Below are 54,661 nucleotides of genomic sequence, written 5' to 3'. Positions count from 1 at the left end.
GATCCTGCGGTCACCGCGTGCAAGGCCACCGGCCTGATTGCATTGCAGGCGAAGTCGCCTGACATCACAGACATCGTCTTCGACATGGAGAGCCTTGCCGTCAGCGCCGCCGATACGAAGGTCGAGGACGTGTCCGTCAAGACCGTGGTGCTCGGCGAGGCCTATCTGTCGCGCAAGGGCGTGACCGGCAAGTCCGACCGCTTCGTCTGCCTGCTCGGCGACAAGGGCAAGGTGCTCCTGACATTCTTCACCGCCCAATAGCGAGCTTTACAGCACCGCTACGCTCGCGCGCGGCTGCCTTGAACGATCGACGGCATCAGTCGCCAAACTGCGGTTGGTGCCGTTTACAGTTGCACTGCAATATGAACCTTGGTTATAAGAGCTTATTCGACTGGACCCGGTGAAAATCCGGGTGGCTATTCCGGCCGCCGATCCGCCGGACCACGCAAATTACATGCATGCCCAGAACCGACCGCAGACAATGCGGCGACAGCCATGCTTTGCGAGAAATCATCCAATGTCCCTATCATCCCTCAGCCGGGATTGGTCTGCGCGCCCAACGCGTGAAATGTTGGCCGGCGCAGTTGCCACCTTTGCCCTCATCCCCGAGGTTATCGCCTTCTCCTTTGCCGCCGGCGTCGATCCGCAGGTCGGATTGTATGCCTCCTTCGTCATCGGTATCGTTATCGCCTTCACCGGCGGGCGACCGGCGATGATTTCCGCCGCGGCCGGCTCCGTTGCCCTCGTTGCGGCGCCGCTCGTCCACAGCCACGGCCTGCCCTACCTGCTGGCCGCCGGTCTGCTGGCCGGTCTCATCCAGATCGTCTTCGGGCTGCTTCGTCTCGGCGTATTGATGCGCTTCGTCTCGAAATCGGTGCGCACCGGCTTCGTCAACGCCCTGGCGATCCTGATCTTTTCGGCGCAGCTGCCGCAAATCCTCGGTGCCGGCTGGATGACCTACGCAGTGCTCGCCGCCGGCCTGGCGGTGATCTACATCGTCCCGCGGGTCACAACCGCCGTTCCCTCGCCGCTGATCTGCATCGTGGTTCTCACGGCTGCCTCGATGATGCTGCATCTACCTGTCAAGACCGTGGCCGATCTCGGCCAGTTGCCCGGCTCGCTGCCGACCTTTGCCTGGCCTTCGGTCCCCCTGACGTTCGAAACGCTCGGCATCATCGCCGGCCCGGCCATCGCCATCGCCATGGTCGGACTGCTGGAATCGCTGATGACGGCCACCGTCGTCGACGATCTGACCAACTCGCCAAGCTCGAAGAACCGCGAAGCCACGGGCCTTGGCATCGCCAATGCCGCCGCCAGCCTGTTCGGCGGCATCGCCGGATGCGGCATGATCGGCCAGACGGTCAGCAACATCAAATACGGCGGACGCGGCCGGCTCTCGACCCTGTTTGCCGGTGCCTTTCTGCTGATCCTGATGGTGCTCTTGAAGCCCTGGGTGTCCCAGGTGCCGGTCGCCGCCCTCGTCGCCATCATGGTGATGGTGTCGATCGACACTTTCGACTGGTCATCAGTCAGAGCGGTGGTCGTCCACCCGAAGATGTCGAGCGCCGTGATGCTGGCGACTGTCGCTGTCACCGTCGCCACGGACAACCTAGCGCTCGGGGTTGCTGTCGGCGTCCTGCTCAGCGGCGTCTTCTTCACCTTCAAGGTCGCCAAGCTGCTCAACGTGGCGCTGGAGCCAAGCAGCGATGATACGCGACTGTCCTACCGCGTGTCCGGACAGGTCTTTTTCGCCTCGGCCGACATCTTCGTCGACGCCTTCGATGTTGTGGAGGCACAGGGCAAGTTCGTCTCGATAGACGTTTCCAAGGCGCATTTCTGGGACATCACCGCCGTTGCGGCTCTCGAAAGGGTCGTCGCGCGGTTCAAGGCACAGGGGGCCTCCGTCGAGGTGCACGGCATGAACGAGGCGAGCGCGACGCTGGTCGAGCGACTGGATCGGCCGGCGACCGGCACCGCCGGCTGACTGGGCACTCAGTCCAAACGCAAAATGGCCGGTTGGCGGATTACCCGCCAGCCGGCCATCAGATTTAGCTTTAGTCGATCAGGCTGCCTGCGTGCGTCGTGGCAGCTTCCAGTTGGGACGGACGAAGTGGCAGGTGTAGCCGTTCGGAATCCGCTCCAGGTAGTCCTGATGCTCCGGCTCGGCCTCCCAGAAATCGCCGACCGGCGAGACTTCGGTCACGACCTTGCCAGGCCACAGCTTGGACGCATCAACATCGGCGATCGTGTCTTCGGCGATGCGCTTCTGCTCGTCATTGACATAAAAGATCGCCGACCGGTAGCCCGGGCCGAGATCGTTGCCCTGGCGGTTCGGCGTCGATGGATCGTGGATCTGGAAGAAGAATTCCAGCAGGTCGCGATAGCTGATCTTGGATGGATCGAAGTTGATCTCGATCGCTTCGGCATGGTTGCCATGGTTGCGATAGGTGGCGTTGCGCACCTCGCCACCGGAATAACCGACACGCGTCGACACGACGCCCGCCATCTTGCGGATCAGATCCTGCATGCCCCAGAAGCAGCCACCGGCCAGTACAGCACGTTCAGTCATTGGGCATCCTCCGTCTGGTTGATATAGGCGCCGTAGCCTTCGGCCTCCATCTGGTCACGATGGATGAAGCGCAGCGACGCGGAATTGATGCAGTAGCGCAGCCCGCCGCGATCTTGCGGTCCGTCTGGAAAGACATGGCCGAGATGGCTGTCGCCATTCTTGGAGCGGACCTCGATGCGCACCATGCCGTGCGAAGAATCATGCACTTCCGCAACATAGGCAGGCTCGATCGGCTTGGTGAAGCTTGGCCATCCGCAATGGGAATCAAACTTGTCGGACGAGGCAAACAGCGGTTCGCCCGAGACGATATCGACGTAGATACCCGGCTGTTTGTTGTTCAGGAGCGGCCCGCTGCCCGGACGCTCGGTGCCGCTCTGCTGCGTCACGCGGTACTGTTCGGGTGTAAGCTTGGCCACGGCTTCCGCCGTCTTGCGGTATTCCGTCATTGTAACCTCCAACGGTTTCGTCTGGCTAAAGATGGCAATGCCGGCCCATTTTTTCAATCGCTCGTGCGCAATGAATACGGCGGGGACAGCTGAGAAGAGAAAGCAGACACCCTCACCCGCACGAACGGCACGCCGACACCACCAACAGAAAAGGACCGGAAGTCCACCTCCCGGTCCTTGCGATAAATGGATGGATGCCGGCCGACCGGATCAGTCGGTCTTGCGGTTTCTGAGCGCTTCGGCCTGGGCGTAGAACTTCTTTTCCCATTCCTTGTGGTTATCGAGGCCTTCGCGGATGAACGGCGTGAAGATGGCAAGATTCATCAGGATCCAGTTTACGAAGTTCGCCGGAAACCGCGTCGGCTTGACGAAGTCGACGAACAGGACGACGCGCGTCTTGTCGGTGTGGTTCCAGGCCTCGTGCTCATAGGCATCGTCGAAGATCAGAACCTTGCCTTCCTGCCAATGGCAGATCTGGTCCTTGACCCGAATGGCCAGCTTGTCGGCGGGCTCGGGAACGATGAGGCCGAGATGCAGCCGCAGCACGCCGTTGTAGGGACCACGATGAGCCGGCAGGTGCTTGCCGGGCTCGAAGATCGAGAACATCGCGGTCTTCATGCCCGGAATTTTCTGCACCACACGCCAGGTCTCCGGGCATGCCTTGATGTTCTGCTCGGACTTCAGGCCGAAACCGGCGAGAAAGAAGGTCCGCCAATGGCTATCGGTGGAGATCGTCTTCACATCGGTGGAGATCTCCTGGAAAGTCGGCAATTCGCTCTGGCGCGTCAGCACCCGTTCGAGCTCGGCGCGGATCAGCGGAAATCCCTTTTCGATCTCGGCCACCCAGGGGAAAGTGGCGTTGTCGTAGACCGGGGGATTGCCGAGCTTGGCATGCTTCAGGTTCAGCCGCTCTGCCCAGGCAACGATGCCCATGAAGAAGCGCGTCATGGCGCCGGGGCGTTCCATCGGCGCGATGCCGGTGGTGGCAAAAGTCTGGTCGGCGGGCTGTGTCTTGGTGGCAGGGATATCAGTCAAAGTATCGGTCATGTCGGTCAATTTCTACTGGAAAGACGATTGTCGAACGTCGGTTGTACGGCTTGGGGAGCCGCTAAGTTTCACGCCATTATGTATGCTATCCACAGCAATGCGCAAGCATGGCGGCCAGTCGCGCCGCCGCGTTTCACCGGATCGTCATTGCTGTCACACCTTTAGTTCGCGCCTTTCGCGCTCGGTTACCAGCGCGAGGTCGAGAACCTTCTGGATATTGGCGGCATGCCGGAAATTGGGGTCCTGCGGCACGCCGGTCATCACGGCCTCGGCGAAACGCTGGTAGTTGGTCTGAACCGGCGGCACGTCGACCCCTTTCCAGACGGCGGTCTCGACGTCGTCGCCGACGCAGACACGCAGTTCCGAACCGTCTGGACGGTGAATGACCTCGATGCCGCCACGCTCGCCATAGACCCGCAGCTTCAGTTCGTTCAGATGCCCTGTTGCCCAGCGCGTCGCATGCACCACGCCGAGCGCACCGTTCGCAAAATCGACCGACATGGTAAAGCTGTCATTGGCATCGAGCATATATTCGCCGATCTGGCCGCCCGGCGCCTTGTTGAAGGTTTTCAGCCGCGCGAACACATGATCGATGTCGGTGGCCGCGCCATAGGCGGCAAAATCCAGGATATGGATACCGATATCGCCCAGCACGCCGTTCGATCCATGTCCGGTCGACAGCCGCCAAAGCCAGGTCGATTCGCTGCGCCAGTCGCCCCAGGCCTTCGACACCAGCCAGCTCTGCAGGTAGGACGCCTCGACATGCTTGACCGTGCCGATCTCGCCGGCAATCACCATTTCGCGGGCACGCTGCAGCGGCGCAACGTTGCGGTAGGTGAGATTGACCATGTTGATGACGCCGGCGCGCTCGGCGGCCTCTGTCATCTCCAGCGCCTTCTCGTAGTTCTCGGCCAGCGGCTTTTCGCAAAGCACATGCTTGCCGGCGGCCAGCAGGGCCAGCGTCGTCGGGTGGTGCATGCGGTCCGGCGTCACATTGGTGGCCGAATCGAACTCGCCCCAGGCAATGGCCTCGTCCAGCGACGTGAAGCGGGTCTTGATGTTGAACCGGTCGGCGAAGGCGGCAAGGCGGGTGGCGTCGCTGTCGACGGCCGCAACCACCTCGACGCCCTCGATCCGCGAGAAATGATCGAGCTGGTTCTTGCCCATGACGCCGGTGCCAAGGATGATGAGACGCATATATGACCTCAGCGGTAACCGGCTTCGCCGGCCTGGTGCAGTTTCGGGCCGCGCTCGGTAATCGGCTCCAGCGCCTGTTCGACCGGCACGTTCGGGGCGTCGTGGACGTCCGTCAGCGCGGCCTGCGGATTGTAGGCCCAGGCGACGGAATTGATCAGCACGGTTTTGACGTTGGGATCGAAGTAGGTGGGATAGGTCTCGTGGCCGGGACGAAAATAGAAGATGTTGCCGGCACCGCGCCGCCAGGTCATGCCCGAACGAAACACCTCGCCGCCCTGGAACCAGGAGATGAACACGGTTTCCAGCGGCTCCGGCACCGAGAACGGTTCGCCATACATTTCCTCGTTTTCGAGCACGAAGTTGTCGGCAAGCCCGGCCGCGATCGGATGGCGCGGGTTGACCACCCAGATACGCTCACGCTCGCCGGCCTCTCGCCATTTCAGCGCACAGGGCGTGCCCATCATCCGCTTGAAGATTTTCGAGAAATGGCCGGAGTGCAGGACGATCAGCCCCATCCCCTCCCAGACGCGCTTGGCGACCCGTTCGACCACCGCGTCGTCGACCGCACCATGATCCTTATGCCCCCACCACAGCAGAACATCGGTATTGCGCAGCCGCTCCTCGCTCAGCCCATGCTCCGGCTGCTGTAGCGTCGCGGTTGTCGCTTCGATGCGCGGGTCGCTGTTGAGCGCAGCGGCGATGGCGCTGTGCATGCCGTCCGGATAGATCCTGCCGACGACCTCATTGCTATGCTCGTGGATGTTTTCACCCCAGACCACCGTTCTGATTACCATCGCCGTCGCTCCTCTCTGATGAGTCTCGGTTGTACGTTATCATTTCAGTCTTTTTCGCGGCACCAAGCGCACATTCAGCCCCGCGCTCCGCAGCAAATAAAGAACCTGCTGCCGTCGACGTCCACGCCGCCGCTAGTGGGAAATAGACTTGGAAAACAGATTGACGACCAGGACGCCCGCAATAATAAGCGCCAGCCCGATGACGGCCGGAAGATCGAGGCGCTGCTGGAAGAACACCAGCCCGACGATCGAGATCAGCACGATCCCGAGCGCGCTCCAGATCGCATAGGCAATGCCGACGGGAATGACCTTCAGCGTGATCGACAGGCAGTAAAAGGAAGCCGTATAGCAGATCACCATGCCGATTACCGGTAGTGGCCGGGTGAACTGCTGCGACATCTGCAGCGCCGTCGTGCCGATCACCTCCAGCAGGATGGCAACGCACAAAAGCGCATAGACCGATGCATTTGCCATTGGGACGCTCCTCGGCGTTTATTTGTGGGTGAGGCTGATCAGACGGTCGATCACGGCCTGCTGCGATTGTGCCGTGCTGGAATGGCTGGAAAGGATATCCGCAAGCCAGATACCGTCGGTTGCGAAGCGCACGATCTGGCTGTCAACGGACGAATCCGTGCCGACGAAATCCTCGCTTTGCTTCTCCACCCAGTTGCGCCAGCGCTGCCGCAGCTGCGGCTCGCTCAACAGTGCCAAAGTCACCTGCGCCCAGTCCCCTGTCTCCTCGGGACGCTCCCTGAGATCGATAACGGCGCGCAGGTAGCTGCGGGTAAAGCGCCCATGCGGCATAGGATCGCGACGCATCTGCGCGCCGATCGCTGCATCGAGGCGGTCGAGCAGGCTGTCGAGCATTGCCTCCAGGAGACCGGCCTTGGTGGGGAAGTGGTGCAGCAGCCCGCCCTTGCTGACACCCGATGCGGCAGCCACGGCATCGAGAGTGACAGCCCCGATTCTGTGCTCGCTCGCCAGCCGCGCTGCGCAGTCCAGCAGTTGCTGGCGAATCAGCGCCGGCTGTTTCTTACGGTGGTGAGCAATGGCCATGCCTCATGACATACCGTCCGGACGGTTTTGTCAATGTCATTTGGCTCACCTAGTTCAACGGCCGCGCGTCGATCCGCCGCTCCGTCGCGATGTCGAAAAGATGCACCTGTGCAGGATCGATCGACAATCCAACGCGGTCGCCTGATTTGATGCCGCGACGAGCAGTTTCGACGATGGTGATTTCGGGGACGGTGGCGGCCGTGAGGAAAGTTGCCGACCCCGTCGATTCAACGGTGTCGATGCGGATATCGAAGCTGCCCTGACCTGCGGGCACGGTGATGATATGTTCGGGACGCAGGCCGGCAAGAACCTTCTGGCCGGCTTGCAGATGGACCGAGATCGGCAGCGTCTGTTGGCCATCAGCAAAATTCAGGATCAGGCTGCGGCCATCCGCAGCGGCCTCGGCCGGCACGAAGTTCATTGCCGGCGAGCCGATGAAGCCCGCCACGAAGCGGTTGACCGGCCGGTCGTAGAGATCGAGCGGCGCACCCTGCTGCTCAATGACGCCATCCTTCATGACGACGACATGGTCGGCCATGGTCATCGCCTCGATCTGGTCGTGGGTGACATAGACGAAGGTCGCCTTCAGCCGCTCGTGCAACATGCGGATTTCCTTGCGCATGTGGACGCGCAGCGCGGCATCGAGATTGGACAGCGGCTCGTCGAACAGGAAAGCCTTGGGATGGCGGATGATGGCGCGGCTCATGGCCACGCGCTGGCGCTGGCCGCCGGAGAGTTCGCGCGGATAGCGCTTCATCAGCGGCGTCAGCCCCGTGGTCGCGGCCACGTCGGCCGCTGCCTTGCGGGCCTCGGCCTTCTTCACGCCGCGGATGCGCAGGCTGTAGGTGAGGTTCTCCTCGACGGTCATGTGCGGGTAGAGGGCGTAGGACTGGAAGACCATGGCGATGTCGCGCTTGCGCGGCGGCACATTGGTCATCAACTGCCCGGCAATCCGCATGTCGCCCGTCGAGATCTTCTCAAGGCCTGCAAGCGACCGCAGCAGGGTCGACTTGCCGCAGCCGGAGGGGCCGACGAGGGCAACGAACGTGCCGTCCTCGATGGCAAGATTGATGTCCTTCAGGGCGTGAAAGGCACCATAGTATTTGTTGACGCCGCTGAGTTCGATTTGAAGGGTCATTTGAGGGCTCCCGAGGTGAGGCCGGAAACGATGCGGCGCTGCAGAAGAACGAAGATGGCGAGGATGGGCGTCACATAGATCGTCGAATAGGCCATGATCTTGTTCCACTCGGTGGTGTTGGGACCCATGAAGCTGTTGAGGCCAACACTGGCCGGCTGCAGTTCCACCGCCTGGATCATCGACTTGGAATAGACGAACTCGCCGAAGGCCTGCATGAAGATCAGGATGGCGCTGACGAGAATCCCGTTGCGGGCAAGCGGCAGCACGATGTTGAAGAAGGCACCGATCCGCGAGTTACCGTCGACCAGTGCAGCTTCCTCGAGTTCCATCGGCACGCTCATGAAGGTCGCCCGCACCAGCACCACGAAGAACGGCATCTTGTTGGCGGCAATGGCGATGATGACGGACAGCCGCGGATAGTCGAGCAGGCCGATCTGCGAGAAGCCGACAAAGATCGGAGTGATCATCAGCGATGGCGGAAGCACCTGCAGGAGCAGGACAAGGAACAGCCCAATGTCGATCCAGCGGTTGCGATAGCGCGCCAGCACATAGGCGCAGCCGGAGCCGAAGATCGAGATCAGCACAACGGCGCCAACGGCAATCACCAGCGAATTCCAGAGGTAACGCGCCATGTTGCGGCTCGTCCAGACATCGACGTAGGTACTCCACTGGGGGTCGGACGGCAGGAAACTCGGCGGCGTCGCGAACATTGCCGAGCCGCTTTTGAGGCTGGTGACATACATCCAATAGAGCGGGAATAGGTAGACGACCGCGAGCAGAATGGCCGCCAGCAGCATCAGCCTGTTGCGAAAACTGTCACTCATCCTCGCACCTCATGGCGTGTGGAGCGCACATAGATCACCGAGGCCACCATGACGAAGACCAGCATGATGACCGAGATAGCAGCCCCCTTGGCAAAGTCGTACTGCCGGAAAGACAGGTCCCAGGCCCAGAACTGCGCGACGTTGGAGGAGTTGTTCGGTCCACCGTCGGTGATGCCGGCAAACAGGTCGAACTGCTGCAGCGTGAAGATCAGACCCAGCGAAACGACGGCGCCGATTGTCGAGCGCATCATCGGCAGGGTGATCGTCCAGAACCGTTGAAAGATATTGGCCCCATCGAGTTCGGAGGCCTCGAACAGGTCTTTCGGAATGGCGGCGAGGCCGACGGAGAGCAGGATCATGTTGAATGCCGTGCCCAGCCAGATATTGGCGAGAATGACGGCCCAAAGCGAATAGTGCGGGTCGGAGCGCCAGAAGATATTGCTGCTGATGATGCCGCTCTCGCGCAGCAGAAAATTGAAGACGCCGAAGTCGCCCGACAGCATCCAGTTCCAAACCGCGCCGACGACGAGCCCCGGCATCACCCAGGACACCAGAAACAGTCCGCGCAGCCAGGTCGCGCCGGGAAAATTGACCCAGAAGAACAGCGCCAGGCCAAAGCCGATGAGGAACTGGCCGGTGATCGAGGCAACCACGAAGATCACGGTGTTCAACAGAATGCCGCGCGTTTCCGGCTGATTGAACAGATCGATGTAATTCTGGAGACCGGCCCACGGCCTGATGAAGGTCCCCATGCTGAACATGTCGACCTGCTGAAAGCTCATCAGCACATTGTAGACGAGCGGAAGACCGGAGAGCAACAGCAGGAAGGCCATCGGGAACACGACGAGCGTGATGTCGAAGCCGCGGCCGTCGGTGAAGCTGGAGAGGATTTTGCGCATGGTCTCCCTATGGATCAGCACGGCGGTGCTGCCTCGCGAGCCCGAACGGGGCCATTTCGACGTCTTCGAGGAAACGGCCCCTTCCGGGAGGAAACGGAGGGATGGCGACCAAGCGCCGCCATCCGGCTAGAAGATTGGCGGTATCAGCCGAGCGCCTTGATCTTCTGGGCGGCCTGGTCGAGCGCGTCCTTCGGCGACATCTGGCCGGTCAGGGCTGCCTGGATGGCATCCTGGATTGCCTTGGAGATCTTCGCCCACTGCGGCGAAGGTCCGCGCGGCTTGGCATATTTCAGCTGCTCGACGAAGGTCGCAAGCGCCGCATCCTTGAGGGCATTGCCGGTCGGCGGGATGGCGATGTCGGAGCGGGCCGGCAGTTGGCCGAAGTCCTTGAACATCGTTCCGTCCTGGGACGCGAAGTACTCGACGACCTTGAATGCTTCGGCTGGATGCTTGGACTTCGAGAAGATCGCCCAGTTATAATCGCCCATGGCCGAAGACCGTTCCGCACCCTCCTTCGGCACCGGCAGCAGCGCCGTGCCCCAGTCGAACTTGGCGTCCTTCAGCATGCGGTCGATTTCCCATGGCCCGGAGATCGCCATGGCGGCATTGCCGGCGTTGAACGTGGCTGTCGCATCCCACTGGCCGCGCGTCAGCGTATCCGGAGAAGCGAGCTTCTCGTCCATGATCTGCTTCCAGTCGGTCAGCGCCTTGACGGCACCGTCGGTGTTGATGTGATCGTAGGTCGCGCCTGCCATCTGTGCCCAGGGCAGAAACTGGAACGTGCCTTCCTCATTGGCCTTGGCGGAGAAGGTCAGACCGTAGACGTTCTTTGCGGGGTCGGTCAGCTTCTTGGCGTCGGCAATCAGCTCGTCCCATGTCTGCGGCGGCTTGTTGGGATCGAGGCCGGCGGCCTTGAACATATCCTTGTTGTAATAGAGGGCAATCGTGTTCGTGGCTTTTGGAACGCCATAGTATTTGCCATCCCAGGTGACAGACTTCAGCGGCCCGGGAAAGTAATTGGCGGGCTTGATGACCGTGGACTTCGAAATCATGTCCGTCAGGTCGAGGAAGGCGCCGTGCGAAGCAAACAGCGCGTGATCCGGATTGTCGATGGCGATGATATCAGGGGCCTTGCCGCTGGAAAAGGCGCGCATCGATTCGCTGACGACGTCATCGAACTGGATTTCGCGATACTCGACCTTGATGCCATTATTGAGCGCATTGAAGCGCTTGATCAGCGTAGGCGCCGGCTGTGTTTCCTTGTCCAGCGACCAGACGGTGATGACGGTGTCTTCGGCCTTGGCCGACAGGCTGAAGGCTGAAACGCTGGCCAACGCCACGGCGCCGAGCAGCATGATTTTACGGATACCCATGGTTCTCCTCCTTTTTGGTTATCCATTGGACCGGCGTCCTCCCGCCGGCCTTTAGGCACGTCTTCAGTATCTTGGTGAGCTTAGGCAGCGACTGCGACGAAATCGCCGCCGCGGCTGCTCTTCAGGTAATTCAGGCCGTGTATCTGGCCGGTCATTTCCAGCTCGTTACGATAGACCGGATCATGCCAGCCTTCGATGTCAATTGAACCGGACCAGCCAGCCATACGCAGCTCGGAAATGATGTCGGTCCAGTTGCTGTCGCCGAAACCAGGCGTCCGCATCAGAACGAACTTTTCCTTGCCGAAAATGCCATGCTCCTTGATGACCTCCCAGCGGATCGTCGCATCCTTGCCGTGCACGTGGAAAATCTTGTGCGCCCATTTGCGGATCTGCGGCAACGGATCGATCAGATAGACCATCTGGTGGCAGGGCTCCCATTCGAGGCCGATATTGTCATCAGGCGTCTCGTTGAACATCAGCTCCCAGGCATCCGGATTATGCGCGATGTTCCAGTCGCCGGTCGCCCAGTTGCCGTCCATGGCGCAGTTTTCGAAGGCGATCTTGACGCCCTTGTCAGCAGCACGCTTGGCAAGTTCGCTCCAGATCTGCTTGTAGCGCGGCAGGCTGTCGGTCAGCTTCTTGTTGCGGACGCGGCCGGTAAAGCCGGCAACGCAAGTGGCGCCGAAGTGATGGGCATTGTCGATGCAATCCTTCCAGCCTTGCAGCGTCTTAAGGTCCATCTCGCCTTCCTCGAGCGGATTGCCGAACATGCCGAGCGTCGACATGGTGATGTCCCGATCGCCGATCGCATCGACGCAACGCTTGCCCAGTTCTGCCAGATCCTGGCCATTGGTCGTCTGCCAGAAGAACGGCTCGAAGCTTTCAAACCCCAGGTCGGCGATCTCAGTGATGCGGGCTGCCGCATCCTCGTCGGAAGCCTTGACCATCGTGCCGATGCGGATTGAGTTGGCTGGATTGTTCACGATCTCTGTCCTTATGAATGTCTTCAGGCTGAAATTTCGATGCGCTTGCCGGATTTGGCGCTTTCGATGGCGCCGAGAACCATGGCAAGGCTCCGGATATTGTCGCTGCTCACCGTCTCCGGTGGACGGCCCGTTCGCACGGCCTCAATGAAGCTGGAAATGACGCTGGCGTGTCCGTGCGTTTCGGCGTCATCTGCCGGTGCCGGCACGTCGATCGGCTGGAAGCCGTGCAGCAGCCCCTCTTCCGTCCCGGCAACCGTCGCCTCGAAGGCCTCTTCGCCGTCCCAGGTCAGCATGCCCTTGGAGCCCGTCAGCCGCCATTCGCTTTCCCAGCTTGTCCGCCGCCCCTCGGCACACCAGGAGCCGCGATAGGTGAAGGTGACGTCGTCGGCGAATTCGAACACGGCGTGGGCGGATGCGCCGTGCCTGTACCAGGAACCCTTCGGGTTGGTCTCGACGCAATAAACAGTGAGCGGCTTGCGGTCGGCAACGAAACGCGCGGCGTCGAAAGTGTGGATCGCCATGTCGAGCAGCAGCACATGGTCCATCTCTTCGCGGAAGCCGCCGAAATGCGGCCCTAGGAAGAAGTCGCAATGGATGCCTGTCAGTTCGCCGATGGCGCCGCTCTCGACGAAACGGCGCAGGCGCCTGATACCGGCGATATAGCGGCGGTTCTGGATGATGGCGTGGACCTTGCCGGTCTCCGCCGCCAGCGCGATCAGCGCCGACCCTTCGGCCAGCGATGTGGCCATCGGCTTTTCGCTGAGAACATGGCAGCCGGCCTTCAGCGCTGTCGAGACAACGGCGAAGCGCGCCGCCGGAACGACCACGTCGAACACCATGTCCGCCTTGGTCCGCGCAATCACATCGGCAAGATCGGAGCCGATCACGGCACCTTCCAGACCGAACTCCCTGGCAAGGCTCTCGGCGGTCTCCCGGTTGAGGTCGACGAGGCCCACGATTTTGATGGCGTCGGCAAGTGCCGGGTCGGATGCGATGGCTCGCAACCAACCTTTGGACATAGCTCCGCACCCGCACAGAATGGCATTGAATGTCAAAATTATTTCCTCCTCCAGAGCCTATCATCTCCCATGACTTTGGCTCCGTAAACGTTTACGAGACTAGGCGGAAATGCTTTGCTGTGTCAAGAGAGGGAAAATCGAGAAAGTGCCGACTGCAGGAAAAACGCCGCCGATGAAGGGTATTCGCCAGCTTGCCAAACATCTGGATATCTCGATCGGGACCGTCTCTCGCGCCCTGAACGGCAAAGCAGATGTCAACGCCGAGACACGCCAGCGCGTTCTCGCCGCCGCCGTCGAACTGGGCTATGTCGCCAATCAATCGGGACGCAGCCTCCGGCAGGGAACGACCAATGTCATCGGGTTGATGATGGAGTCGAGCAAGGAGACCACCGAGAACGGCGACAACTTCTTCCTCGGCCTGACCGGCGGGCTGCAAAGCGTGTTGTCGCGCCACAAGCTCGACCTCATCATGCTGCCCTGCCCGAGCGACGAGGATCCGACGGAGTATCTGCAGCGCATGGTCGCGCGCGGCATCGTCGACGGCATGATCCTCTCCGCCACACAACGCATCGACCACCGCCTCGAATTCCTGTCTCGCACCAAGATCCCCTTCGTGACGCTGGGCCGCAGCCAGTCGGGCGGTCAATATGCCTGGATCGATCTGGATTTCGAGGGCGTTGCCAACAGCGCCGTCGACCGGCTGATCGCCCAAGGCCATCGCCGCATCGCCATTGCCGCGCCGTCAAACGACATCAACCTCGGCTATATCTTCCTCGACGGATACAAGAGCGCGCTGAAGCGCCATTGCATCGCCTTCGACCCTTCCCTGGTGCTCAGGGTCAAGTCGAGCGAGCAAGGCGGCTATCAGGCGGCGCACGAGGTGCTGCTGCTGGAAGACCGCCCGACGGCCATCATCCTCATCTACGAGCTGATGGCGATCGGTCTCTACCGGCGCCTGACGGAAGCAGGCGTCATTCCCGGGCGCGATCTGGCAGTCATCGGCTTTCGCGAGGAACCGAGGGCAAAATTCCTGCAGCCGACGCTCACCTGTTTTCGCATGTCGCTGCGCGATCTCGGCGTCGAACTCGCTGAAACGCTGCTCGCTACCATGCCGGCCTATGCTCCCTTTTATCCGAAGGGCCCGTCCAACACGATTTGGCCGCTCGAACTGGTGCCGGGAGAAAGCGACAGCTTCAAGCTGAAATCCTGAAGCAGCGCCGAAACGCCGCATCGGCCGATTGACGGTTGCGCGATTGTTGGGCAGGCGCCATGTAGGATGGCCAAGCGGGAGCCGGACGTGAGCGAAAAGACGATAACTTTATACGAGGCCATTGGCGGCGCACCGACGGTGCAGGCGTTGACAGAGCGCTTCTACACGCTGATGGACACGCTGCCCGAGGCCGCCCGCTGCCGCGCCATCCATCCGCCGACCCTCGAAGGCAGCCGCGAGAAATTCTACGAATACATGACCGGCTACCTCGGCGGTCCGCCACTCTACACCGACAAGCGCGGCCATCCCCGCCTGCGCAGCCGCCACTTCCCGGCCGCCATCGGCCCGCAAGAGCGGGACGAATGGCTGCTCTGCTTCCGGCAAGCGCTGGATGAGACCGTTACCAGTGAGCAATTGAGAAACGTCATATGGGAGCCGGTCCTGCGCCTCGCCCATCACATGCAGAACAAGGAATAGCCGCCCGATGCTGAATTACATCCGCCCTCTCCTGCTGCTGCTTTCCGGCATTTTCGGCTGTGCGGGCGTGGCGCTCGCCGCCGCCTCCGCCCATGCCGGCGGCGACGTCCACCTGCTGGCCTCCGCCTCGGCCATGTGCCTGGCGCACGCGCCGGCCCTGCTCGCCCTCTATATCGGCTACCGCGCCATCGGCACCGCGCCGCTTGCGGGGCCGCTGATGGGGCTGGGCACTCTGTTGTTCACGGCGGATCTTCTGATGCTTTACGCGCGCGGAGCCGGCCTGTTCCCGATGGCAGCCCCGATTGGCGGTTTCGCGATGATGGGCGGATGGTTGGTCGTGGCAGCAGGTGCATTCGTTCGAAGATCAGCCGAGACGGACTGAAACCCGAACATCGCCAACCGCTCAGATGCCCTCGACGACATTGAATCCCTCGAAAACCGGATGACCGACATACACTGCCTTATGGTCGCCGGCATTGCGATGGGACTTTCGGAAGCTCTCGGACTTCGTCCAGTTCGAAAAGTCAGCCTCGCTCGCCCAGATCGTGTGCGAGGAAAAAAGCGTATAGCCCTCCTCCTCGTTTGTCTTGCTGCGCAGAAGACGAAACTCAATGAAACCTGGAACCTCGGGCAGGCTCGAATCCCGATTTCTCCAGATGGATTCGAATTCGGTCTCGGAACCGATGGCCACCTTGAAGCGGTTCATGGCGATAAACATGGGAAAACACCTTTCAAGCCTTGCGGAAACATTCCGGACTCTTGCCCGCCGGCGGCGCAAAGGCAACCACGTTTCTGCCCGTCGCCGCATCGCGCCCGAAGATCGCTGGCGGGATATCGCCGGGCGGACGGGTCGCCTCGCGTGGAAAAGCGATGACATTTCCATCGGGCATGAAGACGCGGCGAAGCGAAATCAACGCCTGGAGTTCCGGCACCGCGACCCTGTCGTTCACGGGGGCCAGACTATGCAGTCCAATCAAGGTCACGCCGTCCGAACCACTCTCCGTCATCGCGCGGCATCCCGATCGTTCATGGTGTGAAGGGCGCGCTCGAGGCTCGATTTGCTGCCGTTGCGCAGCGGAATGAAGGTCTTTCCATAGCGCTTGCAGCCGGTCTTGACCCGCAGGCAGGCATCATGGCTGATACAGTCGATCGGGCAGAAGACACAGTCGACCGACTGCAGGTGTGTGTCGATTCGCGAGACCGCCTCTCGCAACCCGCCGTCATGATGCAGCAGTTCGGCGCCAAAATTGCTGGCAATCTGGCGAAGATGGGCAACTTGGCAATCGCGCCCGCCGACATAGAGGAAGCTGCGGCCGTCGAGGCGGGACTTGCCCGCAGGCTCGGATGGTGCCGCTGCGACCGGGACCTCGCGGCTACCGTCTCTTTTGCCTTTACGCGCCATGCCCTTACCCCGTTTGCTGGTTGAAAACAGACCCTGTTACGAGGGGTCTGAATCGACCCTATAAAACTAGACCAAACGAGTAAAGTATAAACTTGACAAATTACCTCATCTTTTTCGCGAGCGTCATTTTCCGGTGACCTGAACCTCCTGCGTGAAGGACCAGCTAGGCTTTCCCCACTCCGACGGGAGCGGCGGGAACGGCGCGGCGCGGCGCACGCCTTCGAGCACGGCATTGTCCAGCTCGGAAATTCCGGAGCTTCGGGCGAGCGACAGCGAACTCAGCTGGCCGCCCGAATCGACCGTCAACCGCACCCGCACCGACATAGCCGCCGTCATGCGCCGGTACTCCGACGGTACACGCACCGAGCGACGAATGCGCGACTGGACCTTGCCGGGATAGTTGGCCACCGCCGCGCTGCCGGAGCCCTGACGATTGCCGGCGCTCTGCGAGGCCCTGTCGGCTTCCGCCGATTCCGTGCCCTCGGCCGATCCCTTCTTGGCATCCTGCTCGCTCTCGCCCTTTGAGCCCGACTTCACCTTGGTTGTCTTTGGCGGCGGCTTGCGGACGACTTCCTTCGGCTTCTGCACCGGCTTTGCAGGCGGCGTCGACTTCTCGATCGGCGTAACCGTTTCCGCAATTGGCGGAGCAGCCTCGATGGTCTCCATCGGCTGCACCGCCTCGGGCGGCGTAGTCGACGGTGTCAACGTGGTCGGCGGTGCCGCAGCCTGGCGCGTCGGTTCGGGCTGGATCTCTGTTGCCATCGGTTGCGATACGGTCGGCTCTGCCGGCACTTCGGCCGCCAGTACCTCCGGTTCTGGTGAAACCACGGTTTCCGGCGCAACCTGCGTCACCGCCTGTGTCGGCTGCACGACTTCGGGCTGGACCGTCTCCGGGAAGGGCATGGCCGGTTGCACCGCCTGCGGAGCATCGATCGGCGGTGTTTCGGCGGTGACCGGTTCGGCTGGGACCACATCCGCTGTTTTGCTGTCGGTCGGCTGAACGAGATCCGGCTGGACGCTTTCGGCGACGATCTCGTCCGGCTTCGGCGGTTCCTGCTGCTCCTCGCCCGACGCCATTTGATCGTCCTCCGCATTGCCGAGCATGACGACGCTGACGCTATCGCCCGCCTCTTCGACCGGCTCGTCAGGCAACGTCACGACGGCCATCGTCAGCGCCGCGAAGACAGCCGCATGGAAGACCAGCGAGCAAAGCCCGGAGGAGATCGCTCTCTTTCGGGTGGCGAGCCGGCGGCCCTTGCTCCGCTCCGGCAGGGCATCGACATCCGGCGCCGCATTGTTGGCTTTGGGATCCTTGTCCGGAATTGCAGGATAAGAGGGGATCAGCGTCAGGCGCGCATAATGCACAACCGCCTCCGCAGCCGGCGGACGCGGCAGCTCGTCGAGGCCCGAAAGCTCATGGGCGGGAAAGGCCGGCGGCGTGTTGTCGTTGACGACCGCACCCATGCGCGGATCGACGCTGGAAACGCTTCTGGATCGGGACTTGGCCGAGCTGGTCATGGGCTGCACTCGCCGTTGGCGATATGGATGACGGCCGGGCTATGCCTCGGCCGCCGACGATCTCAACCTTCGAAAGGCACGGCGATCTGGGAGCGCGTTGTCAGCGCCGCCTTGCATTCTCCGGCCGCAGGTCCCTCGCAGACCGGCGTGTCGTTGATGATGACGCGCGTCACCGCCTCGCACTTGACGTTCGGCATGTCGAACTGCCGCACGCGCTTCTTGCCCACCGGCAGGTCGCGGAAATCGAGGACGGTAATCTTGTCGACGGCGTTCTTGTCGTTGAAGAACGCCAGCTCGAAGGAAATCTTGGCAATCGGCGTCGGCATGTCGTTCTGGGCGACGAAGGTCATCATGCAGCCTTTGGCCGATGGCGTCAGCGCGTTGAGTTCCACCGCGAGCTTGGCGGTGGCAGGGGCTGGCTGCTGCGCGGACGCTGGCAAAGCGGCAGCCGAAGCCAGCAGGCCGCAAGCCAAGAGGAGGAAGTGTGTCTCTGCACGCATAGGGCTCTCCAGCATCTGATCCCGGCCGCAGCGACAGCGCTGAAATCGACCGCCAAAATTAAACTTGAGTTATTGAGTATCCTATTGCGTCTTTAGAAAACCATGACTATGAGAGTCAAGATAAAACTCGCGGGATGTCCCGCCCGTTCCCATGATTTTGCAGGCAAAACAGCCAAATGATTGCTGACAAAACTCCCGCGCCGCAGCCAGCGGCTCACGTTAGGACGATCGAAAGCGCGGAAATTTTTCGCGGCCAAAGCGAGATCGTGATCCGGCACGAGGGTTTCACATACCGATTGAAGATTACCCGCCAAGGCAAATTGATACTCAACAAATAGGCGTATCCGGATGACCAACACGACCCGACCCACCCCAGCCGAAATCCGCAACTACCGCGCAGAAAATCCGAAGATGCGCGAACGCGATATCGCCGCCCATCTCGGCATTTCCGAAGCCGCGCTGGTGGCCGCCGAAGTCGGTCTGACGGCTGTCCGGATCGACGCCAGCGCCAACAGCTTTCTCGCGCATGTGGCGAGCCTTGGCGAGGTGATGGCGTTGTCGCGCAACGACAGTGCCGTGCACGAGAAGATCGGCATCTACGAGAACATCAAGCCCGGCAAGCACGCTGCCATCGTGCTTGGCGAGAACATCGACTTGCGCATCTTCCCTTCGCGCTGGGTGCATGGCTTTGCCGTGACCAAGAACGATGGAGACGAGGTCAAGCGAAGCCTCCAGTTCTTCGACAAGGCCGGCAATGCCGTCCACAAGGTCCACCTGCGCGCCGCATCGGATGTCGACGCCTATCACGCCCTCGTCGCGGCGTTACGCATCGATGACGCATCGCAGGACCTGATCGAAGACCATAGCGGATATGAGAGGGCCGAAGAAGACGGCGAGGTCGACCGTGACGCATTGCGCGATCACTGGAGCCGGATGACCGACACCCACGAATTCGTTGGCCTGCTCAAGAAGCTGAAGATCGGCCGCCGGGCCGCCGTCCGCAGCATCGGCGACGACTACGCCTGGCAACTGGGCGGCAGCGCAGTCCAGTCCATGCTCGAGGCCTCGGCGGCCGACGGCCTACCGATCATGTGCTTTGTCGGCAATGACGGCATCATCCAGATCCATTCCGGACCGGTTGCCAACATCAAGACGATGGGTCCCTGGATCAACGTGATGGATCCGAGCTTCCATCTGCATCTGCGCCTCGACCACATCGCCGAAGCCTGGGCGGTTCGCAAGCCGACCAAGGATGGCCATGTCAGCTCGCTGGAAGCCTATGGCGCCGATGGCGAAATGATCATCCAGTTCTTCGGCAAGCGTCGGGAAGGCTCGGACGAGCGTCCGGAATGGCGCAGCATCATCGAGGCGCTGCCGCGAATGGATGCTGAAAGCGTGGCCGCCTGAGGATCGAGATCATGATGTTTTCTTCCCTCCTCCGCCTGAGACGGCCTCGAAATTCGACTCTCCTCGCCGCCGTCATGCTGCTGCCGCTCACTGCAGCCGCCCTGCCGCACGCCTTCATTGGCGACGCCCACGCCACTGAGACCCCGAAGCTCGACACCTCACGGCTGGTCTCGATCGGCGGTGACGTCACCGAGATCATCTACGCACTCGGGGAAGAGAAACGGCTGATCGCCCGCGATTCCACCAGCCTCTATCCTGAAGCTGCGGCAAAGCTGCCGGATGTGGGCTATATGCGCGCCCTGTCGCCGGAAGGCATTTTGGCCGTCAATCCGAGTGCCATCATCGCGGTCGAGGGCGCCGGCCCGCCGGAAGCCTTGGCGGTTCTGCGCTCCGCCAGCGTTCCCTTCGAGACCGTTCCGCAAACCTACGAACGCGACGGCATCCTGAAGAAGATCGCGACCGTCGGCACCCTGCTCGGCGTCCCTGACAAGGCCAAGGCACTGGAAGCCAGCGTTGCAGCCGACCTCGACGCCGCGATCGCCGAATCCGAGCAGCGCCCCATCGCTGAGCGCAAGCGCGTACTGTTCGTTCTCAGCGTCCAGGGCGGCAAGATCATGGGCTCGGGCACAGGCACGGCAGCGGACGGCATCATCAGGCTCGCCGGTGCCATCAATGCAGTCGGCGTCTTCCCGGGATACAAACCCCTGACCGACGAGGCGATCATCGAAGCCAAGCCCGATGTCATCCTGGTCATGAACGGCGGCGGCAACCACGCCACCGGCAATGACGAACTTCTGACGCAGCCGGCCATTGCCCTGACGCCCGCAGCCGAACACAAGGCGATCATCCACATGGACGGGCTTCACCTGCTCGGCTTCGGACCGAGGACGGCGAGCGCCATCCGCGAACTCAACAGCGCGATCTACGGAGGCTGAACGATGGCGGTGAGCGACATGGTCGGCCAGCCCCAAGCTTTATCGCGAAGGAGGAGCGACTGGCTTGCCCGCTACCGCGCCGGTGACCGGTCGCAGCTCGCGATCCTCCTGATATCAGCGCTGTCGGTTCTTGCGCTGTTCTCGCTGCTGTTTTCGATCACCACGGGTGCCTCCGATGCCTCCGCATTGGATGTCGTCCATGACCTCATGCGCAATACCGGTACGGCAACGGCGCTTAGCATGCGCGACCATATCATCGTCTTCGACATCCGCCTGCCGCGCGCCATTCTGGGTTTCCTGATCGGCGCCTCGCTCGCCGTGTCAGGCGCCATCATGCAGGGGCTTTTTCGCAATCCTTTGGCAGACCCGGGACTGGTCGGCGTTTCCTCCGGCGCAAGCTTGGGCGCCGTCGTCATGATCGTGCTGAGCGGTACCGTGGCTGCGCCGCTCTATGCGCTACTCGGTATCTACGCTCTGCCGCTGGCAGCTTTTGCCGGCGGACTTGCCACCACGCTCCTGCTCTACAGCATCGCCACCCGCCAGGGTCAGACCTCCGTCGCAACCATGCTGCTCGCCGGGATCGCGCTTGGCGCCCTCGCCATGGCCGCGACCGGCGTGCTCGTCTACATGGCCGACGACAAGCAGCTCCGCGACCTCACCTTCTGGGGCATGGGATCGCTGGCCGGCGCAACCTGGCTGAAGATCGCCGCCGCCGGGCCAATCATCCTGCTGTCGCTGCTGGCCATCCCCTTCATGGCCAAGGGCCTCAACGCCATCACCCTCGGCGAGGCCGCGGCCTTCCACATGGGCGTCCCCGTGCAGCGGCTGAAGACGGCGGCAATCCTCGTGGTGGCGGCAGCGACGGGCGCATCCGTCGCGGTCAGCGGCGGCATCGGGTTCGTCGGCATCGTCGTGCCGCATCTGCTGCGCATGCTGATCGGCCCGGATCATCGCTACCTGCTGCCGGCCTCGGCCCTCTTAGGCGGCACGCTGCTGATCTTTGCCGACATGCTGGCCCGAACTATCGTCTCCCCCGCCGAGATGCCGATCGGCATCATCACCGCTGCCGTCGGCGGGCCCTTCTTCCTGTGGATCCTGCTGCGAAACCGCACCCGCCTCGCTCTTTAAGGATCCCATGTGATTGCCGTTTCAAACCTTTGCGTCAGCCTGGGAGGCCGATCCGTAGTCGAAAGCGTCGACTTCACCGCCAAAGCCGGAGCGCTGACGGCAATCTGTGGGCCGAACGGTTCCGGCAAGACCACGATCGTCAAGGCAATCTCGGGCGAACTCCCCTATCGCGGCTCGATCAGGCTCGGCGGCAAGGAGGTGAGTGCTATGAAGCCGCTGCCTCTGGCGCTGGCGCGCGGCGTGCTGCCGCAGGCAAGTTCCATCTCTTTCCCCTTCACCGTTCGAGAGATCGTCCGCATGGGCCTGACCTCGGGCGCCAACACCCAGCCGCAGCACGCCGATCGCATCGCCGCAGAGGCGCTGCATGCCGTCGATCTCGCCGGCTTCGAGGGGCGCCTCTACCAGGAGCTTTCCGGCGGCGAGCAGCAGCGTGTCCAGTTCGCCCGCGTCCTCTGCCAAATCCCTGAGCCCGTTGCCGACGGCCACCCCTGCTGGCTGCTGCTCGACGAACCGGTCTCGAGCCTCGACATCAGCCATCAGCTCGCCATCATGCAGCTGGCCCGCAGCTTCTGCCGGGCCGGCGGCGGCGTCATCGCGGTCATGCACGATCTCAACCTGTCCGCTCTCTTCGCCGATCAGATCTTGCTCGTGAAAAGCGGAAAGCGGGTCGCAACCGGTGCTGCCGCCGACGTACTCACCGACGAGAACCTCCAGCAGGTTTTCGGCTGCGCGCTTCAAGTGAACCAAAGGCCGGCGGACGGCACGCCCTTCGTTCTGCCCCACAGCGCAGCGCCGGGAGACGCTGGCCGCGCCGGAACTTTTCACCTATCATTGCGTTAGGCTGGCAACGGTTTAGGTCGATGAAGACAATGGTTTTGTCGCCACGACCTGACGATGAAAGCAACGCACTGGCGCGTTGAAACAATGGAGAACACCAATGGCAAACTCCCTGCTCCACAGCCTTCGCGGCAAGCGCAACGGCACGTTCAGCGACATCGAGGATACGATCGAGGATCAGGTCGAAAGCCTCCGGAGCGAAATCGCCTCGCTGACGAAGCTGATCTCCAAGAACGGCGCCAGCCAGGGCAAGAAGCTCCGCGCCCAGGCTGAATCCGGCTACGAAGATCTCCTCGGCCGCAGCGAAGAGCTGATGCAGCAACTCCAGGACGGCTACGCCCGCAGCGCCCGCGAAGTGCGCGCAACCGTTCGCGCCCATCCGGCTGCAACGATCGGCACAGTGGCGGCCGTCGGGCTGCTGATCGCTCTCCTCGCACGTCGCTAAGGATCATCGATGCTGGGTCCTATTTTAGGCTTGCTACTGTCGGGCTCCGTGAAAAACACCGTTGCGCGCACCAAGCGCAACGGTGTTTTCATCGCGTTGGCGATGGTGTTGCTCCTGACCACCTACGTCTTCGGCCTGGCGGCACTCGCTCTCTGGCTCGCGACGATCTACGGCATGCTCTACGCGACGCTGATCGTCGGCAGCGGCACTTTGCTGATCGCGATAGCGCTGCTGGTCGTCATGGCGAGCATCAACGCGCAGGAGGCCCGTCGCGCCCGCGAAAAGCGTTTGGCTGCCCAATCCATGGCCACGGTCGGCCTCGGCCTCGTCCGTTCGCAGCCCTTGCTGGCCGCGGCGGTTGCCGGCGCGTTTCTCCTGAGCAACATCATGGGCTCGCGCAGCGACGACTAGAGCTCGTAACCAACCGTCCGCACCATGACGTCACGAAAAACCCGCCGCACCAATCAAGGTGCGGCGGGTTTCCTTTTGCGATCATGCCTCCCAGCTAGAAGGCAAACGCCCTGGATGTCAGGGGCGAGGACGTCGCGTCGGGGCCGAAGTCCGCCTCGCCTGTGATCTGCAGCAACTCCTGCAGCCGCTGGCGGGCGCGGTTCACACGGCTCTTGATCGTACCGACGGCGCATTCGCAGATCTCGGCAGCTTCCTCATAGGAAAAGCCGGAGGCGCCGACGAGGATGATCGCTTCACGCTGGTCTGGTGGAAGCTGCTCCAGTGCCTTGCGGAAATCCTGCAGGTCCAGCGCGCCGTACTGCGAAGGATGGGTTGCCATGGATTCCGTGAAAAGGCCGTCGCTGTCCTGGATCTCGCGACCGCTCTTGCGCATCTGGCTGTAGAGCTCGTTGCGGAGAATGGTAAACAGCCATGCCTTCATGTTCGTGCCCATCTCGAAGTGGTCCTGCTTGGCCCAAGCCTTCATGATGGTATCCTGGACCAGGTCGTCCGCCCGGTCATGACGACCGATCAGCGAGATCGCGAATGCACGAAGGCTCGGCAATGCAGACAGCATCTCGCGCTTGAAGCTCGGTTGTACCTTTTCCATCAAATTACTCCCGCCCGACCGATTTACCGGCCGCCATTTCCACCTGATCGAGCTTTTCGAGCAGATCAAGGAAACGGTCGGGTATCGCCTCGTCCTGGGCAGCGGCGTAAAGGCTCCGCAACCGGCTGCCGATCTGGCTATTGGGGTCTAGAAGATCTGTAACGCGGACATCAGGTCGCGTCTGTTCCGTGTCTTCCTGGTGGGGAGCTGTCATATATGGTTCACTCTCGGACCGTGTTGTATTAATGCTGCTTCCGATGCGAGACACTGCTGCTGCGGAAACGCTGGGGAGGCTCGGCAAACACCGCAATCTTATTGTCATCGGGCGGTTCCATGCTACACCCTTATCACGTCGACCATTAATGCATGCCCCCGAAAAAAGTTCCCGGACACCGGAACTTTTTTGGGAGACGCGTGTTCTAACATTTATTATTTACCATGGCCTACTGACGGGAGCCATTTATGACACTTTCGACTCGAATTGCTCCGCACCTTCCTTACCTTCGTCGCTACTCCCGAGCATTGACCGGCACCCAGACATCAGGCGATGCCTACGTCGCGGCCGTTCTCGAAGCCATCATTGCCGATATTTCCATTTTCCCCGACACGTCGAACGACCGTGTGGCGCTGTACAAGCTGTTCACCACTCTGTTCGGCTCCAGTTCCGTTCAGGTTCCCGAGCCCACCTCCCCTTACGCCTGGGAAAAACGCGCTTCGGTCAATCTGTCAAAGGTTTCGCCAATCGCCCGACAGGCCTTCATCCTCGCCTCGGTTGAAAACTTCCGCATGCCTGAAATCGCCGAGATCCTCGATCTGGAAGAAGATGAGGCAGCCCGGCTTCTGGACAAGGCATCGACCGAGATATCCCGCCAGGTGGCCACGGACATCATGATCATCGAGGACGAACCGCTGATCGCCATGGACATCGAGCAGATGGTCGAAAGTCTCGGCCACCGCGTCACCGGCATCGCCCGCACCCATGCCGAAGCCGTGGCGCTCTACAATGAGACCAAGCCGAGCATGGTCCTGGCCGACATCCAGCTTGCCGACGGGAGCTCGGGTATCGATGCCGTCAACGACATTCTTAAGAATGCCAGCGTCCCGGTCATCTTCATCACCGCTTTCCCCGAGCGTCTGCTCACGGGTGAACGGCCTGAACCGACCTTCCTGGTAACAAAGCCTTTCAATCCGGACATGGTGAAGGCGCTCATCAGCCAGGCGCTGTTCTTCAACGAAACCACGAAGGTCGCGGCCTGACATTTCGCCCGGAACAATTGCGATGGCGGAGCGTTCCGTCAGCCCGGGACGCTTTGGCAACTTTAATTGTCATCGGGCTGACTTGAACGCCACTCCCGATTGGTCGGCCGTCATACGGGACGCGAAAGAAAGGCATCTTTGTGAATAACAATGATCCATCGCCCGGCTCGCCACTCGGGTTCGAGGGCAAGGCTGCCATGATGGAACGGGCGCTGGGAAGCGCCGGCGTCTCGATAATTTTCCAAGACGCAATGCTGAAGGTCGGCTATTTCGAGAACCTTCCCGATCACCTGAAAGAACTCGCCTTTGTCGGCGTCGACGACATGGCCCTGTTCGGCGACAAGGATGGCGCCCGCATCCTCGAGCTCAAGCGCGACGTGCTGAAAAGTGGCAAGGCGGCCAATGCCGAAATTTCCCTTTCGACATCCGAAGGGGTCAAGATCTACGAGATGAAGATCGAACGCACGCAGGCCCAAGAGCTTGGCGTGCTTTCGGTGATTTTCGAGGTCACCGAAAGCCGGCATCGCGAGAAGGTGCTGAAATCGCTGCTTCGCGAGCTCTCGCACAGATCAAAGAACCTGCTCGCCATCATCCAGGGCATTGCGACACAGACCGCACGCAACACGCTGTCTCTGGACAATTTCCTGATAAAATTCCGCGGGCGCCTGCAGTCGTTGTCAAACTCGCAGGACCTGATCACCGACTCGAGCTGGCGCGGGGCCTATCTCTTCGAACTCGCCGAAAAGCAGTTCGCGCCCTATTGGCCAGACGCTTCCATTCCGGTGCCGATCAGCGGCATCAATGCCCATCTCACACCCAATGCAGCCGTGCATCTGGGACTGGCGCTGCACGAGTTGATCGTCAACTCCGCCTCGCATGGAGCAATCGCTGCGGGCAAGACCAGCATCACCCTTGTCTGTCAGGCAACTAACCTCGAAGGCAAGCAGGCAGTCGAGATCATATGGTCGGAAATGATCAATACGGCAGTCGCTGCCCATGACTTCGAGGACAACAGCTTTGGCAAGACGGTCCTCGAGCGGGTCGTCCCGACATCGATGAACGGTCGCGCCCAGCTAGGCGTCGGCTTGGACCGATTGGAATACCGGCTGACGATACCGGAAACGGAATACGAAATCCTAAAAACCCCTTGAAGCAGCCCAGTGCACGAAGCATTGGGCTTTTTGCTATGCGATCGCCAAAAAAAACAGTCGTTGCGAGGGCGCGCAACGACTGTTTTCGACTCACCGGGAGGGGGACCGTGAGTTAAACGTCCGACGACGCTTAGAGGGGCGTGCATCTGGGTGGATGCAATCATCATCAGGACATCCCAATAACGCACGACCGCGAACAGGGTTCCGGCGTCCCTCGAATTAATTTGATATTTGGATTGACGCCCTGACGATGCGGCTTGCCACGCCGCGGGATGGCATTGCACGCAAGGCTGCACCAAGCCCCGACCCGGCTGAACGCTCTCCCAGTAAACGATGAATTTCAATAGCTTGCGCGAAATCTCCATCATCCACCAAATCCTGCTGCCCAACGACAAAGGTCCAAAAATTTACCGTTTGATAAATTTTTTATCCTGAGTTAGCTTTTCAATCCTGGCCGTTGATAAGAGGGAACTTCAATGGGACGACTGGAAACTGGGATTAAGAATGGCCGACTGACCCCGGCTGAGTATGGGCAAAATTTCTCCGACCTGCATCCGCGTCTCGGCGACCACGAGGCGCTTGTTGAATCAGACCGCTGTTACTTCTGCTATGACGCGCCCTGCATGACGGCCTGTCCGACCTCGATCGACATCCCGTTGTTCATTCGCCAGATTTCGACCGGAAATCCGATCGGCTCGGCAAAGACCATTTTCGACCAAAATATCCTCGGCGGCATGTGCGCGCGCGTCTGTCCCACCGAACAGCTGTGCGAGGACGTCTGCGTCCGCAACACGGCGGAAGAGCGCCCGGTTGCGATCGGCAGGCTTCAGCGCTACGCCACCGACACTGCCATGGCAGCCAACAAGCAATTCTACAGCCGCGCGGAGCCGACCGGCAAAACCGTGGCCGTTGTCGGTGCAGGCCCGGCGGGTCTCGCCTGCGCCCATCGGCTCGCCGTCAACGGCCACGCCGTCGTCATCTACGATGCCCGCGAAAAGGCCGGCGGCCTCAACGAATATGGCATAGCCACCTACAAGGCCGTCGATGACTTCGCCCAGCAGGAAGTCGACTACGTCCTGTCGATCGGCGGTATAGAGGTACGAAACGGCCAGATGCTCGGCCGCGACTTCACCCTCGCCGAACTCTCCACCCGGTATGACGCCGTCTTTCTCGGCCTCGGTCTCTCCGGCGTCAACGCGCTGCGGGCGGAAGGCGAAGATCTGGAAGGCGTGGAGGATGCAATCTCCTACATCTCCGATCTGCGTCAGGCGGCCGACAAGGCGGATGTCGCCATCGGTCGGCGCGTCGTCGTCATCGGCGGCGGCATGACGGCCATCGACGTTGCCGTACAGGCGAAACTCCTCGGTGCCGAGGAAGTGACGATCTGCTACCGGCGCGGCAAAGAGCACATGAACGCATCGGAATGGGAACAGGATCTCGCCGCCTCGAAGGGCGTGATGATCCGCCACTGGCTGGCCCCTAAGCGCATCATCGAGAGGGATGGGCGGGTCGCCGGCATCGAGGTCGAATACACCGAGATGCTGGAAGGCCGACTAGCCGGAACCGGCGACACCGGCGTCATCGCTGCCGACCAGGTCTTCAAGGCCATCGGCCAGACATTCGTCGCCTCTGGCCTCGGAGCCCTGCAGATGGAAGCCGGCCGCATCGCCACCGATGCCGAGGGCCTGACCTCGATCGACGGCGTCTGGGCCGGCGGCGACTGCATCGTCGGTGGTGACGATCTGACCGTCTCGGCTGTTGCCCAGGGTCGCGACGCCGCCGAATCCATCAACCGCAAGCTGGCTGCCGTTGCGCACCCCGCCGTTGCCGTCGCCTAAGGGGAGTGTGAACAATGGCTGATCTGCGCAACAATTTCGTCGGCATCAAATCCCCCAACCCCTTCTGGCTGGCCTCCGCGCCACCCACGGATAAGGCCTACAACGTCAACCGCGCCTTCGAGGCCGGCTGGGGCGGCGTCGTCTGGAAGACGCTCGGCGAAGACGGCCCGCCTGTGGTCAACGTCAACGGCCCGCGCTACGGCGCGATCTGGGGCGCCGACCGTCGCCTGCTGGGGCTCAACAACATCGAACTCATCACCGACCGCGATCTCTACACCAACCTGCGGGAAATGAAGGAGATCAAGATGAAATGGCCGGATCGGGCGCTGGTTGCCTCGATCATGGTTCCCTGCGAGGAGCAGGCCTGGAAGGCGATCCTGCCGCTCGTCGAGGAAACCGGCGCCGACGGCATCGAGCTCAATTTCGGCTGTCCGCACGGCATGTCTGAGCGCGGCATGGGTGCTGCGGTCGGACAGGTGCCGGAATACATCGAGATGGTCGTGCGCTGGTGCAAGCAGTACACCCGCATGCCCGTCATCACCAAGCTGACACCGAACATCACCGATATCCGCAACCCCGCCCGCGCCGCCAAGGCCGGCGGCACCGATGCGGTGTCGCTGATCAACACCATAAACTCCATCGTCTCGGTCGATCTCGACAACTTCGCCCCGAACCCGACCGTCGGCGGCAAGGGCAGTCACGGCGGCTACTGCGGTCCGGCGGTCAAGCCGATCGCTCTCAACATGGTGGCGGAAATCGCCCGCGATCCGCAGACCTACGGTCTGCCGATTTCCGGCATCGGCGGCATCACCACATGGCGCGACGCAGCTGAATTCCTGGCGCTCGGTGCCGGCAACGTCCAGGTCTGCACCGCAGCGATGACCTACGGCTTCAAGATCGTCCAGGAAATGATCACCGGTCTCTCGGACTGGATGGACGAAAAGGGCCATAACACGCTGGACGACATCATCGGCCGCGCCGTACCGAATGTTTCCGACTGGCAGTACCTCAACCTCAACTACATCGCCAAGGCCAAGATCGACCAGGACGCCTGCATCAAGTGCGGCCGCTGTTACATCGCCTGCGAGGACACGTCCCACCAGGCAATCACCAGCATGCTGGACGGGGCGCGGCATTTCGAGGTGATGGACGAGGAATGCGTTGGCTGCAATCTCTGCGTCAGCGTCTGTCCCGTCGAAAACTGCATCACCATGGAAGCGCTGCCCGCCGGGGCGCTGGACAAGCGCACAGGCAAGATCGTTGATCCGAACTATGCCAACTGGACGACCCATCCGAACAACCCGATGGCGCGCCAGGCCGCCGAGTAGGATTCCTGCCGCAAAAGCGGCGGGAGCAACACACGAACAAGCGCCGCATGGGATGACCATGTGGCGTTTTGTTTTGCCTTGAACACACCAAGGCCAAGCGCAACCGCTCCAAAGATTTTTAAGCAAAAGCAGAGCGTTTTCCGAAAGAAAAGCGCTAAAAAACGCTATATGTTCATAGACGAAGGTCTGGAAATAACAGGGCATAAACATATATCGTTTTGCTCATACTCCAGATATGGAGCAGCAAAATCATCCGGATCGATTGAATGAGTTTTCGAAATGCCCTCCGTTCCGGAACTGCCGATTACCATGATGTCGTGGACGGCTTGTTCGGCCGCTTCGACATGGCCGACCGCCGTCAGTATATCGCGTTTCTAAGTGGCCATGCCCGGGTGCTTCCTGCAGCAGAACAGGCGCTCGAACGGGCCGGCATCGACCGGCTCCTGCCGGACTGGGCAGATCGCAGGCGCAGCCAGATGCTGAGGGCGGACATGGCGTCGCTCGGCCTGCCGATGCCACCACCCATTGGCCTTGCGGCGATTTCCTCGGAAGACGAGCTTTGGGGCGCCGCCTATGTGATCGAAGGCTCGAAATTGGGCGGTGCCATGCTTTCGAAGCGCGTTCCCTCCGAATTTCCATCCACTTATCTTGCCTTCCAAGGACCCAAAGGCGCCATCAAGGCGTTTATGGATCGGCTGGATAGCGCCAATGACGTGAACCGCGAGCGGGCGGTTGATGCGGCGAGGTCCATGTTTTCCGCCTTCCGAAATGCCGCCAAACTCGAACTGGGGATACCTTTACTTGACAGATGATCTGCAGCGCATCGATTTGACCAATTGCGATCGCGAGCCGATCCATCAACTCGGGAACATCCAGCCATTTGGCTTTCTGCTGACTTTGTCTTCCGACTGGCTGATCTCACGGGCCTCGACGAATCTCGAGCAGTTCCTCGGTGTTGCATGGGAGCAGGCACTCGGCCAGCCGTTGATGGAGATCATTCTTCCGGAAGCCGTGCACACCTTGCGCAATAGAATGACCGTGATCCGAGGCCCGGATACCGTCGAGCGGATTTTCGGTCTGGTCCTGCGTGAAAACGGCGGCAACTTCGATGTCGCGGTGCACTTGTCGGGCGGCCAGATCGTCATCGAAGCCGAACCTGCGCCCGCGACGCAAGACAACGGCGCAATTTCCATCCGCAGCATGACCGCACGCCTCGACCAGACGGAAACGCTGCAGGCCTTCTTCCGGGAGGGTGCGCGCCAGGCCAGGGCGCTGACGGGCTTCGACCGCGTCATGATCTATCGCTTCGACGAAACAGGCGCCGGCGAAGTCGTGGCTGAAGCCGCACGCTCCGGCATCGGCTCCTTTCTCGGATTGCATTATCCCGCGTCGGACATTCCGGTGCAGGCACGCAGGCTCTACCTGCGCAACCTGTTCAGGATCATCTCCGACGTCGACGCGACGCCGGTCCCGATCGCGCCGCAGGTGACCGAGCATGGCGAGCCGGTCGATCTTTCCATGTCGGTCCTGCGCTCCGTCTCGCCGATCCACATAGAATATCTGAAAAACATGGGCGTTGCCGCGTCCCTGTCGATCTCCATCGTCGTTGAAGGATCGCTCTGGGGGCTGTTTGCCTGCCACCACTATAGCCCGCGACTGCCGTCCCTCGAGCGACGCACCAACGCCGAGCTGTTGGGACAGATGTTCGCCTCCCGTCTCGAAAGCCGCGAGCGCCGGCTTGCCCTGGAATATGAACGCAAGGCTAAGAAGATCGGCGATCTCCTGCTGACTTCGGTCGCCGGCAACGCCAGCCTGCTTGATGATCCCGCCTGGCTGATCGACATCCTCGCCGATGCCATTCCCGCAGATGGAATTGGCGTATGGATCAACGGGAGCATGGCGATCAGCGGCGCGGCCGTTTCGCAGGACCAGATTTCCGCCTTGACGACTCTCCTCAATCAGAATGCCGCCGGACGTATATTTGCCACCGACAACATCCGCAGTTGGTACCCCGGCTGGGACGAAAGCACCGGCATATGCGGGCTGCTCGCCATTCCTATCTCCCGCTCCCCGCGAGATTACATCATCCTGTTTCGCCAGGAAATCATCCGTTCCGTACGCTGGGCCGGAGACCCGAAAAAACCGGCCGAGTACGGCCCGAACGGGCCTCGATTGACGCCACGCAAAAGCTTCGAGAGCTGGTCGGAAATGGTGCGGGGCCGATCCCTACAATTCACACCTGCAGAACAGCGCGTTGCGGAAACCATCAGGGTTGCGCTGATCGAGGTCATACTCCGCCTCTCGGAAGAGGCCAACGCCGAACGACGCCTTGCCAGCGAGCGCCAGGAGCTTCTCATTGCGGAACTCAATCACCGGGTCAGAAATATCCTGAGCCTGATTGGCGGACTGGTACGCCATTCGAAGTCTGCCGAGTTGTCCGTGGATGCCTATATCGATCAGTTGCAAGGCCGCGTTCAATCTCTCGGCCGCGCGCACGACCAGCTCACTCTGGACCAATGGGCGCCGGCCTCCTTCCGGCAGTTGCTGGAAGCAGAGACAGCCGCCTATCTTGGCAGGACTTCAGGCCGTCTCGAGATCGACGGAACGGATGTCCTGCTCGAGCCGAAGGCTTTCACCACGACCTCGCTGGTGTTCCACGAACTTGTCACCAACAGCGTCAAATATGGCAGCCTGTCGACCAACGGCGTGGTGACCATCGGCTGGGACCGGGACGATCAGGGAAACCTGAAGATCCGCTGGCGCGAAAGCGGTGGCCCTCCGGTCAGCGCCCCGAAGCGCGGCGGATTTGGCTCGACCATCATCCGGCGTTCCTTCGTCTATGACCTCAACGGCGAGACGGATGTTCGTTTTTCACCGAGCGGCGTTGAGGCCGACCTGCTGATCCCAGCGCAATTCGTGAAGTCGGTAGCCGATCCAGTTGCTCTTTCGCAGCGCAGGGACGTTGCCGACAGCAATTCGACGCTTCATCGGTTGGGCCAGCAGCCATTATCCGGCATGACCGTGCTGCTGGTTGAAGACAACCTGATCATCGCCATGAACGGCGAGGATGTCCTCAGAGGCCTCGGCGCGCTCGACGTGATCGCTGTTCCCAATGTGGCGCAGGCTCTCGAAGCCCTCGACACTCACACGGTGCAGATGGGCATGCTCGACGTCAATCTGGGTCTGGAAACCAGCTTTCCTGTTGCCGATCTGCTGAAGAGCCGGAATATTCCCTTCGGCTTTGCCACCGGCTACGGCGACAGCATTCCGCAGGGCGAAATTTATGCCGACATCCCTGTTCTGCAAAAGCCCTACGGTTCGGAGAGCGTGGAGGCATTCTTGTCATCTGTGCTTCAAGGAAGTGGCAGATCAAATGAGACCTAAATCGGTTTTGGCTGCGCCATCAATCCGCTGACGAAAAGCTGTTCGAGGTAGCGGGCAGCGTCCTCGAACCGCCCCTCGCCGGCATGTCCCTGCCCGAGTACGGCCCGTACCTGGACGTCGAAATCGGCGTAATGCTGGGTGGTCGACCATATCGAGAAGATCAGGTGGTAGGGATCGCATTTGGCGATCTTGCCGGCCTTAGCCCAGGCACGGATGACCTCGGCCTTCTCGTCGACGAGGCTCTTCAGCGGTCCCTTTAACTCGTCTTCGACATGAGGCGCGCCTTGCAGCATTTCGTTGGCGAAAAGCCTGCTTTCTCGCGGAAAGTCGCGGGCCATTTCGAGCTTACGACGGATATAGCTGCGGATTTCGCTTTCCGGATTGCCGTCGGGGTCGAAGGCGCGCAGGGGCTCGAGCCAGGTGTACAGAACCCGGTCGATCAGTGCCCGGTGCATCGCTTCCTTGGTGCGAAAGTAATAGAGAAGATTAGGCTTCGACATCCCCGCCACTTCAGCGATCTGGTCGATCGTCGAACCGCGAAACCCATGCACCGAAAAGACGTCCAGCGCGGCCTCGAGAATGACCTCTTCTTTCTCTTCCTGTATGCGGGTGCGGCGCTGCGTTTTTGCCGCTCTCGGGGTGGCCATGTCGATTTCGCTTCTCCTTGAAATCTATCCCCTGTTGTCGCCTTTGGCACGCGCCGCGCCAATTCGGATTCTCCGGGTATGCACTGCAATTTTTGTCGTCGCTTTTCGCAAATTCCGTCTTGAGCACGGCCGCGGAAGCTGTAATGTTTACCAATCGGTCAAATTATCGATCAGTTGCCAGTCAAAGGCAACCGGCGAATGTCCGGAGCAACAAAAACAAAAACGCTCCGTGGCAGACCAAGGGAACGACCGGTCATGCCCGTGCATGATCGCGATAAAAACGGGCGAGGATTAGACATATGGTGGCCGCACCAGGCGAAAACATGCGTATCAATGGCGACCGCCTTTGGGATGCGCTGATGGACATGGCGAAGGTCGGTCCGGGCATTGCAGGCGGCAACAACCGCCAGACCCTGACCGACGCCGACGGCGAAGGCAGGCACCTGTTTCAACGGTGGTGCGAAGCGGCCGGCATGACAGTCGGCGTCGACCAGATGGGGACGATGTTTGCCACCCGGCCCGGCACCGATCCGGACGCCCTTCCGGTCTATGTCGGCAGCCACCTCGACACGCAGCCGACCGGCGGCAAATATGACGGTGTTTTGGGCGTGCTTGCAGCTCTCGAAGTCGTGCGCACGATGAACGACCTCGGCATCCAGACCAAGCACCCGATCGTCGTCACCAACTGGGCCAACGAGGAAGGCGCCCGCTTTGCCCCGGCGATGCTGGCGTCGGGCGTCTTCGCCGGCGTGCACGATCTCGAATACGCCTACAGCCGCAAGGACCCGGACGGCAAAACATACGGTGACGAGCTGAAGCGCATCGGCTGGCTCGGTGACGAAGAAGTCGGCGCCCGCAAGATGCACGCCTATTTCGAATACCACATCGAACAGGGACCGATTCTCGAGGCCGAAAACAAGGCGATCGGCGTGGTCACCCACTGCCAGGGTCTTTGGTGGCTGGAAATCACCCTCACCGGCCGCGAGGCCCATACCGGCTCGACCCCGATGGCGCTGCGCGTCAATGCCGGCCTTGCCATGGCGCGGATCATCGAGATGGTAGAGGGCGTGGCGATGGAAAACCAGCCGGGCGCCGTCGGCGGCGTCGGCCAGGTGTTCTTCTCGCCCAACTCCCGCAACGTGCTGCCCGGCAAGGTCGTCTTCACCGTCGACATCCGCACGCCCGACCAAGACAAGCTCGACCGCATGCGCGCCAGAATCGAAGCCGAGGCGGCAGGCATCGCCGAAGCACTCGGTGTCGGCTGTTCGATCGAGGCCGTCGGCCATTTCGATCCGGTCACCTTCGACCCGAAACTGGTGTCGGCAGTCCGCAACGCCGCCGAACGGCTCGGCCTCAGCCACATGAATATCATCTCGGGCGCCGGCCACGACGCCTGCTGGGCCGCCAAGGTCGCCCCGGCGACGATGATCATGTGCCCCTGCGTCGGCGGCCTCAGCCACAACGAGGCGGAGGAAATCTCGAAGGATTGGGCAGCGGCGGGGGCCGACGTGCTGTTCCATGCGGTCGTGGAAACGGCGGAGATTGCGAGGTGAGCAAATTTGTCCTACACTCGTATCGCGAGAGGATAGCGCCATGTCCGACACGGTTACAAACACGCTCATCTACGAAACGCTCAAGCGCATGCAGGAGACTCTCTCCCTGCACACGCAATATCACCTCGAAGTCAAAGACCGGCTTGGAACGCTCGAGCAGCAATATGCCAGCATCTCGCGGCGTGTCGATCGCATCGACCAGCGGCTCGACCGCGTGGAGAGACGCCTCGACCTCGTCGAGGTTTGAGTTTGCGGCGGCAAAACGGCTGATTGTCAACCACATCAAAATCCACTCCGGCGCCGGCCATGGCACGCCTTGGGCAGCGGCGGGGGCCGACGTGCTGTTCCATGCGGTCATGGAAACGGCGGAGATTGTGGGGTGATCGATGCTGAACATGTCGCCCGACTGCGATGCGACGGGTGCCGTCGCCGGTCCCTTCTCCCCTCCGGGGAGAAGGTGGCCCGAAGGGCCGGATGAGGGGGCTGCCGTGAAAGAGGGGGATATTACCAAGCGTCGACCGGGCAAAACCCCTCAGGCGCGCCAGTTGCGCAAAGAAGATACCGAGGAAGAATACCGCCTGTGGGGCGACCTTAGAAGCAGACGCTTGAATGGCTACAAGTTCACGCGTCAAATTCCTCTTGGTCCCTATATTGTGGACTTCCTGTACCGTGCGGGAAGCTTGGTCATCGAAGTGGACGGCGCGCATCATGCCTTATCGCCACGGGACGCCCAGCGAACCGAGTGGCTGAACCAGCACGGCTATTCAGTCCTACGATTCTGGAACCATGAAATTCTATGGGAGCGTGGCCCGGTTCTAGACACGATTTTGGCTGCCCTTGAAGGGCGGATCGTGGACAGGGATGAGATTGTTCGTTTCTATCCCGCGGGCTACCAGCAGAAGCGACTATACACATGAAGAGCTCGAACCGCCCCCTCATCCGGCCCTTCGGGCCACCTTCTCCCCGGTGGGGAGAAGGGAGAACCGTAATTGCCGCCACCAACCGGACAATCTGCAATCGGGAAAGAGAGCCATGAGCACAGTCATCAAGAACGGAACCGTCGTCACGGCCGATCTGACCTACAAGGCCGATGTCAGGATCGAGGACGGCGTGATCGTCGAGATCGGCCAGAACCTTTCCGGCAATGAGGTCCTGGACGCCACAGGCTGTTACGTCATGCCTGGCGGCATCGATCCGCATGTGCATCTCGAAATGCCGTTCATGGGCACCTATTCGGCCGACAATTTCGAAAGCGGCACGCGCGCAGCGCTTGCCGGCGGCACCACCATGGTCGTCGATTTCTGCCTGCCCGAGCCCGGCCAGTCGCTGCTCGATGCCCTGAATCGCTGGGACAACAAATCCGGCAGCGCAAACTGCGACTATGCCTTCCACATGGCAGTCACCTGGTGGGGCGAGCAGGTTTTCAACGAGATGGAGACCATCGTCAAGGACAAGGGCATCAACTCGTTCAAGCACTTCATGGCCTACAAGGGCGCCCTGATGGTCGACGACGACGAGATGTTCCACTCGTTCTCGCGCTGCGCCGAACTCGGCGCCCTGCCGATGGTGCATGCCGAGAACGGCGACATCGTCGCCCAGATGCAGGCGAAGCTGATGGCTGAAGGCAACAATGGGCCGGAAGCCCATGCCTATTCGCGCCCGGCCGCCGTCGAGGGCGAGGCCACCAACCGCGCCATCATCATCGCCGACATGGCCGGCGCGCCGCTCTACGTGGTGCATACCTCCTGCGAGCAGGCCCACGAAGCCATCCGGCGCGCCCGCCAGAACGGCATGCGCGTCTACGGCGAGCCGCTGATCCAGCACCTGACGCTCGACGAGACCGAGTATTTCGACAAGGACTGGGACCACGCGGCCCGCCGCGTCATGTCGCCGCCGTTCCGCTCCAAGCAGCACCAGGACAGCCTGTGGGCGGGACTGCAGGCCGGCTCGCTGCAATGCGTGGCGACCGACCATTGCGCCTTCACCACCGAGCAAAAGCGCTTTGGCGTCGGCGATTTCACCAAGATCCCCAACGGCACCGGCGGCCTCGAGGATCGCCTGCCGATGCTCTGGACCCATGGCGTCGCCACCGGCCGCCTGACGATGAACGAGTTCGTGGCGGTGACCTCGACCAACATCGCCAAGATCCTCAACATGTATCCGAAGAAGGGCGCCATCCTGGTCGGCGCCGACGCCGATATCGTCGTCTGGGATCCGACCCGTACCAAGACGATCTCGTCAGCTAACCAGCAGTCGGCCATCGACTACAACGTCTTCGAGGGCAAGCAGGTCACCGGCCTGCCGCGCTACACGCTGACTCGCGGCGTCGTTGCCATCGAGGAGACCACGGTGAAGACGCAGGAGGGGCACGGCAAGTTCGTAAAGCGCGAACCCTTCGCCGCCGTCAACAAGGCACTTTCCACCTGGAAGGACGTCGTCGCGCCGCGCAAGGTGCAGCGCAGCGGCATTCCGGCAAGCGGGGTTTGAGATGGGCCGCCAACGGATATCCCTGGAAACGCCGTCTTTTGCCGTGATCGCGGCCACCGTGCTGGCAACCGTGGCACAGGCCGATACGCTGCCGATATCAGGCAAGTACGGCAACAAGGACGGATGCGCCTACGCCCGGACGGGTGAGTCGACCGGTTCGGAAAACTTCTTTCTCCTGACGCCGGAGGCGATCACGACAGCGACGTCCGTCTGCACGATCAAGAAGGTCATCAAGACCGACGGCAAATCCTACGTGGCGATGGTCTCCTGCGAGGCCGAAGGCGAGGATGGCGGAACCGACGATACGGCGAAAATCACCTATGGCCCCAAGGGCTATACGATCGGCTTCACCTCGGACGACCGGACCAAATGGGGGCCGCTGCCGCTATGCAAATAGCCTCACGCCGGCACGGCGGCCAGTTCATCCAGGTCCGGCAGCAGCACGACGCTCTCCTGCTCGTTGGGGTCGGTGCGCGCGATGATCGCCGTGCACGGCGTGCTGGAAAGATTGGCCGGCAGGTGCGGAACGCCGGCCGGAATGTAAAAAAGTTCGCCGGCGCGGACGATGACATGGTTTTCCAGCCGATCACCGTACCAGGTGTGCGCCTCACCCGACAGCATGTAGATGGCCGTCTCGTGGGCCTCGTGCAGATGGGCTTTCGCCCTGCCTCCCGGCGGAATCGTCAGCACATGCATGCAGATGCCGCTTGCACCAACCGTTTCAGCGGCAATTCCCTGGAAATAGCTGAGACCCTGCTTGCCGTCATAGGTATTGCTCGGCCGCACGATATGGCAGATGGACTTCGATGACCCGTTCATTGCACCCCTCCTTCAAAAGACGGCTCAGGGCAGCCTGGCCCCTTCCCGTCGTCCCCTTTTCAGACAAGATTAACACACGTGCGCCGCAGCCAGCCTGCAAAAATCCGATCGGCTTTTCTTGATGACATCGTCCCCTTCCTCCGTCGTTTCCGCCCGCAATCTCTGTCTCACCTACCAGACCAACGACGGTCCGGTGCATGCGCTGAGCAATGTCGATCTCGATGTCCGCAAAGGTGATTTCATCTCCTTCATCGGTCCGTCCGGCTGCGGCAAGACCACCTTCCTGCGCTGCATTGCCGATCTGGAGCAGAAGACCTCCGGCGAGATCGACGTCAACGGGATGACACCGGCTGAGGCGCGCAACGCCCGCGCCTATGGCTATGTCTTCCAGGCGCCGGCGCTCTTTCCGTGGCGCACCATCGAGAAGAACATCGCCCTGCCGCTCGAGATCATGGGCTACACCAAGGACGAGCGAGAAAAGCGGATCGCCCGGACGCTGGAACTGGTCAACCTGACCGGCTTTGAAAAGAAGCATCCCTGGCAATTGTCGGGCGGCATGCAGCAGCGGGCCTCGATCGCCCGCGCACTCGCTTTCGATGCCGACCTCCTGCTGATGGACGAGCCATTCGGCGCGCTGGACGAGATCGTCCGCGACCATCTGAACGAACAACTGCTGAAGCTCTGGGCGCGCACCAACAAGACCATCTGCTTCGTCACCCACTCGATCCCCGAGGCCGTCTATCTGTCCACCAAGATCGTCGTCATGTCGCCGCGGCCCGGCCGGGTCACCGACATCATCGAATCCACCCTGCCCGCCGAGCGCCCCCTCGGTATCCGCGAGACGCCCGAGTTTCTGGCCATTGCCCATCGCGTCCGCGAAGGCCTGCGCGCCGGCCACAGCTATGAGGAATAGGACGTGAACGCCACCTTCCTCCTCTGGCTCGGCGGAGCCATGCTGATCTTCCTCGCTGGCGCCACCGCATCGCGGGCCTATATCGCCACCAGCAACATCCTGGTGCTTGTCCTGTCGCTCGGTCTCTATTGCATCGGCAACCTGATGATGGTGCGCTTGATGCGCGAGGGCGGCCTAGGGCTGGCGATATCAGCCTCGTCGATCGCGCAGCTGGTCGTCATCAACATCATCGCCTTCGTGGTCTTCGGCGAACGCCTGAGCCTCATGCAGATGGCGGGCGTCGGGCTCGGCGTCGTCTCCATGACGCTGATGCTGCTGCCCATGCAGGGAAAGGCATGAGCATGGAGAAGGAACAGTTCTTCAAACACAAGTTCGTGCCCGTGACGACCATTCTCCTCGCCATCCTGGCCATCTGGTATCTCTCCACGGTTCTCCTCAACACGCCTTTCCAGATCGATCTCGACAGCCGCGCCGGCGTCAGCACCGGCACGCTGGAATTCATCGGCCGGACCATGGCGCAGCCGAAGCCGGTGATGCCGGCGCCGCACCAGGTGGCGATCGCGGTGTTCGACAACACCTTCCTGCGCGCCATCGATAGCAACCGCAGCCTTGTCTACAATGCCTGGATCACCCTGACCTCCACGACCGTCGGGTTTGTCTTCGGCACATTGCTTGGCATCCTCATCGCCATCGGCATCGTCCACGTGAAGGCGCTCGACCGCAGCCTGATGCCGTGGATCATCGCGTCGCAGACCGTTCCTGTGCTTGCCATCGCTCCGATGGTCATCGTCGTCCTGGCTGCCGTCGACATCACCGGTCTCATCCCGAAGGCGCTGATCTCCACCTATCTGTCGTTCTTTCCGGTGACGGTCGGCATGGTCAAGGGACTGCGCTCGCCGGAAGCCATGCATCTGGATCTGATGCGGACCTACAATGCCAATGCGTCCCAGACCTTCTGGAAGCTGCGGCTGCCGGCCTCGGTGCCCTTCCTGTTCACCTCGATGAAGGTCGGCATTGCCGCGAGCCTGGTCGGCGCCATCGTCGCCGAACTGCCGACCGGCGCCGTCGCCGGGATCGGCGCCAAGCTTCTGGCCGGGTCCTATTACAGCCAGACCATCGACATCTGGGCGGCGCTCGTGGCCGGATCTGTCCTCGCCGCCCTGCTGGTGGCAATCGTCAGTCTCGCGTCGCGGATCGTCGACCGTGCCATGGGGAGGCGTCCGTCATGAAGCCGCTGCAATATTCCTGGCAAAGCGTTGCCGCCCTTCTTCTCTGCATCGCCGCGGCGCTCAACTTTCCGCTGATTGCGGCGGGGACCGCGGACCCCATGTCGCCCGGCATCAGCGCGGTGATCTTCTTCATGATCATCGTTTCCTCGTTCCTGTCGCAAGTCGGCCTGCCGCCGGCGATCGGGGCCGCCATCCTCTTTCTCGCATCCCACGAAGTGGCCTGGCTGCTGCTGACGGCGATCACCGGCAACGAAGGCGCGGCCCGCCCCTCCTTCTTCCTGCTGTTGGCGGCGGCCTGGCTGCTCGCCTGGCGCTGCGTCAGCCTGCTGTCGGATCTGCGCCCGCATTCGCGCTTCGCCAAAACCGCGCTCAGGCTGCTGATTCCGGCCATCTTCGGCGCCTGGATCCTGATCATCTGGGAGGCCGCCACCCGCGGCGCCGGTATCCCCTTCATCATCCTGCCGCCGCCGAGCGCCATCGCCGTGCGGATCGCTTCATCGCTGCCCATCCTTGCCGACGATGTGCGCCAGACGATCTTCAAGGCAGTGATCGCCGGCTACGCGATCGGCTGCATCAGCGGCTTCCTCGTGGCGATCCTGGCCGATCGCTTTGCCTTCCTCAGGCGCGGCCTGATGCCGATCGGCAATCTCGCCTCGGCTCTGCCGATCATCGGCGTCGCGCCGATCATGGTCATGTGGTTCGGATTCGACTGGCAGTCGAAGGCGGCCGTGGTCGTCGTCATGACCTTCTTTCCGATGCTGGTGAACACCGTCGCAGGCCTCGCCGCCTCCGGCGCCATGGAGCGGGACCTGATGCGCACCTATGCATCGAGCTACACCCAGACGCTGTTCAAGCTCCGGCTTCCAGCGGCAGCCCCCTTCATCTTCAACGCGCTGAAGATCAACTCGACGCTGGCGCTGATCGGTGCCATCGTGGCGGAGTTCTTCGGCACCCCGATCGTCGGCATGGGCTTTCGCATCTCGACCGAAATCGGCCGGATGAACGTCGACATGGTCTGGGCGGAAATAACGGTGGCGGCGATTGCCGGCTCCGTCTTCTATGGCGTCGTGGCCCTGGTGGAGAGGACCACGACTTTCTGGCATCCGTCGAGCCGTGGTGGCTAGGCAGCCCAAAATCCCGGCCAGGGATCGAAGGCAAACTTCAGAGGGAAAAAAGGAAAGATTATGAAAAAAATAATCGTGACACTGATGGCAAGCACCATGGCGCTTGCCGCGGCGCAATCCGCACTCGCCGCCGACAAGGTGACGCTGCAGCTGAAATGGGTCGCGCAGGCCCAGTTCGGCGGCTACTACGTCGCCAAGGATAAGGGCTTCTACAAGGCTGAAGGCCTCGACGTCGATATCAAGCCGGGCGGCCCCGACGTGGCCCCCGAACAGATCATCGCCGGCGGCGGCGCCGATGTGATCGTCGACTGGATGGGCGGCGCGCTGGTTGCCCGCGAAAAGGGCGTCCCGCTGATCAACATCGCCCAGCCCTTCGAGAAATCCGGTCTCGAAATGGTCTGCCGCAAGGATGGCCCGGTCAAAACCGAAGCCGACTTCAAGGGCCACACGCTCGGCGTCTGGTTCTTCGGCAACGAATATCCGTTCTTCGCCTGGATGAACAAGCTGAAGATCCCGACCTCTGGCGGCAAGGATGGCGTCACCGTTCTGAAGCAGAGCTTCGACGTTCAGCCGCTCATTCAAAAGCAGGCTGACTGCATCTCGGTCATGACCTACAACGAATATGGCCAGGTGCTCGATGCCGGCTTCAAGCCTGAGGACCTGACCGTCTTCAACTACACCAAGCTTGGCGTGAACCTGCTCGAGGACGGCCTCTATACCAACGAAACGAAGCTCAAGGACCCGGCCTTCAAGGAAAAGATGGTCAAGTTCGTCCGCGCCTCGATGAAGGGCTGGAAATACGCCGTCGAACATCCCGATGAAGCCGCCGAAATCGTCGTCGACAATGGTGGTCAGGACGAGGCCCATCAGAAGTTCATGGCCGGCGAGGTGGCCAAGCTGATCGGCTCGGGCAAGCTCGACAAGGCGCTCTACGAGCGCACCGAGAAGGCTCTTCTCGACCAGAAGATCATCACCAAGGAGCCGAAGGACGCCTGGACCCATGCTGTCACCGACGCTGCGCTGAAATAGTCTCTTTCTCGAGTAACGTCTTGAAGCGCGCGTGGTCATGGGCCCCGCGCGCTTTTGTTTGCGGCGAGACATTCGGATTTAATTTTTCCGAGAGCAGGCAGTAGCCGACAAAATGCCCCAATGGCATGATCACGATCCGGTGATCGCACAACGTTGCGACATTTGACTTCAGGACCATTGGTGGATTTCATCATCAGCTTGCAACGATGACGAGCCACTCCCATCTTACGGTCGGATCGCGTATGAGTTGTCACAACCATCTCGGTCGCGCCGATGATCGACCTTTGAATCGTTAGAATCGAAAGATCAGAATGTTCCGCACGCCGCTCAAGTCTCCGATTGCCGCAGCACTGCTTCTGAGCCTCTTGGCGGCATCCGCCGGACACGCCGAGGAGACCCCGGTCGTCGCTCCCAAGCAGAACCTGCCGGCGATCGTCGTCACCCAGGCGACGATACGCAAGATGGTCGACAAGATCGTGGCGACAGGCACCGTGAAGGCGGTCGAGGAAGTCTACATCCAGCCGCTGGTCGACGGGCTGCCGATCAAAACCTTGAATGCTGACGTCGGTGACAAGGTGACGGCCGACAGCGCGCTGGCGACGCTCAGCGACGACGCCCTCGTGCTGCAAAAGGCAGAGACGCTGGCAAACCGGGCCAAGGGCCAGGCAACGCTGGCGCAACTGCGCGCCCAGCTTATCGAGGCACAGGCCAACGATGCCCAGACGGAATCCCAGCGCGCCCGCGCCGTTTCCATGGGCCAGAAGGGCACCGTCTCCACCTCGACAGTCGAGCAGGCAACCGCAGCAGCCGCCGCCAACCGGGCACGGGTTACGTCGGCAGAACAGGCCATCGCCGTTCAGGAAGCCGACTTGAAGGTCATCGACAGCCAGATCGCCGACATCGACCTGAAGCTCGCCCGCACAGGCGTGAAGACGCCGGTCAACGGCACGGTCGCCTCGCGCAATGCCCGGGTAGGCGCCATCGCCAACGGCTCCGGCGACCCGCTGTTCACCGTCATCCGCGATGGCGCCCTGGAACTGGTGACCGATGTCTCCGAGGCCGATATCATCAAGATCATGCCGGGACAGAAGGCCACCATCTCGCTTTCCGGCAGCCGCGAGAAGCTGACCGGGTCCGTGCGGCTGGTGTCGCCTACCGTCGATCCCGTTACCCGGCTGGGCGCCGTGCACGTCTCCATCGATAGCGACGGGAAGGCCCGCGCCGGAATGTATGGCAGCACCGAGATCGTCATCAACGAGACCGAGGGGGTCGCCCTGCCGCTGACCGCCGTCAATAACGATCCGGAGGGCGCATCCGCTCGTAAGGTCGAAAATGGGATTGTCAAATTCGTTGGCGTCGAGACAGGCATCCAGGACGGGGCTTATATCCAGATCGTCAAAGGCTTGCAATCGGGGGAGGAAGTCGTCGCCAAGGCCGGCGCCTATGTCCGCGACGGCGACCATATCACACCGGTGCACGACATGCCCGGCGCCACCAACTGAACGGGGCTCAGATGAATTTCTCCGCCTGGTCCATCCGCAATCCTGTCGCGCCGCTGCTGGCTTTCGTCCTGCTGCTTTTCGTGGGCGTGCAGGCCTTCAACAAGCTGCCGATCACCCGCTTTCCGAATATCGACGTCCCCGTCGTCAGCATCACAGTGACCCAGAACGGCGCCTCTCCCGCCGAACTGGAAATGCAGGTCACCAAGGAGATCGAGGACGCCGTAGCGAGCATCAACGGCATCGATGAAATCCAGTCGACGATCAACGACGGGGTCTCCCAGACCGTGGTCGTCTTCCGCCTGGAGGTGCCGACCCAGCAGGCGGTGCAGGACACCAAGGATGCCGTCGACCGCATCCGCGGCAGCCTTCCCGGCAATGTCGACGAACCGATCGTTTCCAAGATTGATGTCGAGGGCCAGGCGATCCAGACCTTCGCGGTCTCGTCACCCAACATGACGCTCGAGGAACTATCCTGGTTCGTCGACGACACCATCAAGCGCGCGCTGCAGGGCCAAAAGGGTATCGGCCGCGTCGACCGCTACGGCGGTGCCGACCGAGAAGTGCGCATCGAGCTCGATCCGAACAAGCTGAACGCCCATGGCATTACCGCCCTCAGCGTCAACCAGCAGCTGCGCGGCACCAATATCGACCTCGGCTCCGGTCGCGGCCAGGTCGCCGGCAGCGAGCAGGCCATCCGCGTGCTCGGCGATGCCCGCAATGTCGCCCAGCTCGCCGATACCACCATTGCGCTCTCCAATGGTCGCTTCGTCAAGCTTTCGGACCTTGGCGCCATCAAGGACACCTATGAGGAGCCGAAGTCCTTCTCGCGCTTCAACAACAATCCCGTCGTCACCTTCGGCGTCTTCCGCGCCAAGGGAGCAAGCGAGGTCAGCGTTGCAAAGACCGTCTCAGACAGTCTCGCCCAGCTGAGGACGGAGAACCCCAATGTCAGCATCGAGCTGATCGACGATTCCGTTTATTTCACCTACGGCAACTATGAGGCAGCGATCGACACGCTGATGGAAGGCGCGCTGCTTGCGGTCATCGTCGTCTTCCTGTTCCTGAAGAACTGGCGCGCGACCCTGATCTCGGCCATCGCCCTGCCGCTTTCGGCCATCCCCACTTTCTGGATCATGGACCTGATGGGGTTTTCGCTCAACCTCGTCAGCTTTCTGGCGCTGACGCTGGCGACCGGCATCCTCGTCGACGATGCCATCGTCGAGATTGAGAACATTGCCCGCCACATCAAGATGGGCAAGACGCCCTACCGCGCGGCGATCGAAGCCGCCGACGAAATCGGCCTTGCAGTCATCGCCACCACCTTCACCATCATCGCCGTCTTCGTGCCCGTCTCGTTCATGCCGGGCATCCCCGGACAGTATTTCATCCAGTTCGGGCTGACCGTCGCCTTCTCGGTGTTCTTCTCGCTGATGGTCGCCCGCCTCATCACGCCGATGATGGCAGCCTACCTGATGCGCGCCGAAGACGGCATGGACGACCACCATGACAATGACGGCCGGATCATGCGTGGCTACACCCGGATGATCCGCGTGACGACCCGCTGGCGCTATACGACGCTTCTTGCCGCCATCGCCTTCCTGATCGGCTCCGTCTACTTCCTCTTCCAGGTCCCCGGCAGCTTCCTGCCGCCGGACGACGCATCGCGGATTGTGCTTTCAGTCGAGTTGCCACCCAATGCCCGGCTTGACGACACCGACAAGGCGACGGATGCGGTCTACAGCCGCGTCAAGAACATCAATGGCGTCGAGAGCGTCTTCGTGCTTGGGGGCGCATCGCCGAAGGGCGATCTCGAATTGCGTCGGGCGACCGTGACGCTTGGTCTTTTCAAGCGCGACCAGTCGCTGATGACCAGGCTGGTCAACGATGTGCTGGGCTCGATCCCCTTCGTTGGCCCGCAGCTGCCGAAGGTGGAACCGAAGGGCCGCATCAGGCCGCAATGGGATATCGAGAAGGAGGTGTTCGCCAAGTTGCGTGACATCCCGGACGTGCGGATCACCAAGCTGAATGACCGCGGCGAGCGTGACATATCCTTCAACTTCCTGTCACGCAGCGCCAAGGATTTGAATCAGGCCATCGCCATTCTTGAAGCCAAGCTCCGCGCCGATCCGCTGCTTGCCAATGTCAGCCCCGATGGCGCCCTGCCCCGACCCGAACTTCAGATCCATCCACGCAAAGACGAGGCAGCCCGCCTCGGCATCACCGCGCAGGCCATTTCCGACACGCTGCGCGTCGCCACCATCGGCGACAGCGATGCACTGCTGGCCAAGATCTCGCTCGATGATCGCCAGATCCCCGTCCGCGTCCAGGCGTCGCTCGATATGCGTCGCGATCTCGCGGCCATCCGCGCGTTGCGCATCCAGACGGCCGGCGGCGCAACCGTGCCACTCTCCACCGTTGCCGACATCGACTACTCGGAAGGTCTGAGTTCCATCAAGCGCAACAACCGCTACCGCGTGGTCGCCATCGGCGCCGACCTGCCGCAGGGCGTCGCCCTTAACAGCGCCTCCGACCGGTTCCGCCAGATCGTCGCCGACGCCAAGATCCCGGCAAGCGTGCATCTGGCCGAAAGCGGCGATGCCAAGATCCAGGGCGAGATGCAGCAGGGCTTCATCAACGCCATGCTGCTCGGGCTGCTGCTGGTGCTGTCGGTGCTGATCATCCTGTTCAAGGATGTCATCCAGCCCTTCACCATCCTGTTGTCGCTGCCACTCGCCATCGGCGGCGTGGCGGCCGCCTTGATCCTCACCAACAATCCGCTGTCGATGCCGGTCTTGATCGGCATCCTGATGCTGATGGGCATCGTCACCAAGAATGCGATCCTGCTGGTCGATTTCGCCATCGAGATGATGCACAAGGGCATGCCGCGCGTCGACGCCATGGTCGAGGCCGGGCGCAAGCGTGCACGCCCGATCATCATGACCTCGATTGCCATGTCGGCCGGTATGCTGCCCTCGGCGCTGGGCGTTGGCGAAGGCGGTTCGTTCCGCGCACCCATGGCGATTGCCGTCATCGGCGGCATCATCGTCTCGACGGTGCTGAGCCTGATCGTCGTACCGTCCTTTTTCCTTATCATGGACGACCTGTCGCGCCTGCTCGGCTGGATGTTCGGCCGTCTGGTCGGACGCCGCGATCCCGATGACGTCGTTGTCACCCAGGAGAGCCTAGCCGCAGCGACGGCGGCAAACCGTGCCGAACTCCAGGACTTTGAGCAGCGATTCGAGCGACTGGAGCAAAAGGACCCCGCCAACCGGGGCGCCGACAAGGCCAACCTTCTGAACCTACCCCATCACGCCGCCGAATGACGTCAACGTCGGCGTGACGGATTGCACGGAAATAGGTCACTCGTGTTCGGAGCCTCGCCTCTTGATCGAGATCAATCTGTTGCACTTGCCGGGCATCTATAATGGCGCGGACAGATTGGAGGTCCGCACCATGCAGAGATCGTTGCCGATGAGCGAGGGCGACAAGGCGCTCCTGAGGGAAGTGCCATTCATCAGCCTGCTGACCGTCGAGGTTCGGCAAAAGATGCTCGATATGGCGACGAGCATTCACTATGAACCGCGCGACATCATATTCCGCGAGCGCGAGCCGTCGGACTTCTTTTTCTGCGTGTTGAATGGCTATGTTAGGCTCTATCGTCTAGCCAAGGACGGCAAGGAGGCAGACATCCGCCTCTGCGGCCCCGGTGAAACGTTCGCAGCTTGCTTCCTCTATGCAGAGGGCGGCTATCGCTACAACGCAGAGGCGACAGCCACCACCGTCGTCGTACGCTTCGAAACCAGCAAGGTCCGAGCGCTAGCCGAGCGCTACAGCGAGATCGACAAGGCGCTGGTCGGCCTGATCGCCGCCCAATTGCTCGACAGCATCGACTGTCTCGCCAATGACAGACTGCGAACAGCACCGCAACGTGTGGCGAATTACCTGCTAGGCGCCTGCGCTGGGGATGGACAGGCGGCCTCGATCCGCCTTCCCTTCTCAAAAAGCTTGCTTGCCGGCAAGCTCGGCCTCGCACCGGAAGCCTTGTCGCGGGCTTTCTCGACGCTTCGCGGCTCAGGCGTTACCGTCCACGGTCGCCTCATCGAGATCGAGGACCCGGAGGCGCTGAGAAGCCTCTAGCGGTCAGAGCCCGCCATGAAGCTTCAGAAAGTCAACGATGGTACCGACACCGTCGCCACGCTTCATGTCGGAGAAGACGAAGGGCAGATCGGCGCGCATCCGCGTCGCATCGCGGTCCATCACCTCCAGATCGGCGCCCACATGCGGCGCGAGATCCTTCTTGTTGATGACGAGCATGTCGGACTTGGTGATGCCGGGACCGCCCTTGCGCGGGATTTCCTCTCCCTGGCAGACCGAGATCACATAGATGGTGATGTCGGCCAGGTCTGGCGAAAAGGTTGCGGCCAGATTGTCGCCACCCGATTCGATGAAGACAACGTCGAGATCCGGAATGCGCGCGTTCAGACCGGCGATGGCCTGCAGGTTGATGGTGGCATCTTCGCGGATGGCCGTGTGCGGACAACCGCCCGTTTCGACGCCGACGATGCGATCGGAGGGCAGCGCCTGCATCCGCACCAGCGCCTCGGCGTCTTCGGTCGTATAGATGTCGTTTGTGACCACGGCGACCGAATAGTCGTCGCGCATGGCCTTGCAAAGCTTCTCGGTCAAGGCTGTCTTGCCGGAGCCGACGGGACCGCCGATACCGACGCGCAAGGGACCGTTTCTGGATTTCATGGTGTGAGACTCCTGTCGAACGATAGATTATCGGAAGGCGCAGGTCGCGGGTAGCGGCAAATGACGGAGGCCTGCCGCCTTGACATGTTGCGAAACGGCCGGGCCTATCACGAGCGAAACAGCCGCACGCGTTGCGTCTCGTGACGCAGCGAGACGATATCCGCCTGGATGGTCGCAGAACCGAGATCGTCGAGCGTCGAACATGCCGCTCTTTCCGCTGTCCCGGCAACGAGGCGCTCCATCGCTGCAATCACCGCCACACCATCCTTCTGGCCGCAGACCCCCAGCCGGATGGCCGCCGAGACGCCTTGCGAAACGAAGGCGTGCAGATAGGCTGCCACCGCCTGCTCGCATCCAATTCCATGAACCGACGCGGTGGCGCCGACGGCCACCGGATAGGCAACGGCAGTTGAAATCGCAGCCGTCACCTTCGGCCACGCGCTGGCAGCCGTGAGAAAAGCCTCGCCGAGCAACATGGTTTCCTGGTGCCGTTCGCGCGAACCGGCCAGGGCTTCTGCGAGTTCGGCGCAGGCGGCAAGGCCCAATGCATCGCGCGCGGCCCGATGTGCTTCGCCCAAAAGGACGCAATCGTTCCAGAGCGCCCCATGGTCGACGACGGCGGACAACCACGCCTGGAGATCGCTCGCATCCCTGACCAAACCATCGTGTACCGCCCGTTCGAGCCCGCCGGAATAGGCAAAGGACCCAATCGGAAAGGCCGGCGACAGCCAGGCCATCAGGCGCAGCAGCGCACTCAGTTCAGTGGCGTCGCTCATTCAATCATGCGCCGCATGACCGTGGTCGTGCCCGTGCGAATGATAGGCGCCTCGCGCCGGCTGGAATGGCTCGGTCACGTCAGCGACTGCAGCGCCAAGGCCTTCGAGCATCGAGCGGATGACGTGATCGCGCAGGATCAGGATGCGATCCTCCTCGATCTGGGCAGCAAGGTGTCGGTTGCCAAGGTGCCAGGCGAGTTCGATCAGGTGCAGCCTGTCGCGCGCCTTGATCTCGAACAGCTTCTCGGGCTCCGCAACGATCTCTATCAGTTCGCCGTCGTCGCGCACCAGAAGATCGCCATGGGCAAGCAGCACCGCTTCCTTCAGGTCGAGCATCACCATGTCGCCGCTCTCCAGATGCAGCAGCTTGCGACGCAGATGCCTGAGGTCATGCCTGAGGACGACCTTCTCGATCGGGTGTGACGACGGGGTACCAGCCGGGATATATGAGGTGACGCGCTGCATGGAAGCTTCCGTTTCTGTGATGCCCGACCATGCAAAATAGCCACGCCTCATGCAACAGGAATGCATCGACAAATGTCAGGTTTCTAGGTCCCGAATTGGTAGCGAGGCGGTTCGACGAGACACTCAGCGGAATGCGCAAAAGCCACCTCCTCCGACCCTCTCAGGTGACACGACACTGCGCTATGCCTCTCGCTCTCGTGGACAACGCGATTGCGACCCAATGCCTTCGCCAGGTAAAGCGCGTTATCTGCCGCCGCATAGACCGCCTCCGGCCCGCGCTCGGCTTCAAAATCCGCGATGCCCGCCGATATGGTCACATTGATTTCGCCGCAGGCCGTCGCGATACCGGTGCTGCAGATCAGCGCCTTGGCGGCCTCGATGCGCGCAATGCGCTCGGCGACACTGGCGCCATGGACGAGCACGCCGAACTCTTCGCCACCGAGGCGCCCTGTGACGGCGTTATCCTTGAATATCAGCGACAGCTGGCTCGATATGGCAATGATCACCGCATCGCCTGCTGCATGCCCGTATCGGTCATTGACCGCTTTGAAGCGGTCAACATCGAATATGACGAGCGAGGCATTGCCGGCAACGGTCGACAGCGCTTCGGCAAAAGCGCGGCGATTGAAAAGGCCGGACAGCGTATCGGTGCGGCTCAGCCGCTCGAACTCGGCACGGGACACGCAGATTTCGTGGATGGAATGTCCGGTGACGATTGCAAGAACGCCGGACACGACGCCACCGATCAGCCACGACAGTAAAATTCCGAGCTTGATCGATTGGGGGAGCGGCATCTGCAGCCAGCCGCACCAGGACAGGGCCGGAAGAACCGAAACAACCAAAAGTAGGGAGAAAAGAACCGACTGCAGACTCACTTTCAACGCGAAGACGTAAATCGTTCGTCTTTCCTGAAAGTTACCAAGCTCTGCCTGAAGCGGTACCCATCTAGACATCGAAACCACTCCGCAACCCCTTTGGACCTTGGAGTTTTGATAGGCTTGCATCTCATTCCATGCCGTTAACGAAATCGATCAAATGCCACGCATTCTCGACTTGTGAACGGTGATATCTTGGTTCGAAAATCTGCCGCTGGAGGGACTTGGGAGGCCTGCTCCAGAATAGGATCTTAAAGCCTCTGGTTGCCGTAGGAAGTGCGGGTGTCGCGTCGCAAACTGACACATGGCTGTACCGGATAAGCACAACCATGTGCCAGGGTATCAATTCTGGGAGATCTTAACGAATCCCCAGGTTTCGCAGGTCTTCGCTGCGACGAAACCGTTAGGCCGCGACCTGGAGCGCCTTCAGGTTTTCGAGGATGTTCTGCGGAGAGGAGACACCATAGGGATCGGCTTCCGCATTGTCGGAGTAGCCTTCTTCCTCGAACCACTGTTCGACAACGCCGTCGTTGATGATCGCTGCGTACCGCCATGAGCGCATGCCGAAGCCGAGATTATCCTTCGAGACGAGCATGCCCATCTTGCGCGTGAATTCGCCGGAGCCGTCTGGGATGAGCTTGATGTTCGACAGGTTCTGCGCTTTGCCCCATGCATTCATGACGAAGGCGTCATTGACGGAAATGCAGTAGATCTCATCAATCCCTTCGGCTCGAAATTCGCCATGGAGCTTCTCGAAATCGGGCAACTGAAAAGTCGAGCATGTCGGGGTAAAGGCGCCCGGAAGCGAGAAGATCACAACGCGCTTGCCCGTGAAATAATCAGCGGAGGTCATGTCCTGCCAACGGTAGGGGTTGGCGCCGCCGATGGATTCATCTCGCACGCGGGTGCGAAACGTAACGGACGGGACTTTCTTGCCAATCAACATAACTCTACTCCTAGGGTCAAAGGGCGCGGCACGTCTCGGACGAACGTCCACTGCCGGATATTATCCTTCCCTAGCGAAAATCTTGCTGCAATGCAGCACAAAAACTTGCGTTGGAGACCTCCGCATGCCTGACATGCGGACCTTGCATGGCAGCACGTGCAGCGTTTGCGCCTCAATTGGTTTGGAGCGACTGCCACTCGGTTATGTCGTCGGTTTGGACCCAGATCGTATCTTCCTCGCCAGCCCGACCATGCTCGAGCTTGAAGGTTGCGACATCCAGGAAGAGCGAGCTGTGCTGCGACAGACGATCGAGAGATGCATCCGGCGGTTCCGCAACGTTTTCCATCGCCTCGCGGGTGACGATGACGAGCCAATTGCAGTCTCCGTCTTGGACGGGGATGTGACCGTTTTCCTCGGATAAAAAGGCTGGGAAACCCTCTCGCGTCGACAATGCCATGGTTCGCCCTTTCAGGTCGCTTTGCGTGGATCGCCTAGCGCTCGCAAGCCAGGCGCCCTTCGATCAGTCCGCCAGTGCTAAGCTTTCCGATGCACCACGCAGCTTGATATCGCCGTTGTCGGGAAAGAAGCGAGGTCCCACGATACGGACGGCCTTCGTGCTTTTGACCTCCGACACGTTCCGGGCCTCCTCGTGGGAGGTATGCTGGCTATCGGCTTGGAGGGCAGCGGGACGGTCGAATGCCACGCTGTTACCTGCAGTCGCCCCGTAGACACCGATGCTGGTCACGGCCGCCAGAAGGCCAGCGATAAGGAAGGTCGTCCGGGTAAAGCTTTGCATGGTATTTCTCGCAAAAGTTGGTATTGCTGCGAAAATGCATGACGCGGCCATAGGTTCCATCCAATGGTTTAACGCCAATCAGCAATGCTTTCTCGGTCTATAACCAGTGAATCCGAGTTGTCGGCACCGCGACATTCGACAGGCGCTAGGCGCACTTGTCTTTCGTCAACCCGCGCAATTTGCATGGCTGCACTGATATATGAAGGTATTGTGACAATGCTCGCGAGCGGGTAAATGCAACTTTCTTAAAATACCAACACTACGAAAAATCATATGATCGATATTAAGACCATCTTCCGGGCGAGCCTCGTTCGCCGAGCCATCTGTCGTGCCAACGTCGTCGGCAGGCGCCGTAAGCGCGCCGAAGATCTGGCCAAGAACGCTGTTCATCCTTCGATGTTCGGCGACAGCCTCGGCTGAAGGGTACCTCGCCCCAGATCAACGTCCCATAAAGCGGCCCGCCTGCACATGAAGATGCAGGCGGGCCGTTTCTATTGCTAGAACAGGAAGTAGCGCTGCGCCATCGGCAGCACCGTGGCGGGCTCGCAGGTCAGAAGCTCGCCGTCGGCACGCACCTCGTAGGTTTCAGGGTCAACTTCGATATGCGGCAACAGGTCGTTATGGACCATCGACGCCTTGGAGATGCCGCCACGGGTATTCTTGACAGCGAGAAGCTGCTTGGCGACGCCGAGCCGGTTCTGGATGCCGGCATCGAGAGATGCCTGCGACACGAAGGTGACGGACGAGTTTGTCAGGCTCTTGCCGAAGGCGCCGAACATCGGGCGGTAGTGCACCGGCTGCGGTGTCGGGATCGAGGCATTCGGATCGCCCATCGGCGCTGCGGCAATCGTGCCGCCAATGAGCACCATGTCGGGCTTGACGCCGAAGAAGGCCGGGCTCCACATGACGAGATCGGCGCGCTTTCCGACCTCGATCGAACCGATCTCATGGCTAAGGCCATGGGCGATAGCCGGGTTGATCGTGTACTTTGCGATGTAGCGCTTGACGCGGAAATTGTCGTTTTCTCCCCGCTCCTGCGCAAGCCGGCCGCGCTGGCGCTTCATCTTGTCGGCCGTCTGCCAGGTGCGGATCGCCACTTCGCCGACGCGACCCATGGCCTGGCTGTCGGACGAGATGATCGAGAAGGCACCGATATCATGCAGGATGTCTTCGGCGGCAATCGTCTCCTTGCGGATGCGGCTTTCGGCAAAGGCAATGTCTTCCGGGATCGAGGACGACAGGTGATGGCAGACCATCAGCATGTCGAGATGCTCGGCAATCGTGTTGACCGTGTAGGGCCGGGTCGGATTGGTCGACGACGGGATGACGTTCGGCTGGCCGCAGATCTTGATGATGTCCGGCGCGTGCCCGCCGCCCGCACCTTCCGTGTGGAAGGCATGGATCGTGCGGCCCTTGATCGAGCCGATGGTGTCCTCGACAAAGCCGCTTTCGTTCAGCGTGTCCGTGTGGATCATCACCTGCACGTCGAACTGATCGGCGACGGTCAGGCAGCAGTCGATGGC

62 protein-coding genes and 1 other annotated feature (2 of these 63 cut by a window edge) are annotated in these 54,661 nt (G+C 61.3%); of the genes, 32 read left to right on the top strand and 30 right to left on the bottom strand.

The window, feature by feature from the left end; genetic code table 11:
- Positions 1 to 261, top strand: the 3' portion of a protein-coding gene (locus VH564_RS09170; protein ID WP_423339520.1) for a hypothetical protein. Its footprint begins 78 nt before the window's first position; 261 of the gene's 339 nt are visible here — the last part of the coding sequence; its start codon lies beyond the left edge, outside the window; its stop codon occupies positions 259 to 261.
- Between the two features lie 129 nt (positions 262 to 390).
- Positions 391 to 446: a sequence feature (sul1 is cis-regulatory element that is thought to sense ions involved in sulfur or methionine metabolism; They are found in Alphaproteobacteria), on the top strand.
- A gap of 71 nt (positions 447 to 517) precedes the next feature.
- Positions 518 to 1,984 carry a SulP family inorganic anion transporter gene (locus tag VH564_RS09165; protein ID WP_423339519.1) on the top strand — a complete coding sequence of 489 codons (1,467 nt, stop codon included), beginning with the start codon at positions 518 to 520 and terminating at the stop codon, positions 1,982 to 1,984.
- 78 nt (positions 1,985 to 2,062) lie between these two features.
- Here the strand turns inward: VH564_RS09165 and msrA are convergent, their stop codons facing one another.
- The 13 genes from msrA to VH564_RS09100 form a co-directional block, all read right to left on the bottom strand.
- Positions 2,063 to 2,569, bottom strand: a complete 507-nt coding sequence (gene msrA, locus VH564_RS09160) for a peptide-methionine (S)-S-oxide reductase MsrA (protein ID WP_423339518.1) — start codon at positions 2,567 to 2,569, stop codon at positions 2,063 to 2,065.
- Positions 2,566 to 3,015: a peptide-methionine (R)-S-oxide reductase MsrB gene (gene msrB / locus VH564_RS09155; RefSeq protein WP_423339517.1), complete on the bottom strand. Its 450-nt coding sequence runs from the start codon at positions 3,013 to 3,015 to the stop codon at positions 2,566 to 2,568. Before msrB ends, msrA begins: the two co-directional genes overlap by 4 nt.
- 210 nt (positions 3,016 to 3,225) lie before the next feature.
- A complete protein-coding gene (locus tag VH564_RS09150) occupies positions 3,226 to 4,062 on the bottom strand; it encodes an aspartyl/asparaginyl beta-hydroxylase domain-containing protein (protein WP_423339516.1) in 837 nt (278 codons plus the stop codon).
- Positions 4,063 to 4,215: 153 nt separating this feature from the next.
- The gene (locus VH564_RS09145) at positions 4,216 to 5,259 is read right to left on the bottom strand and encodes a Gfo/Idh/MocA family protein (RefSeq protein ID WP_423339515.1); all 1,044 of its coding nucleotides are present in this window, start codon (positions 5,257 to 5,259) and stop codon (positions 4,216 to 4,218) included.
- Positions 5,260 to 5,267: 8 nt separating this feature from the next.
- Positions 5,268 to 6,053, bottom strand: coding sequence for a ThuA domain-containing protein (locus tag VH564_RS09140; RefSeq protein ID WP_423339514.1), 786 nt, complete (start codon positions 6,051 to 6,053; stop codon positions 5,268 to 5,270).
- A gap of 132 nt (positions 6,054 to 6,185) precedes the next feature.
- Complete coding sequence (locus VH564_RS09135; protein ID WP_423339513.1) at positions 6,186 to 6,527, bottom strand: SMR family transporter; 342 nt, start codon at positions 6,525 to 6,527, stop codon at positions 6,186 to 6,188.
- An 18-nt stretch (positions 6,528 to 6,545) separates the two neighbouring features.
- Positions 6,546 to 7,109, bottom strand: coding sequence for a TetR/AcrR family transcriptional regulator (locus VH564_RS09130; RefSeq protein ID WP_423339512.1), 564 nt, complete (start codon positions 7,107 to 7,109; stop codon positions 6,546 to 6,548).
- A gap of 49 nt (positions 7,110 to 7,158) precedes the next feature.
- Positions 7,159 to 8,247 (bottom strand): ABC transporter ATP-binding protein, encoded by a 1,089-nt coding sequence (locus VH564_RS09125; RefSeq protein ID WP_423339511.1) that lies wholly within the window; start codon positions 8,245 to 8,247, stop codon positions 7,159 to 7,161.
- The gene (locus tag VH564_RS09120) at positions 8,244 to 9,071 is read right to left on the bottom strand and encodes a carbohydrate ABC transporter permease (protein WP_423339510.1); all 828 of its coding nucleotides are present in this window, start codon (positions 9,069 to 9,071) and stop codon (positions 8,244 to 8,246) included. Before VH564_RS09120 ends, VH564_RS09125 begins: the two co-directional genes overlap by 4 nt.
- On the bottom strand, positions 9,068 to 9,970 hold the full coding sequence (locus tag VH564_RS09115; RefSeq protein ID WP_423339509.1) for a carbohydrate ABC transporter permease: 903 nt from the start codon (positions 9,968 to 9,970) through the stop codon (positions 9,068 to 9,070). The genes VH564_RS09120 and VH564_RS09115 overlap by 4 nt, the downstream gene beginning before the upstream one ends.
- Positions 9,971 to 10,113: 143 nt before the next feature.
- A complete protein-coding gene (locus VH564_RS09110) occupies positions 10,114 to 11,343 on the bottom strand; it encodes an ABC transporter substrate-binding protein (protein ID WP_423339508.1) in 1,230 nt (409 codons plus the stop codon).
- Positions 11,344 to 11,423: 80 nt separating this feature from the next.
- Complete coding sequence (locus VH564_RS09105) at positions 11,424 to 12,326, bottom strand: sugar phosphate isomerase/epimerase family protein (RefSeq protein ID WP_423339507.1); 903 nt, start codon at positions 12,324 to 12,326, stop codon at positions 11,424 to 11,426.
- A gap of 23 nt (positions 12,327 to 12,349) precedes the next feature.
- A complete protein-coding gene (locus VH564_RS09100) occupies positions 12,350 to 13,384 on the bottom strand; it encodes a Gfo/Idh/MocA family protein (protein ID WP_423339506.1) in 1,035 nt (344 codons plus the stop codon).
- Between the two features lie 136 nt (positions 13,385 to 13,520).
- On the opposite strand from VH564_RS09100, the gene VH564_RS09095 reads away from it, so the two are divergent.
- The 3 genes from VH564_RS09095 (at position 13,521) to VH564_RS09085 (ending at position 15,417) form a co-directional block, all read left to right on the top strand.
- Positions 13,521 to 14,558 carry a LacI family DNA-binding transcriptional regulator gene (locus VH564_RS09095; RefSeq protein WP_423339505.1) on the top strand — a complete coding sequence of 346 codons (1,038 nt, stop codon included), beginning with the start codon at positions 13,521 to 13,523 and terminating at the stop codon, positions 14,556 to 14,558.
- An 87-nt stretch (positions 14,559 to 14,645) separates the two neighbouring features.
- Positions 14,646 to 15,035 (top strand): group II truncated hemoglobin, encoded by a 390-nt coding sequence (locus tag VH564_RS09090; protein WP_423339504.1) that lies wholly within the window; start codon positions 14,646 to 14,648, stop codon positions 15,033 to 15,035.
- Positions 15,036 to 15,042: 7 nt separating this feature from the next.
- Positions 15,043 to 15,417: a DUF423 domain-containing protein gene (locus VH564_RS09085; RefSeq protein WP_423339503.1), complete on the top strand. Its 375-nt coding sequence runs from the start codon at positions 15,043 to 15,045 to the stop codon at positions 15,415 to 15,417.
- 21 nt (positions 15,418 to 15,438) lie between these two features.
- Here VH564_RS09085 and VH564_RS09080 read toward each other — a convergent pair whose 3' ends face one another.
- The 5 genes from VH564_RS09080 to VH564_RS09060 form a co-directional block, all read right to left on the bottom strand.
- Positions 15,439 to 15,753, bottom strand: a complete 315-nt coding sequence (locus tag VH564_RS09080; protein ID WP_423339502.1) for an antibiotic biosynthesis monooxygenase family protein — start codon at positions 15,751 to 15,753, stop codon at positions 15,439 to 15,441.
- A gap of 13 nt (positions 15,754 to 15,766) precedes the next feature.
- Complete coding sequence (locus tag VH564_RS09075; RefSeq protein WP_423339501.1) at positions 15,767 to 16,042, bottom strand: hypothetical protein; 276 nt, start codon at positions 16,040 to 16,042, stop codon at positions 15,767 to 15,769.
- Complete coding sequence (locus VH564_RS09070; protein WP_423339500.1) at positions 16,039 to 16,437, bottom strand: DUF2325 domain-containing protein; 399 nt, start codon at positions 16,435 to 16,437, stop codon at positions 16,039 to 16,041. Before VH564_RS09070 ends, VH564_RS09075 begins: the two co-directional genes overlap by 4 nt.
- Positions 16,438 to 16,560: 123 nt before the next feature.
- Positions 16,561 to 17,955, bottom strand: a complete 1,395-nt coding sequence (locus tag VH564_RS09065) for a TonB family protein (RefSeq protein WP_423339499.1) — start codon at positions 17,953 to 17,955, stop codon at positions 16,561 to 16,563.
- A gap of 62 nt (positions 17,956 to 18,017) precedes the next feature.
- Positions 18,018 to 18,455 carry a hypothetical protein gene (locus VH564_RS09060; RefSeq protein ID WP_423339498.1) on the bottom strand — a complete coding sequence of 146 codons (438 nt, stop codon included), beginning with the start codon at positions 18,453 to 18,455 and terminating at the stop codon, positions 18,018 to 18,020.
- Positions 18,456 to 18,631: 176 nt separating this feature from the next.
- Between VH564_RS09060 and hemP the strand changes: the two genes are divergently transcribed.
- The 7 genes from hemP (at position 18,632) to VH564_RS09025 (ending at position 23,618) form a co-directional block, all read left to right on the top strand.
- Positions 18,632 to 18,793 carry a hemin uptake protein HemP gene (gene hemP, locus VH564_RS09055; protein ID WP_423339497.1) on the top strand — a complete coding sequence of 54 codons (162 nt, stop codon included), beginning with the start codon at positions 18,632 to 18,634 and terminating at the stop codon, positions 18,791 to 18,793.
- 10 nt (positions 18,794 to 18,803) lie between these two features.
- The gene (locus VH564_RS09050; protein ID WP_423339496.1) at positions 18,804 to 19,862 is read left to right on the top strand and encodes a hemin-degrading factor; all 1,059 of its coding nucleotides are present in this window, start codon (positions 18,804 to 18,806) and stop codon (positions 19,860 to 19,862) included.
- Between the two features lie 11 nt (positions 19,863 to 19,873).
- On the top strand, positions 19,874 to 20,797 hold the full coding sequence (locus VH564_RS09045) for a heme/hemin ABC transporter substrate-binding protein (protein ID WP_423339495.1): 924 nt from the start codon (positions 19,874 to 19,876) through the stop codon (positions 20,795 to 20,797).
- A gap of 18 nt (positions 20,798 to 20,815) precedes the next feature.
- Complete coding sequence (locus VH564_RS09040; protein WP_423339975.1) at positions 20,816 to 21,925, top strand: FecCD family ABC transporter permease; 1,110 nt, start codon at positions 20,816 to 20,818, stop codon at positions 21,923 to 21,925.
- Between the two features lie 9 nt (positions 21,926 to 21,934).
- On the top strand, positions 21,935 to 22,765 hold the full coding sequence (locus tag VH564_RS09035) for a heme ABC transporter ATP-binding protein (protein ID WP_423339494.1): 831 nt from the start codon (positions 21,935 to 21,937) through the stop codon (positions 22,763 to 22,765).
- A gap of 97 nt (positions 22,766 to 22,862) precedes the next feature.
- Positions 22,863 to 23,207 carry a DUF883 family protein gene (locus VH564_RS09030; RefSeq protein ID WP_423339493.1) on the top strand — a complete coding sequence of 115 codons (345 nt, stop codon included), beginning with the start codon at positions 22,863 to 22,865 and terminating at the stop codon, positions 23,205 to 23,207.
- A gap of 9 nt (positions 23,208 to 23,216) precedes the next feature.
- Positions 23,217 to 23,618 (top strand): hypothetical protein, encoded by a 402-nt coding sequence (locus VH564_RS09025; RefSeq protein ID WP_423339492.1) that lies wholly within the window; start codon positions 23,217 to 23,219, stop codon positions 23,616 to 23,618.
- A gap of 94 nt (positions 23,619 to 23,712) precedes the next feature.
- On the opposite strand, the gene VH564_RS09020 is transcribed toward VH564_RS09025, so the two are convergent.
- Both VH564_RS09020 and VH564_RS09015 read right to left on the bottom strand, forming a co-directional pair.
- Positions 23,713 to 24,267: an RNA polymerase sigma factor gene (locus VH564_RS09020; protein ID WP_423339491.1), complete on the bottom strand. Its 555-nt coding sequence runs from the start codon at positions 24,265 to 24,267 to the stop codon at positions 23,713 to 23,715.
- A 4-nt stretch (positions 24,268 to 24,271) separates the two neighbouring features.
- Positions 24,272 to 24,481: a NepR family anti-sigma factor gene (locus VH564_RS09015; protein WP_423339490.1), complete on the bottom strand. Its 210-nt coding sequence runs from the start codon at positions 24,479 to 24,481 to the stop codon at positions 24,272 to 24,274.
- A 248-nt stretch (positions 24,482 to 24,729) separates the two neighbouring features.
- Here VH564_RS09015 and VH564_RS09010 point away from each other — a divergent pair, with 248 nt between their 5' ends.
- From VH564_RS09010 to VH564_RS08985, 6 genes are all read left to right on the top strand, one after another.
- Entirely contained in the window at positions 24,730 to 25,524 is a 795-nt protein-coding gene (locus tag VH564_RS09010; protein ID WP_423339489.1) for a response regulator, read from the top strand.
- 197 nt (positions 25,525 to 25,721) lie between these two features.
- Positions 25,722 to 26,675 (top strand): sensor histidine kinase, encoded by a 954-nt coding sequence (locus tag VH564_RS09005; protein ID WP_423339974.1) that lies wholly within the window; start codon positions 25,722 to 25,724, stop codon positions 26,673 to 26,675.
- A gap of 476 nt (positions 26,676 to 27,151) precedes the next feature.
- Entirely contained in the window at positions 27,152 to 28,513 is a 1,362-nt protein-coding gene (locus VH564_RS09000) for an NAD(P)-dependent oxidoreductase (RefSeq protein WP_423339488.1), read from the top strand.
- 14 nt (positions 28,514 to 28,527) lie between these two features.
- A complete protein-coding gene (gene preA, locus VH564_RS08995) occupies positions 28,528 to 29,841 on the top strand; it encodes an NAD-dependent dihydropyrimidine dehydrogenase subunit PreA (RefSeq protein WP_423339487.1) in 1,314 nt (437 codons plus the stop codon).
- Between the two features lie 266 nt (positions 29,842 to 30,107).
- Positions 30,108 to 30,653, top strand: a complete 546-nt coding sequence (locus VH564_RS08990) for a biliverdin-producing heme oxygenase (protein ID WP_423339486.1) — start codon at positions 30,108 to 30,110, stop codon at positions 30,651 to 30,653.
- Positions 30,643 to 33,225, top strand: coding sequence for an HWE histidine kinase domain-containing protein (locus VH564_RS08985; protein ID WP_423339485.1), 2,583 nt, complete (start codon positions 30,643 to 30,645; stop codon positions 33,223 to 33,225). The genes VH564_RS08990 and VH564_RS08985 overlap by 11 nt, the downstream gene beginning before the upstream one ends.
- On the opposite strand, the gene VH564_RS08980 is transcribed toward VH564_RS08985, so the two are convergent.
- Complete coding sequence (locus VH564_RS08980) at positions 33,222 to 33,872, bottom strand: TetR family transcriptional regulator C-terminal domain-containing protein (protein WP_423339484.1); 651 nt, start codon at positions 33,870 to 33,872, stop codon at positions 33,222 to 33,224. The genes VH564_RS08985 and VH564_RS08980 overlap by 4 nt on opposite strands.
- Positions 33,873 to 34,171: 299 nt before the next feature.
- On the opposite strand from VH564_RS08980, the gene VH564_RS08975 reads away from it, so the two are divergent.
- From VH564_RS08975 to VH564_RS08955, 5 genes are all read left to right on the top strand, one after another.
- Entirely contained in the window at positions 34,172 to 35,425 is a 1,254-nt protein-coding gene (locus VH564_RS08975) for a Zn-dependent hydrolase (RefSeq protein WP_423339483.1), read from the top strand.
- Positions 35,426 to 35,465: 40 nt separating this feature from the next.
- Positions 35,466 to 35,672, top strand: a complete 207-nt coding sequence (locus VH564_RS08970; protein ID WP_423339482.1) for a hypothetical protein — start codon at positions 35,466 to 35,468, stop codon at positions 35,670 to 35,672.
- A gap of 139 nt (positions 35,673 to 35,811) precedes the next feature.
- A complete protein-coding gene (locus VH564_RS08965) occupies positions 35,812 to 36,342 on the top strand; it encodes an endonuclease domain-containing protein (protein ID WP_423339481.1) in 531 nt (176 codons plus the stop codon).
- A gap of 115 nt (positions 36,343 to 36,457) precedes the next feature.
- The gene (hydA, locus tag VH564_RS08960; RefSeq protein ID WP_423339480.1) at positions 36,458 to 37,912 is read left to right on the top strand and encodes a dihydropyrimidinase; all 1,455 of its coding nucleotides are present in this window, start codon (positions 36,458 to 36,460) and stop codon (positions 37,910 to 37,912) included.
- A gap of 1 nt (position 37,913) precedes the next feature.
- Positions 37,914 to 38,309 (top strand): hypothetical protein, encoded by a 396-nt coding sequence (locus tag VH564_RS08955; RefSeq protein ID WP_423339479.1) that lies wholly within the window; start codon positions 37,914 to 37,916, stop codon positions 38,307 to 38,309.
- A gap of 2 nt (positions 38,310 to 38,311) precedes the next feature.
- On the opposite strand, the gene VH564_RS08950 is transcribed toward VH564_RS08955, so the two are convergent.
- Complete coding sequence (locus tag VH564_RS08950; RefSeq protein WP_423339478.1) at positions 38,312 to 38,731, bottom strand: cupin domain-containing protein; 420 nt, start codon at positions 38,729 to 38,731, stop codon at positions 38,312 to 38,314.
- Between the two features lie 121 nt (positions 38,732 to 38,852).
- Between VH564_RS08950 and VH564_RS08945 the strand changes: the two genes are divergently transcribed.
- The 8 genes from VH564_RS08945 to VH564_RS08910 all read left to right on the top strand — a co-directional run bounded on the left by VH564_RS08945 (position 38,853) and on the right by VH564_RS08910 (position 48,665).
- On the top strand, positions 38,853 to 39,644 hold the full coding sequence (locus tag VH564_RS08945; RefSeq protein WP_423339477.1) for an ABC transporter ATP-binding protein: 792 nt from the start codon (positions 38,853 to 38,855) through the stop codon (positions 39,642 to 39,644).
- 3 nt (positions 39,645 to 39,647) lie between these two features.
- Positions 39,648 to 39,983 carry a hypothetical protein gene (locus VH564_RS08940; protein ID WP_423339476.1) on the top strand — a complete coding sequence of 112 codons (336 nt, stop codon included), beginning with the start codon at positions 39,648 to 39,650 and terminating at the stop codon, positions 39,981 to 39,983.
- Positions 39,984 to 39,985: 2 nt separating this feature from the next.
- Positions 39,986 to 40,873, top strand: coding sequence for an ABC transporter permease (locus tag VH564_RS08935; protein ID WP_423339973.1), 888 nt, complete (start codon positions 39,986 to 39,988; stop codon positions 40,871 to 40,873).
- Positions 40,870 to 41,997, top strand: a complete 1,128-nt coding sequence (locus VH564_RS08930; protein ID WP_423339475.1) for an ABC transporter permease — start codon at positions 40,870 to 40,872, stop codon at positions 41,995 to 41,997. The genes VH564_RS08935 and VH564_RS08930 overlap by 4 nt, the downstream gene beginning before the upstream one ends.
- A 60-nt stretch (positions 41,998 to 42,057) precedes the next feature.
- A complete protein-coding gene (locus VH564_RS08925) occupies positions 42,058 to 43,026 on the top strand; it encodes an ABC transporter substrate-binding protein (RefSeq protein WP_423339474.1) in 969 nt (322 codons plus the stop codon).
- Between the two features lie 311 nt (positions 43,027 to 43,337).
- The gene (locus tag VH564_RS08920) at positions 43,338 to 44,528 is read left to right on the top strand and encodes an efflux RND transporter periplasmic adaptor subunit (protein ID WP_423339473.1); all 1,191 of its coding nucleotides are present in this window, start codon (positions 43,338 to 43,340) and stop codon (positions 44,526 to 44,528) included.
- An 11-nt stretch (positions 44,529 to 44,539) separates the two neighbouring features.
- On the top strand, positions 44,540 to 47,851 hold the full coding sequence (locus VH564_RS08915) for an efflux RND transporter permease subunit (RefSeq protein ID WP_423339472.1): 3,312 nt from the start codon (positions 44,540 to 44,542) through the stop codon (positions 47,849 to 47,851).
- Between the two features lie 130 nt (positions 47,852 to 47,981).
- Entirely contained in the window at positions 47,982 to 48,665 is a 684-nt protein-coding gene (locus tag VH564_RS08910; RefSeq protein ID WP_423339471.1) for a Crp/Fnr family transcriptional regulator, read from the top strand.
- Positions 48,666 to 48,668: 3 nt separating this feature from the next.
- Here VH564_RS08910 and ureG read toward each other — a convergent pair whose 3' ends face one another.
- The 7 genes from ureG to VH564_RS08875 all read right to left on the bottom strand — a co-directional run bounded on the left by ureG (position 48,669) and on the right by VH564_RS08875 (position 53,138).
- Entirely contained in the window at positions 48,669 to 49,280 is a 612-nt protein-coding gene (gene ureG / locus VH564_RS08905) for an urease accessory protein UreG (protein ID WP_423339470.1), read from the bottom strand.
- Between the two features lie 107 nt (positions 49,281 to 49,387).
- The gene (locus tag VH564_RS08900; RefSeq protein ID WP_423339469.1) at positions 49,388 to 50,056 is read right to left on the bottom strand and encodes an urease accessory protein UreF; all 669 of its coding nucleotides are present in this window, start codon (positions 50,054 to 50,056) and stop codon (positions 49,388 to 49,390) included.
- Positions 50,057 to 50,521, bottom strand: coding sequence for an urease accessory protein UreE (ureE, locus tag VH564_RS08895; protein WP_423339468.1), 465 nt, complete (start codon positions 50,519 to 50,521; stop codon positions 50,057 to 50,059).
- A gap of 83 nt (positions 50,522 to 50,604) precedes the next feature.
- Positions 50,605 to 51,525: a GGDEF domain-containing protein gene (locus VH564_RS08890; RefSeq protein WP_423339467.1), complete on the bottom strand. Its 921-nt coding sequence runs from the start codon at positions 51,523 to 51,525 to the stop codon at positions 50,605 to 50,607.
- Between the two features lie 274 nt (positions 51,526 to 51,799).
- The gene (locus tag VH564_RS08885) at positions 51,800 to 52,339 is read right to left on the bottom strand and encodes a peroxiredoxin (RefSeq protein ID WP_423339972.1); all 540 of its coding nucleotides are present in this window, start codon (positions 52,337 to 52,339) and stop codon (positions 51,800 to 51,802) included.
- Between the two features lie 175 nt (positions 52,340 to 52,514).
- A complete protein-coding gene (locus tag VH564_RS08880) occupies positions 52,515 to 52,799 on the bottom strand; it encodes a hypothetical protein (RefSeq protein WP_423339466.1) in 285 nt (94 codons plus the stop codon).
- A gap of 63 nt (positions 52,800 to 52,862) precedes the next feature.
- Positions 52,863 to 53,138 (bottom strand): hypothetical protein, encoded by a 276-nt coding sequence (locus VH564_RS08875; protein WP_423339465.1) that lies wholly within the window; start codon positions 53,136 to 53,138, stop codon positions 52,863 to 52,865.
- 273 nt (positions 53,139 to 53,411) lie between these two features.
- Here VH564_RS08875 and VH564_RS08870 point away from each other — a divergent pair, with 273 nt between their 5' ends.
- Positions 53,412 to 53,558, top strand: a complete 147-nt coding sequence (locus VH564_RS08870; RefSeq protein WP_423339464.1) for a hypothetical protein — start codon at positions 53,412 to 53,414, stop codon at positions 53,556 to 53,558.
- A gap of 77 nt (positions 53,559 to 53,635) precedes the next feature.
- On the opposite strand, the gene ureC is transcribed toward VH564_RS08870, so the two are convergent.
- Positions 53,636 to 54,661, bottom strand: the 3' portion of a protein-coding gene (gene ureC / locus VH564_RS08865; protein ID WP_423339463.1) for an urease subunit alpha. Its footprint extends 687 nt past the window's final position; 1,026 of the gene's 1,713 nt are visible here — the last part of the coding sequence; the start codon falls outside the window, past its right edge; the stop codon is at positions 53,636 to 53,638.

The organism is Rhizobium sp. HT1-10 (assembly GCF_049472505.1).
GTDB lineage: Bacteria > Pseudomonadota > Alphaproteobacteria > Rhizobiales > Rhizobiaceae > Rhizobium.
Note: the sequence above shows the minus strand (reverse complement) of the source record. Positions and strands in the feature narration are given on the sequence as shown.

What these genes read in the sequence shown, in the direction of transcription:
- VH564_RS08925 (WP_423339474.1), top strand. Translation starts at nt 42,058, where the DNA reads ATGAAAAAAATAATCGTGACACTGATGGCAAGCACCATGGCGCTTGCC.
- VH564_RS09165 (WP_423339519.1), top strand. Translation starts at nt 518, where the DNA reads ATGTCCCTATCATCCCTCAGCCGGGATTGGTCTGCGCGCCCAACGCGT.
- hydA (WP_423339480.1), top strand. Translation starts at nt 36,458, where the DNA reads ATGAGCACAGTCATCAAGAACGGAACCGTCGTCACGGCCGATCTGACC.
- VH564_RS09110 (WP_423339508.1), bottom strand. Translation starts at nt 11,343, where the DNA reads ATGGGTATCCGTAAAATCATGCTGCTCGGCGCCGTGGCGTTGGCCAGC.
- VH564_RS08980 (WP_423339484.1), bottom strand. Translation starts at nt 33,872, where the DNA reads ATGGCCACCCCGAGAGCGGCAAAAACGCAGCGCCGCACCCGCATACAG.
- VH564_RS08870 (WP_423339464.1), top strand. Translation starts at nt 53,412, where the DNA reads ATGATCGATATTAAGACCATCTTCCGGGCGAGCCTCGTTCGCCGAGCC.
- VH564_RS09150 (WP_423339516.1), bottom strand. Translation starts at nt 4,062, where the DNA reads ATGACCGATACTTTGACTGATATCCCTGCCACCAAGACACAGCCCGCC.
- VH564_RS09145 (WP_423339515.1), bottom strand. Translation starts at nt 5,259, where the DNA reads ATGCGTCTCATCATCCTTGGCACCGGCGTCATGGGCAAGAACCAGCTC.
- VH564_RS09005 (WP_423339974.1), top strand. Translation starts at nt 25,722, where the DNA reads ATGATGGAACGGGCGCTGGGAAGCGCCGGCGTCTCGATAATTTTCCAA.
- VH564_RS09120 (WP_423339510.1), bottom strand. Translation starts at nt 9,071, where the DNA reads ATGAGTGACAGTTTTCGCAACAGGCTGATGCTGCTGGCGGCCATTCTG.
- VH564_RS09040 (WP_423339975.1), top strand. Translation starts at nt 20,816, where the DNA reads ATGGTCGGCCAGCCCCAAGCTTTATCGCGAAGGAGGAGCGACTGGCTT.
- VH564_RS08875 (WP_423339465.1), bottom strand. Translation starts at nt 53,138, where the DNA reads ATGCAAAGCTTTACCCGGACGACCTTCCTTATCGCTGGCCTTCTGGCG.
- VH564_RS08890 (WP_423339467.1), bottom strand. Translation starts at nt 51,525, where the DNA reads ATGCAAGCCTATCAAAACTCCAAGGTCCAAAGGGGTTGCGGAGTGGTT.
- VH564_RS09130 (WP_423339512.1), bottom strand. Translation starts at nt 7,109, where the DNA reads ATGGCCATTGCTCACCACCGTAAGAAACAGCCGGCGCTGATTCGCCAG.
- VH564_RS08955 (WP_423339479.1), top strand. Translation starts at nt 37,914, where the DNA reads ATGGGCCGCCAACGGATATCCCTGGAAACGCCGTCTTTTGCCGTGATC.
- VH564_RS09000 (WP_423339488.1), top strand. Translation starts at nt 27,152, where the DNA reads ATGGGACGACTGGAAACTGGGATTAAGAATGGCCGACTGACCCCGGCT.
- VH564_RS09045 (WP_423339495.1), top strand. Translation starts at nt 19,874, where the DNA reads ATGATGTTTTCTTCCCTCCTCCGCCTGAGACGGCCTCGAAATTCGACT.
- msrA (WP_423339518.1), bottom strand. Translation starts at nt 2,569, where the DNA reads ATGACTGAACGTGCTGTACTGGCCGGTGGCTGCTTCTGGGGCATGCAG.
- VH564_RS08935 (WP_423339973.1), top strand. Translation starts at nt 39,986, where the DNA reads ATGGAGAAGGAACAGTTCTTCAAACACAAGTTCGTGCCCGTGACGACC.
- VH564_RS08910 (WP_423339471.1), top strand. Translation starts at nt 47,982, where the DNA reads ATGCAGAGATCGTTGCCGATGAGCGAGGGCGACAAGGCGCTCCTGAGG.
- msrB (WP_423339517.1), bottom strand. Translation starts at nt 3,015, where the DNA reads ATGACGGAATACCGCAAGACGGCGGAAGCCGTGGCCAAGCTTACACCC.
- hemP (WP_423339497.1), top strand. Translation starts at nt 18,632, where the DNA reads ATGATTGCTGACAAAACTCCCGCGCCGCAGCCAGCGGCTCACGTTAGG.
- VH564_RS08970 (WP_423339482.1), top strand. Translation starts at nt 35,466, where the DNA reads ATGTCCGACACGGTTACAAACACGCTCATCTACGAAACGCTCAAGCGC.
- VH564_RS09115 (WP_423339509.1), bottom strand. Translation starts at nt 9,970, where the DNA reads ATGCGCAAAATCCTCTCCAGCTTCACCGACGGCCGCGGCTTCGACATC.
- VH564_RS09070 (WP_423339500.1), bottom strand. Translation starts at nt 16,437, where the DNA reads ATGGCGCGTAAAGGCAAAAGAGACGGTAGCCGCGAGGTCCCGGTCGCA.
- VH564_RS09015 (WP_423339490.1), bottom strand. Translation starts at nt 24,481, where the DNA reads ATGACAGCTCCCCACCAGGAAGACACGGAACAGACGCGACCTGATGTC.
- VH564_RS09030 (WP_423339493.1), top strand. Translation starts at nt 22,863, where the DNA reads ATGGCAAACTCCCTGCTCCACAGCCTTCGCGGCAAGCGCAACGGCACG.
- VH564_RS09080 (WP_423339502.1), bottom strand. Translation starts at nt 15,753, where the DNA reads ATGTTTATCGCCATGAACCGCTTCAAGGTGGCCATCGGTTCCGAGACC.
- VH564_RS09060 (WP_423339498.1), bottom strand. Translation starts at nt 18,455, where the DNA reads ATGCGTGCAGAGACACACTTCCTCCTCTTGGCTTGCGGCCTGCTGGCT.
- VH564_RS08990 (WP_423339486.1), top strand. Translation starts at nt 30,108, where the DNA reads ATGAGTTTTCGAAATGCCCTCCGTTCCGGAACTGCCGATTACCATGAT.
- VH564_RS09135 (WP_423339513.1), bottom strand. Translation starts at nt 6,527, where the DNA reads ATGGCAAATGCATCGGTCTATGCGCTTTTGTGCGTTGCCATCCTGCTG.
- VH564_RS08930 (WP_423339475.1), top strand. Translation starts at nt 40,870, where the DNA reads ATGAAGCCGCTGCAATATTCCTGGCAAAGCGTTGCCGCCCTTCTTCTC.
- VH564_RS09075 (WP_423339501.1), bottom strand. Translation starts at nt 16,042, where the DNA reads ATGACGGAGAGTGGTTCGGACGGCGTGACCTTGATTGGACTGCATAGT.
- VH564_RS08880 (WP_423339466.1), bottom strand. Translation starts at nt 52,799, where the DNA reads ATGGCATTGTCGACGCGAGAGGGTTTCCCAGCCTTTTTATCCGAGGAA.
- ureG (WP_423339470.1), bottom strand. Translation starts at nt 49,280, where the DNA reads ATGAAATCCAGAAACGGTCCCTTGCGCGTCGGTATCGGCGGTCCCGTC.
- ureE (WP_423339468.1), bottom strand. Translation starts at nt 50,521, where the DNA reads ATGCAGCGCGTCACCTCATATATCCCGGCTGGTACCCCGTCGTCACAC.
- preA (WP_423339487.1), top strand. Translation starts at nt 28,528, where the DNA reads ATGGCTGATCTGCGCAACAATTTCGTCGGCATCAAATCCCCCAACCCC.
- VH564_RS09065 (WP_423339499.1), bottom strand. Translation starts at nt 17,955, where the DNA reads ATGACCAGCTCGGCCAAGTCCCGATCCAGAAGCGTTTCCAGCGTCGAT.
- VH564_RS09095 (WP_423339505.1), top strand. Translation starts at nt 13,521, where the DNA reads ATGAAGGGTATTCGCCAGCTTGCCAAACATCTGGATATCTCGATCGGG.
- VH564_RS09010 (WP_423339489.1), top strand. Translation starts at nt 24,730, where the DNA reads ATGACACTTTCGACTCGAATTGCTCCGCACCTTCCTTACCTTCGTCGC.
- VH564_RS09050 (WP_423339496.1), top strand. Translation starts at nt 18,804, where the DNA reads ATGACCAACACGACCCGACCCACCCCAGCCGAAATCCGCAACTACCGC.
- VH564_RS08950 (WP_423339478.1), bottom strand. Translation starts at nt 38,731, where the DNA reads ATGAACGGGTCATCGAAGTCCATCTGCCATATCGTGCGGCCGAGCAAT.
- VH564_RS08915 (WP_423339472.1), top strand. Translation starts at nt 44,540, where the DNA reads ATGAATTTCTCCGCCTGGTCCATCCGCAATCCTGTCGCGCCGCTGCTG.
- VH564_RS09020 (WP_423339491.1), bottom strand. Translation starts at nt 24,267, where the DNA reads ATGGAAAAGGTACAACCGAGCTTCAAGCGCGAGATGCTGTCTGCATTG.
- VH564_RS08975 (WP_423339483.1), top strand. Translation starts at nt 34,172, where the DNA reads ATGGTGGCCGCACCAGGCGAAAACATGCGTATCAATGGCGACCGCCTT.
- VH564_RS09025 (WP_423339492.1), top strand. Translation starts at nt 23,217, where the DNA reads ATGCTGGGTCCTATTTTAGGCTTGCTACTGTCGGGCTCCGTGAAAAAC.
- VH564_RS09125 (WP_423339511.1), bottom strand. Translation starts at nt 8,247, where the DNA reads ATGACCCTTCAAATCGAACTCAGCGGCGTCAACAAATACTATGGTGCC.
- VH564_RS08965 (WP_423339481.1), top strand. Translation starts at nt 35,812, where the DNA reads ATGCTGAACATGTCGCCCGACTGCGATGCGACGGGTGCCGTCGCCGGT.
- VH564_RS08900 (WP_423339469.1), bottom strand. Translation starts at nt 50,056, where the DNA reads ATGAGCGACGCCACTGAACTGAGTGCGCTGCTGCGCCTGATGGCCTGG.
- VH564_RS08920 (WP_423339473.1), top strand. Translation starts at nt 43,338, where the DNA reads ATGTTCCGCACGCCGCTCAAGTCTCCGATTGCCGCAGCACTGCTTCTG.
- VH564_RS09140 (WP_423339514.1), bottom strand. Translation starts at nt 6,053, where the DNA reads ATGGTAATCAGAACGGTGGTCTGGGGTGAAAACATCCACGAGCATAGC.
- VH564_RS08945 (WP_423339477.1), top strand. Translation starts at nt 38,853, where the DNA reads ATGACATCGTCCCCTTCCTCCGTCGTTTCCGCCCGCAATCTCTGTCTC.
- VH564_RS09085 (WP_423339503.1), top strand. Translation starts at nt 15,043, where the DNA reads ATGCTGAATTACATCCGCCCTCTCCTGCTGCTGCTTTCCGGCATTTTC.